At 57.0% G+C, this 56203-nt stretch carries 57 protein-coding genes and 2 pseudogenes (2 of these 59 only partly in view); 18 read left to right on the forward strand and 41 right to left on the reverse strand.

Annotated elements, in window-relative coordinates; all coding sequences use genetic code 11:
- The 9 genes from pabC to yceD form a co-directional block, all read right to left on the reverse strand.
- A protein-coding gene (pabC, locus tag CSK29544_RS17655; protein WP_007888933.1) for an aminodeoxychorismate lyase crosses the window boundary here: on the reverse strand, positions 1–130 show its 5' portion. The gene continues 671 nt to the left of window position 1, outside the view; the window shows 130 of its 801 coding nt (coding positions 1–130); it begins with the start codon at positions 128–130; the stop codon falls past the left edge of the window.
- Between the two features lie 108 nt (positions 131–238).
- Positions 239–1480 carry a beta-ketoacyl-ACP synthase II gene (gene fabF, locus CSK29544_RS17660; protein WP_004385192.1) on the reverse strand — a complete coding sequence of 414 codons (1242 nt, stop codon included), beginning with the start codon at positions 1478–1480 and terminating at the stop codon, positions 239–241.
- 92 nt (positions 1481–1572) lie between these two features.
- The gene (gene acpP, locus CSK29544_RS17665) at positions 1573–1809 is read right to left on the reverse strand and encodes an acyl carrier protein (RefSeq protein WP_000103754.1); all 237 of its coding nucleotides are present in this window, start codon (positions 1807–1809) and stop codon (positions 1573–1575) included.
- 154 nt (positions 1810–1963) lie between these two features.
- Positions 1964–2698, reverse strand: a complete 735-nt coding sequence (gene fabG, locus CSK29544_RS17670) for a 3-oxoacyl-ACP reductase FabG (RefSeq protein ID WP_007707910.1) — start codon at positions 2696–2698, stop codon at positions 1964–1966.
- Between the two features lie 13 nt (positions 2699–2711).
- Positions 2712–3641 (reverse strand): ACP S-malonyltransferase, encoded by a 930-nt coding sequence (gene fabD, locus CSK29544_RS17675; protein ID WP_007866804.1) that lies wholly within the window; start codon positions 3639–3641, stop codon positions 2712–2714.
- A gap of 17 nt (positions 3642–3658) precedes the next feature.
- The gene (locus CSK29544_RS17680) at positions 3659–4612 is read right to left on the reverse strand and encodes a beta-ketoacyl-ACP synthase III (protein WP_004385195.1); all 954 of its coding nucleotides are present in this window, start codon (positions 4610–4612) and stop codon (positions 3659–3661) included.
- A gap of 6 nt (positions 4613–4618) precedes the next feature.
- Entirely contained in the window at positions 4619–5653 is a 1035-nt protein-coding gene (gene plsX, locus CSK29544_RS17685) for a phosphate acyltransferase PlsX (RefSeq protein WP_015386795.1), read from the reverse strand.
- A gap of 72 nt (positions 5654–5725) precedes the next feature.
- Complete coding sequence (rpmF, locus tag CSK29544_RS17690) at positions 5726–5899, reverse strand: 50S ribosomal protein L32 (RefSeq protein WP_004385196.1); 174 nt, start codon at positions 5897–5899, stop codon at positions 5726–5728.
- Between the two features lie 51 nt (positions 5900–5950).
- Positions 5951–6472, reverse strand: a complete 522-nt coding sequence (gene yceD / locus CSK29544_RS17695) for a 23S rRNA accumulation protein YceD (RefSeq protein WP_007782922.1) — start codon at positions 6470–6472, stop codon at positions 5951–5953.
- Positions 6473–6612: 140 nt separating this feature from the next.
- Here yceD and CSK29544_RS17700 point away from each other — a divergent pair, with 140 nt between their 5' ends.
- On the forward strand, positions 6613–7200 hold the full coding sequence (locus CSK29544_RS17700) for a Maf family protein (RefSeq protein WP_007866802.1): 588 nt from the start codon (positions 6613–6615) through the stop codon (positions 7198–7200).
- Between the two features lie 57 nt (positions 7201–7257).
- Here CSK29544_RS17700 and CSK29544_RS17705 read toward each other — a convergent pair whose 3' ends face one another.
- Together CSK29544_RS17705 and rluC are read right to left on the reverse strand one after the other, a co-directional pair.
- Complete coding sequence (locus CSK29544_RS17705; RefSeq protein ID WP_007888935.1) at positions 7258–7974, reverse strand: DUF3053 family protein; 717 nt, start codon at positions 7972–7974, stop codon at positions 7258–7260.
- Positions 7975–8098: 124 nt separating this feature from the next.
- Positions 8099–9052, reverse strand: a complete 954-nt coding sequence (gene rluC / locus CSK29544_RS17710; RefSeq protein ID WP_007888936.1) for a 23S rRNA pseudouridine(955/2504/2580) synthase RluC — start codon at positions 9050–9052, stop codon at positions 8099–8101.
- Positions 9053–9619: 567 nt separating this feature from the next.
- Between rluC and rne the strand changes: the two genes are divergently transcribed.
- Entirely contained in the window at positions 9620–12796 is a 3177-nt protein-coding gene (rne, locus tag CSK29544_RS17715) for a ribonuclease E (protein WP_007888938.1), read from the forward strand.
- A gap of 39 nt (positions 12797–12835) precedes the next feature.
- Here rne and CSK29544_RS17720 read toward each other — a convergent pair whose 3' ends face one another.
- A complete protein-coding gene (locus tag CSK29544_RS17720) occupies positions 12836–13792 on the reverse strand; it encodes a LysR family transcriptional regulator (protein ID WP_007888940.1) in 957 nt (318 codons plus the stop codon).
- A gap of 115 nt (positions 13793–13907) precedes the next feature.
- On the opposite strand from CSK29544_RS17720, the gene CSK29544_RS17725 reads away from it, so the two are divergent.
- A complete protein-coding gene (locus CSK29544_RS17725) occupies positions 13908–15140 on the forward strand; it encodes an MFS transporter (protein WP_007866792.1) in 1233 nt (410 codons plus the stop codon).
- Positions 15141–15221: 81 nt separating this feature from the next.
- On the opposite strand, the gene flgL is transcribed toward CSK29544_RS17725, so the two are convergent.
- The 11 genes from flgL to flgB all read right to left on the reverse strand — a co-directional run bounded on the left by flgL (position 15222) and on the right by flgB (position 25120).
- A complete protein-coding gene (gene flgL / locus CSK29544_RS17730; RefSeq protein WP_007888941.1) occupies positions 15222–16184 on the reverse strand; it encodes a flagellar hook-associated protein FlgL in 963 nt (320 codons plus the stop codon).
- A 14-nt stretch (positions 16185–16198) separates the two neighbouring features.
- Entirely contained in the window at positions 16199–17857 is a 1659-nt protein-coding gene (gene flgK, locus CSK29544_RS17735; RefSeq protein ID WP_007888943.1) for a flagellar hook-associated protein FlgK, read from the reverse strand.
- 75 nt (positions 17858–17932) lie between these two features.
- The gene (gene flgJ / locus CSK29544_RS17740; protein ID WP_007888945.1) at positions 17933–18898 is read right to left on the reverse strand and encodes a flagellar assembly peptidoglycan hydrolase FlgJ; all 966 of its coding nucleotides are present in this window, start codon (positions 18896–18898) and stop codon (positions 17933–17935) included.
- Positions 18898–19995, reverse strand: coding sequence for a flagellar basal body P-ring protein FlgI (locus CSK29544_RS17745; RefSeq protein WP_004385207.1), 1098 nt, complete (start codon positions 19993–19995; stop codon positions 18898–18900). The genes flgJ and CSK29544_RS17745 overlap by 1 nt, the downstream gene beginning before the upstream one ends.
- 12 nt (positions 19996–20007) lie before the next feature.
- Complete coding sequence (flgH, locus tag CSK29544_RS17750; protein ID WP_004385209.1) at positions 20008–20706, reverse strand: flagellar basal body L-ring protein FlgH; 699 nt, start codon at positions 20704–20706, stop codon at positions 20008–20010.
- A gap of 56 nt (positions 20707–20762) precedes the next feature.
- Positions 20763–21545, reverse strand: coding sequence for a flagellar basal-body rod protein FlgG (gene flgG, locus CSK29544_RS17755; protein WP_004385210.1), 783 nt, complete (start codon positions 21543–21545; stop codon positions 20763–20765).
- Between the two features lie 16 nt (positions 21546–21561).
- Positions 21562–22320, reverse strand: a complete 759-nt coding sequence (locus CSK29544_RS17760; RefSeq protein WP_004385211.1) for a flagellar basal body rod protein FlgF — start codon at positions 22318–22320, stop codon at positions 21562–21564.
- 20 nt (positions 22321–22340) lie between these two features.
- Complete coding sequence (gene flgE / locus CSK29544_RS17765) at positions 22341–23570, reverse strand: flagellar hook protein FlgE (RefSeq protein WP_007888947.1); 1230 nt, start codon at positions 23568–23570, stop codon at positions 22341–22343.
- 26 nt (positions 23571–23596) lie between these two features.
- Positions 23597–24277 (reverse strand): flagellar hook assembly protein FlgD, encoded by a 681-nt coding sequence (gene flgD / locus CSK29544_RS17770; RefSeq protein WP_004385213.1) that lies wholly within the window; start codon positions 24275–24277, stop codon positions 23597–23599.
- A gap of 11 nt (positions 24278–24288) precedes the next feature.
- Entirely contained in the window at positions 24289–24693 is a 405-nt protein-coding gene (gene flgC, locus CSK29544_RS17775; protein WP_004385214.1) for a flagellar basal body rod protein FlgC, read from the reverse strand.
- Positions 24694–24706: 13 nt separating this feature from the next.
- The gene (flgB, locus tag CSK29544_RS17780; protein WP_004385215.1) at positions 24707–25120 is read right to left on the reverse strand and encodes a flagellar basal body rod protein FlgB; all 414 of its coding nucleotides are present in this window, start codon (positions 25118–25120) and stop codon (positions 24707–24709) included.
- Positions 25121–25273: 153 nt separating this feature from the next.
- On the opposite strand from flgB, the gene flgA reads away from it, so the two are divergent.
- The 3 genes from flgA to flgN all read left to right on the forward strand — a co-directional run bounded on the left by flgA (position 25274) and on the right by flgN (position 26752).
- Entirely contained in the window at positions 25274–25933 is a 660-nt protein-coding gene (gene flgA, locus CSK29544_RS17785) for a flagellar basal body P-ring formation chaperone FlgA (protein ID WP_007782875.1), read from the forward strand.
- Between the two features lie 96 nt (positions 25934–26029).
- A complete protein-coding gene (gene flgM, locus CSK29544_RS17790) occupies positions 26030–26323 on the forward strand; it encodes a flagellar biosynthesis anti-sigma factor FlgM (RefSeq protein WP_004385218.1) in 294 nt (97 codons plus the stop codon).
- Between the two features lie 3 nt (positions 26324–26326).
- The gene (gene flgN, locus CSK29544_RS17795) at positions 26327–26752 is read left to right on the forward strand and encodes a flagella biosynthesis chaperone FlgN (RefSeq protein ID WP_004385219.1); all 426 of its coding nucleotides are present in this window, start codon (positions 26327–26329) and stop codon (positions 26750–26752) included.
- A gap of 157 nt (positions 26753–26909) precedes the next feature.
- Here flgN and murJ read toward each other — a convergent pair whose 3' ends face one another.
- The 4 genes from murJ to rimJ all read right to left on the reverse strand — a co-directional run bounded on the left by murJ (position 26910) and on the right by rimJ (position 30734).
- Entirely contained in the window at positions 26910–28445 is a 1536-nt protein-coding gene (gene murJ / locus CSK29544_RS17800; protein WP_007888948.1) for a murein biosynthesis integral membrane protein MurJ, read from the reverse strand.
- 114 nt (positions 28446–28559) lie between these two features.
- Complete coding sequence (locus CSK29544_RS17805) at positions 28560–29483, reverse strand: Gfo/Idh/MocA family protein (RefSeq protein WP_007888950.1); 924 nt, start codon at positions 29481–29483, stop codon at positions 28560–28562.
- A gap of 2 nt (positions 29484–29485) precedes the next feature.
- Positions 29486–30139, reverse strand: a complete 654-nt coding sequence (locus CSK29544_RS17810; RefSeq protein ID WP_007888951.1) for a YceH family protein — start codon at positions 30137–30139, stop codon at positions 29486–29488.
- Positions 30140–30149: 10 nt separating this feature from the next.
- Complete coding sequence (rimJ, locus tag CSK29544_RS17815; protein WP_007888952.1) at positions 30150–30734, reverse strand: ribosomal protein S5-alanine N-acetyltransferase; 585 nt, start codon at positions 30732–30734, stop codon at positions 30150–30152.
- Between the two features lie 267 nt (positions 30735–31001).
- Between rimJ and mdtH the strand changes: the two genes are divergently transcribed.
- The 9 genes and pseudogenes from mdtH to CSK29544_RS17860 all read left to right on the forward strand — a co-directional run bounded on the left by mdtH (position 31002) and on the right by CSK29544_RS17860 (position 38404).
- Positions 31002–32210 carry a multidrug efflux MFS transporter MdtH gene (gene mdtH, locus CSK29544_RS17820; protein ID WP_007888954.1) on the forward strand — a complete coding sequence of 403 codons (1209 nt, stop codon included), beginning with the start codon at positions 31002–31004 and terminating at the stop codon, positions 32208–32210.
- A 74-nt stretch (positions 32211–32284) separates the two neighbouring features.
- A complete protein-coding gene (gene grxB, locus CSK29544_RS17825; RefSeq protein ID WP_007888955.1) occupies positions 32285–32932 on the forward strand; it encodes a glutaredoxin 2 in 648 nt (215 codons plus the stop codon).
- Positions 32933–33050: 118 nt separating this feature from the next.
- Positions 33051–33611, forward strand: a complete 561-nt coding sequence (locus CSK29544_RS17830) for a lipoprotein (protein ID WP_004385231.1) — start codon at positions 33051–33053, stop codon at positions 33609–33611.
- A 128-nt stretch (positions 33612–33739) separates the two neighbouring features.
- The gene (pyrC, locus tag CSK29544_RS17835) at positions 33740–34786 is read left to right on the forward strand and encodes a dihydroorotase (RefSeq protein WP_007888958.1); all 1047 of its coding nucleotides are present in this window, start codon (positions 33740–33742) and stop codon (positions 34784–34786) included.
- Between the two features lie 86 nt (positions 34787–34872).
- Positions 34873–35118, forward strand: coding sequence for a DNA damage-inducible protein I (gene dinI, locus CSK29544_RS17840; RefSeq protein ID WP_004385233.1), 246 nt, complete (start codon positions 34873–34875; stop codon positions 35116–35118).
- Between the two features lie 322 nt (positions 35119–35440).
- Positions 35441–35695 carry a biofilm formation regulator BssS gene (bssS, locus tag CSK29544_RS17845; RefSeq protein WP_007707814.1) on the forward strand — a complete coding sequence of 85 codons (255 nt, stop codon included), beginning with the start codon at positions 35441–35443 and terminating at the stop codon, positions 35693–35695.
- A 117-nt stretch (positions 35696–35812) separates the two neighbouring features.
- Entirely contained in the window at positions 35813–36937 is a 1125-nt protein-coding gene (gene solA / locus CSK29544_RS17850; protein WP_007888964.1) for an N-methyl-L-tryptophan oxidase, read from the forward strand.
- A gap of 322 nt (positions 36938–37259) precedes the next feature.
- A pseudogene (locus CSK29544_RS17855) lies at positions 37260–37814 on the forward strand (cytochrome b).
- Between the two features lie 14 nt (positions 37815–37828).
- Positions 37829–38404, forward strand: coding sequence for a YceI family protein (locus tag CSK29544_RS17860; protein WP_007866757.1), 576 nt, complete (start codon positions 37829–37831; stop codon positions 38402–38404).
- Positions 38405–38459: 55 nt separating this feature from the next.
- On the opposite strand, the gene trhO is transcribed toward CSK29544_RS17860, so the two are convergent.
- On the reverse strand, positions 38460–39509 hold the full coding sequence (trhO, locus tag CSK29544_RS17865) for an oxygen-dependent tRNA uridine(34) hydroxylase TrhO (protein ID WP_029039369.1): 1050 nt from the start codon (positions 39507–39509) through the stop codon (positions 38460–38462).
- 225 nt (positions 39510–39734) lie between these two features.
- Here trhO and CSK29544_RS17870 point away from each other — a divergent pair, with 225 nt between their 5' ends.
- Both CSK29544_RS17870 and CSK29544_RS17875 read left to right on the forward strand, forming a co-directional pair.
- Complete coding sequence (locus tag CSK29544_RS17870) at positions 39735–40655, forward strand: Kdo(2)-lipid IV(A) acyltransferase (protein ID WP_007849245.1); 921 nt, start codon at positions 39735–39737, stop codon at positions 40653–40655.
- A gap of 130 nt (positions 40656–40785) precedes the next feature.
- The gene (locus CSK29544_RS17875; protein WP_004385241.1) at positions 40786–41163 is read left to right on the forward strand and encodes a MysB family protein; all 378 of its coding nucleotides are present in this window, start codon (positions 40786–40788) and stop codon (positions 41161–41163) included.
- Between the two features lie 3 nt (positions 41164–41166).
- Here the strand turns inward: CSK29544_RS17875 and CSK29544_RS17880 are convergent, their stop codons facing one another.
- The 3 genes from CSK29544_RS17880 to mdoG all read right to left on the reverse strand — a co-directional run bounded on the left by CSK29544_RS17880 (position 41167) and on the right by mdoG (position 45559).
- Positions 41167–41394: a YceK/YidQ family lipoprotein gene (locus CSK29544_RS17880; protein WP_004385242.1), complete on the reverse strand. Its 228-nt coding sequence runs from the start codon at positions 41392–41394 to the stop codon at positions 41167–41169.
- A gap of 108 nt (positions 41395–41502) precedes the next feature.
- The gene (gene mdoH / locus CSK29544_RS17885; RefSeq protein WP_004385243.1) at positions 41503–44031 is read right to left on the reverse strand and encodes a glucans biosynthesis glucosyltransferase MdoH; all 2529 of its coding nucleotides are present in this window, start codon (positions 44029–44031) and stop codon (positions 41503–41505) included.
- Positions 44024–45559 carry a glucans biosynthesis protein MdoG gene (mdoG, locus tag CSK29544_RS17890; RefSeq protein WP_085958988.1) on the reverse strand — a complete coding sequence of 512 codons (1536 nt, stop codon included), beginning with the start codon at positions 45557–45559 and terminating at the stop codon, positions 44024–44026. Before mdoG ends, mdoH begins: the two co-directional genes overlap by 8 nt.
- A 273-nt stretch (positions 45560–45832) precedes the next feature.
- Between mdoG and mdoC the strand changes: the two genes are divergently transcribed.
- Positions 45833–46990, forward strand: a complete 1158-nt coding sequence (gene mdoC / locus CSK29544_RS17895; RefSeq protein WP_007888969.1) for a glucans biosynthesis protein MdoC — start codon at positions 45833–45835, stop codon at positions 46988–46990.
- Positions 46991–47020: 30 nt separating this feature from the next.
- Here mdoC and CSK29544_RS17900 read toward each other — a convergent pair whose 3' ends face one another.
- The 10 genes and pseudogenes from CSK29544_RS17900 to CSK29544_RS17945 all read right to left on the reverse strand — a co-directional run.
- On the reverse strand, positions 47021–48508 hold the full coding sequence (locus CSK29544_RS17900) for a phospholipase D family protein (protein ID WP_029039368.1): 1488 nt from the start codon (positions 48506–48508) through the stop codon (positions 47021–47023).
- Positions 48441–48983: an O-acetyl-ADP-ribose deacetylase gene (gene ymdB, locus CSK29544_RS17905; protein ID WP_007888971.1), complete on the reverse strand. Its 543-nt coding sequence runs from the start codon at positions 48981–48983 to the stop codon at positions 48441–48443. The genes CSK29544_RS17900 and ymdB overlap by 68 nt, the downstream gene beginning before the upstream one ends.
- A 72-nt stretch (positions 48984–49055) precedes the next feature.
- A complete protein-coding gene (locus CSK29544_RS17910; protein WP_007888973.1) occupies positions 49056–49358 on the reverse strand; it encodes a YmdA family protein in 303 nt (100 codons plus the stop codon).
- A 194-nt stretch (positions 49359–49552) separates the two neighbouring features.
- Positions 49553–50029, reverse strand: coding sequence for a DUF1097 domain-containing protein (locus CSK29544_RS17915; RefSeq protein ID WP_007888980.1), 477 nt, complete (start codon positions 50027–50029; stop codon positions 49553–49555).
- A gap of 110 nt (positions 50030–50139) precedes the next feature.
- Positions 50140–50706 carry a TorD/DmsD family molecular chaperone gene (locus CSK29544_RS17920; RefSeq protein ID WP_007888982.1) on the reverse strand — a complete coding sequence of 189 codons (567 nt, stop codon included), beginning with the start codon at positions 50704–50706 and terminating at the stop codon, positions 50140–50142.
- 24 nt (positions 50707–50730) lie between these two features.
- Positions 50731–51468 (reverse strand): phosphatase, encoded by a 738-nt coding sequence (locus CSK29544_RS17925; protein ID WP_007888983.1) that lies wholly within the window; start codon positions 51466–51468, stop codon positions 50731–50733.
- A 72-nt stretch (positions 51469–51540) separates the two neighbouring features.
- Positions 51541–52482, reverse strand: a complete 942-nt coding sequence (ghrA, locus tag CSK29544_RS17930) for a glyoxylate/hydroxypyruvate reductase GhrA (RefSeq protein ID WP_007888984.1) — start codon at positions 52480–52482, stop codon at positions 51541–51543.
- An 85-nt stretch (positions 52483–52567) separates the two neighbouring features.
- Positions 52568–53542: a fimbrial protein gene (locus CSK29544_RS17935; RefSeq protein WP_029039367.1), complete on the reverse strand. Its 975-nt coding sequence runs from the start codon at positions 53540–53542 to the stop codon at positions 52568–52570.
- An 82-nt stretch (positions 53543–53624) separates the two neighbouring features.
- Positions 53625–56171: pseudogene (locus CSK29544_RS17940) on the reverse strand (fimbria/pilus outer membrane usher protein).
- Positions 56172–56194: 23 nt separating this feature from the next.
- Positions 56195–56203, reverse strand: partial view of a fimbrial biogenesis chaperone gene (locus tag CSK29544_RS17945; RefSeq protein ID WP_007888987.1) — the end only. Its footprint extends 681 nt past the window's final position; only the last 9 of its 690 coding nucleotides appear in the window; the start codon falls outside the window, past its right edge — the gene reads right to left on this strand; it ends in the stop codon at positions 56195–56197.

The following is a 56203-nucleotide window of genomic DNA, read 5'->3' on the forward strand; positions in this document are numbered from 1 at the left end:
CCAGATGCGCTTCCAGTAAATGAACGACGCCATCACGTACGCGTGCGGTCGTAAAGCAGCCATCACCGAACTGCACGGCGCGATCGGTCGCCGACAGGCAATCCTGTTCGATACCATTAATTAACAGCATAGAGGCTCCTTAACGGGTAGCGCATTAGTCTCGCAGGATGACCGACAGGGAGCAAGAGGAAGGGAGAATGTACAAAGGCCCGCGCGGGGCGGGCCTTTGTGACGACTGTCAGACCTTTTTGAAGATCAGAGAGCCGTTGGTGCCACCGAAGCCGAAGGAGTTACACAGGGTATACTCCATACCGCTTACCTGGCGCGCTTCATGCGGAACGAAGTCGAGGTCGCAGCCTTCGTCCGGATTGTCCAGGTTGATGGTCGGCGGAACAGCCTGATCGCGCAGCGCGAGGATGGAGTAGATAGACTCTACCGCACCCGCCGCGCCAAGCAGATGGCCGGTCATCGATTTGGTGGAGCTCACCAGTACGCGTTTTGCCGCGTCGCCGAAGACCGATTTCACTGCCTGCGCTTCGGCAACGTCGCCTGCAGGCGTAGAAGTGCCGTGCGCGTTGACATAACCGATCTGGCCTGCGTCGATACCGGCGTCACGCAGTGCGTTGACCATCGCCAGCGCCGCGCCTGCGCCGTTTTCCGGCGGAGAGGTCATGTGGTAAGCATCGCTGCTCATACCAAAACCGACCAGTTCAGCGTAAATCTTCGCGCCGCGTTTTTTCGCGTGCTCGTACTCTTCGAGTACGATAATGCCCGCGCCGTCGCCCAGCACAAAACCATCCCTGTCTTTATCCCACGGACGGCTTGCCGCCTGCGGGTTATCGTTACGGGTGGAGAGCGCACGCGCCGCGCCGAAACCGCCGACGCCAAGCGGCGTACTGGCTTTCTCAGCACCACCTGCGAGCATAACGTCAGCATCGCCATAGGCGATGATACGCGCCGCATGGCCGATGTTGTGCACGCCTGAGGTACACGCAGTGGCGATGGAAATGCTGGGACCGCGCAGACCGTACATGATGGTCAGGTGACCGGCCACCATGTTGACAATCGTTGATGGCACGAAGAAAGGGCTGATTTTCCGCGGGCCGCCGTTAACCAGCGAGCTGTGGTTTTCTTCGATAAGGCCAAGGCCGCCGATGCCGGAACCGATAGCCGCGCCGATGCGGGTGGCGTTCTCTTCCGTCACTTCAAGGCCGGAATCCTGCATGGCCTGTACGCCGGCGACAATTCCATATTGAATGAAGGCATCCATCTTGCGCTGTTCTTTGCGCGAGATGATCTCTTCACAGTTAAAATCCTTTACTAAGCCAGCAAATTTCGTTGCATAGGCGCTAGTATCGAAATGGTCGATCAGGCTGATGCCACTCTGACCGGCAAGGAGAGCTTTCCAGGTAGACTCTACGGTATTGCCGACAGGAGACAACATGCCCAGTCCGGTCACAACTACACGACGCTTAGACACGTTTGTCCTCCAGGGAGGGATGATATTAGTAGATACTTGTGGGACTAAAAGATAAAACTCAGGCGGTCGAGCGACCGCCTGGAGATGTTCACTTACGCCTGGTGGCCGTTGATGTAATCAATGGCAGCCTGAACGGTGGTGATTTTCTCAGCTTCTTCGTCCGGAATCTCAGTATCAAACTCTTCTTCCAGAGCCATTACCAGCTCAACGGTGTCAAGAGAATCAGCGCCCAGGTCTTCAACGAAGGAAGCATTGTTGGTAACTTCTTCCTGCTTAACGCCCAGCTGTTCGCCGATAATTTTCTTAACGCGTTCTTCGATAGTGCTCATACTCTTAAATTTCCTATCAAAACTCGCTTTCGCGATGGTTTTCGTAGTGTATAAAATGTTGAAAAAGTTGCAACTAAATCCCGGCAGGTCTTACCACGATTTTACGCTATTTTGCGGGCAATTGCCCTGATAACGCAAATAATTTTATTCGTGGTTAAACCATGTACATTCCGCCGTTGACGTGCAGGGTCTCACCAGTGATGTACCCGGCCTCGTCAGAGGCTAAAAATGCAACCGCACTGGCGATTTCTTTTGCGTCGCCTAAACGACCCGCAGGAACTTCCGCCAGAATACCCGCACGCTGATCGTCAGACAGCGCACGCGTCATGTCCGTTTCAATAAAGCCCGGAGCAACAACGTTTACCGTAATACCGCGGGACGCCACTTCGCGTGCCAGCGATTTACTGAAACCGATAAGACCCGCTTTCGCCGCAGCGTAGTTGGCCTGACCGGCATTTCCCATGGTACCGACCACAGAACCGATAGTGATAATGCGACCGTGACGTTTCTTCATCATAGCTCGCATTACCGCTTTTGACAGACGGAAAACCGATGACAGGTTGGTTTCGATGATATCGTTCCACTCGTCATCTTTCATTCGCATCAGCAGGTTGTCACGGGTGATTCCGGCATTATTGACCAGAATATCCACTTCGCCAAATTCTGCGCGAATATTTTCCAGAACCGATTCGATGGATGCCGCATCGGTCACATTCAGCATCAGGCCTTTGCCATTCGCGCCCAGATAGTCGCTAATCGCTTGCGCGCCGCTTTCGCTGGTCGCGGTGCCGATAACCTTAGCGCCACGTGCGGCCAGGGTTTCGGCGATAGCGCGGCCGATACCGCGGCTCGCACCGGTGACCAGCGCGATTTTTCCTTCAAAGCTCATGGTTTTCCTCGTTTTATTGCGCAAGTGCCGCTGACAGGCTGGCAGGCTCGTTAATCGCCGCCGCCGTCAGGGTGTCAACAATACGTTTTGTCAGGCCGGTCAGCACTTTGCCCGGGCCCACTTCATACAGCTGCGTGACGCCCTGCGCCGCGATAAATTCAACGCTCTTCGTCCACTGCACCGGGCTATAAAGCTGGCGCACCAGCGCATCGCGGATAGCTTCCGGCGACGTTTCGCATTTCACATCAACGTTGTTTACTACCGGAATCTGCGGGGCGTTAAACGTAATTTTTTCAAGCTCAGCAGCCAGTTTCTCAGCGGCAGGCTTCATCAGCGCGCAGTGGGATGGCACGCTCACCGGCAGCGGCAGCGCACGTTTGGCGCCCGCGGCTTTACAGGCAGCGCCCGCACGCTCAACGGCTTCTTTGTGACCAGCGATAACCACCTGGCCTGGCGAGTTGAAGTTAACCGGTGAAACCACCTGCCCTTCAGCCGCTTCTTCACAGGCTTTGGCAATCGCGTCATCATCCAGACCAATAATCGCGGCCATCGCGCCCGTGCCTTCCGGCACCGCTTCCTGCATGAATTTACCGCGCAGTTCAACCAGACGAACCGCATCAGCGAAATCGATAACGCCCGCGCACACCAGCGCGGAATATTCGCCAAGACTGTGACCGGCCATCAGCGCAGGCGCTTTACCGCCCTGCTCCTGCCATACACGCCACAGCGCGACGGAAGCGGTCAGCAGCGCAGGCTGCGTCTGCCAGGTTTTGTTCAGCTCTTCCGCCGGGCCTTGCTGCACCAGCGCCCAGAGATCATAGCCCAGCGCCGCGGAGGCTTCGCGAAATGTCGCTTCAATAACGGGGAAATTTGCCGCCATGTCAGACAGCATTCCCACGGCCTGAGAGCCCTGGCCCGGGAATACAAAAGCAAATTGCGTCATTTTTTTATCCTTCTCGATTAAAAACGAACCAGTGCGGAACCCCAGGTAAAGCCGCCGCCGAAGGCTTCCAGCAGCACCAGTTGGCCCCGCTGAATACGCCCGTCGCGTACTGCTTCATCCAGCGCACATGGCACGGAAGCCGCAGAGGTGTTGCCGTGTCGGTCGAGAGTGACAACGACATTATCCATCGACATGCCGAGTTTTTTCGCAGTGGCGCTAATAATGCGCAGGTTCGCCTGATGCGGTACCAGCCAGTCGAGATCGGCGCGATCCAGTTTATTGGCTTCCAGCGTCTCGTCGACAATATGTGCCAGTTCCGTGACTGCCACTTTAAAGACTTCATTCCCGGCCATCGTCAGGAAGGTCGGGCTGTCCGGGTTTACGCGATCCTGGTTTGGCAGGGTCAGCAGTTCACCGTAGCTGCCGTCGGCATGCAGATGCGTGGAGAGAATGCCCGGCTCTTCGCTGGCACCCAGTACAACTGCTCCAGCGCCATCGCCGAACAGAATGATCGTACCGCGATCCTCAGGATCGAGCGTACGCGCCAGCACATCTGAGCCAATCACCAGCGCGTTGTTGACCGCACCGGATTTCACGTATTGATCGGCAATGCTTAACGCATAGGTAAAACCGGCGCAGGCGGCGGCAACGTCAAATGCCGGGCAGCCTTTGATGCCGAGCATGCCCTGCACCTGGCAGGCGGCGCTCGGGAAAGCGTGCGTGGCGGAGGTGGTGGCGACGATAATCAGGCCAATCTGTTCTTTGTCGATACCGGCCATGTCGATGGCGCGCAGTGCCGCTTCGTAGCCCATAGTGGCGACGGTTTCGCCGGGCGCCGCAATGCGACGCTCGCGGATACCAGTGCGAGTGACAATCCACTCATCAGAGGTTTCCACCATTTTTTCCAGATCGGCGTTCGTCCGCACGTGTTCAGGCAGATAGCTGCCTGTACCAATAATCTTCGTATACATGTACGCTCAGTCACTCTTGGGTAATACAGATTCCAGGCGAGCGGCAATCCGCTGAGGGACTTGTCGCTGCACCGCCTGCACTGCCTGTTCAATCGCGACCGCAAAAGCTCGCTGATTGGCTGCACCGTGGCTCTTAATCACCGTGCCGCGCAATCCTAACAGACAGGCGCCATTATACTGGTCGGGGTTGAGGTGACTGAATCGCCTTGAGAGGCTTTTTTGTAACCAACGCTTTAATAAAAGCCACCACCACGACCGCTTTTTTCCTTCGCCCTGCGATTTGAGCAGCGAAAGGAACATTCTGACAACACCTTCCATCGTTTTTAGCGTGACGTTACCGACAAAACCGTCGCATACCAGCACATCGGTTTTGCCGGTCAGTAATTCGTTGGCTTCGAGATAGCCGATATAGTTCAACGATGGCACCGTTTTTAACAACGCGGCTGCGTCACGGATGCTATCCAGCCCTTTCGTTTCTTCTTCGCCGATATTGAGCAGCGCGACGCGCGGATTCTCGATGCCGAGCACCTCTTCCGCCATGACCGAGCCCATAATCGCAAACTGCGCGAGCATCGTGCTGTCGCAATCCACGTTGGCGCCTAAATCGAGCACCACCGTTTTTCCTTTCTGCTGATGCGGCAGCACCGTCACCAGCGCGGGCCGCTCAATCCCGTCGACCGGTTTAAGCAGCAGTTTAGCAAGCCCCATCAGCGCGCCGGTGTTTCCGGCGCTGATGCAGGCCTGCGCGCGCCCTTCTTTCACCAGCTCCAGCGCGATACGCATAGAACTGCCGCGGCTGTTGCGCACAGCCTGTGAAGGACGGACATCACTGGCAATAACCGACTCTGCCGCAATGATCTGCAGCCGCGAACGTTGTTCAAAATCAGCTCTGGCAAGTAATGGCGTGATGGCGTCGGGATCGCCGACTAAAAGAAGATGCAAATGTGGATCAGAATTCAGTGCCTGCAATGCTGCAGGCACTGTCACGGCAGGACCAAAGTCCCCGCCCATGACATCTAACGCCAGGGTTAGAGGTGTCAAGATATCGCCAGGTTACGGTTATCCCCGCTTAAGCGGGGAAAGCGCACTAAGCTCAACCACGCTTGCGCGTGATTACTTAGTGATAACCTTGCGACCGCGGTAGTAACCGTCGGCGGTGATGTGGTGACGCAGATGGGTTTCACCAGAAGTTTTGTCTACAGACAGGCTGGTGACAGCGGTCAGCGCGTCATGAGAACGACGCATACCGCGCTTGGAACGAGTGGGTTTATTCTGTTGTACGGCCATGGACCTTACTCCTCAATTACGGCTTATTCCTGCTCGCGCGGGAAACGCCAATTACTTACGCTTTAAACTGGCTAACACGGCAAATGGATTTGGTTTCTGTGCCTCTTCAGGCAGTTCGCCAAAGACCATGTCCGCCTCGGACACTTCACAGTGTTCAGAATCATGCACCGGAACTACAGGCAGAGCGAGGATGAGTTCATCTTCAACCGTTGCCAGCAGGTCGATTTCGCCGAATTCATTAACTTCAATCGGCTCATACGCTTCCGGGAGTGCTTCCGCCTGATCGTCGTTAGAGATCGGGCTGAAACAATACGTTGTGTGGACTTGATGACTAAACGGCTGGCCGCAACGCTGACACGCGAGCGTTACCGTAACCGTCGCATCGCCTTTCATTACGGCGAGACGCTGGTTATCGATAGCGAACGACATGGAGCATTCGACATCGCTGTCCACACTGACCACAGATTCGGCGATACGCTCTACCTGTTCAGGAGTATAGATACCCTGGTAATCGAGGCGTTTTTGAGCCGTACGAACCGGATCAAGAGTCAGGGGTAATTTTACCTTTTGCATAGGGCGCGCATATTAACTTTGTAACGTCATAGAGTCAAAGAAAAAGGCGGGTTTGAAACACCTTTTACCATTTATTCGCACACATTGCGGCCGACAGTTTAAAATAGCGCTCATCGATTCGCTATCTTTCCCTGAAAAATATGACCTCAATCGTGCTTGCTTCCACGTCGCCGTTCCGCCGTAGCCTGTTAGAAAAGCTCGGTTTACCTTTTGAAACCGCAGCCCCCGAGACCGACGAAACCCCTTACGCGGATGAAACCGCACAACAATTAGTATTAAGGCTGGCTTTGCAAAAAGCGCAAGCGCTGCGGGAGAAATATCCCCGGCATTTGATTATCGGCAGCGATCAGGTTTGCGTGCTGAATAATACCATTACCGGCAAACCACACACCTTTGAAAATGGGGTTAAGCAGTTGCAACAGGCCAGCGGTAACGTTGTGACGTTTTATACTGGCCTCGCGCTTTTTAATAGCGAGACCGGCGCGTATCAGGTCGACTGCGAGCCCTTTCACGTCCATTTCCGCTCGCTCAGTACAAGTGAAATCGAAAACTATCTGCATCGCGAAACGCCGTGGCAATGCGCGGGCAGTTTTAAAAGCGAAGGGCTTGGCATCACGCTCTTTGAGCGTCTTGACGGGCGCGACCCGAACACGCTGGTGGGCCTGCCTCTCATTCGGCTTTGTGAAATGCTCAGAAACGAAGGGGTCGATCCTCTCGCCCATCGCTGAGCGCTTAAAACGCAAAAGCCCTGCAATGCAGGGCTTTTTTATAGTGCAGAGCGAGGCTTACTGCATGCCTGCCAGCTGGCGCGCAACGGTCAGCAGCTCTTGTTGCTTCTCACGCATCGCGCTCAGTTTTTCGTTAAACAGATCCAGCTGTTTCTGGTCGGTAAACTGCGCCATCGCGCCAGTGTACTGCACTTTATTGCCAAGGCTGTTCAGGTAGTTGCCGATATCCAGCGCCTGGCCAAGAATGGCGTCGGTCAGCGACAGCGTCTGGGTCAGCAGCGCGTTCGGGCGCACCACGGTTTTCTGATAGGCCTGGTCAAACACCGCTTTCAGGTCGTCCGGCTGTTTCAGTTTGGAATAACGATCTTCCACGCTCTTCATGGCGTCGGCACGTTTTGACTCGATATTCCCCACTTCTTTGCGGGATTTCTCGATAGTGTCGCGCTTTTCCACCATATCTTTCGCACTGGTCACGCTGCGCATCTGGCGCATCGCCTGATCGTTGCCGGAAAACGCCGTGGTCATTTCGCTGGAGTAATCGCTAAGGATGGCATAATCATCAGCGTACTTGCCAAAGCTCTCTTTTTCCTGCGCGGTCAGCGTCGGGACGGACAGTTTTTCAGACGGCAGAATGCGAGTCTGGAGGAACTGGATAAACGCTTTGCGCTGCTCCGGTTCTTTATCGTTATCGCATCCAGCGAGCTGCCACACCATGCCTGTCAGAAACAGGGTAAAGAAAACACGTTTCCATGTCCGGGATTGTAACCAGGCCATTTTCATCTCCATGCGGTTGTAATTGTATAAAAAAACACCCGGCCGAAGCCGGGTGTTCAGTATAGTGCATTTCAAACCGCAACGCGGGGAGGCAAACCTGAGAACTACTACATTCGGGAGGCTGTCAGCCGCCCGCGCGTAACACTTTCAGACAATGCTTAAGTTCGTCATCCAGTGGCGCTTCAATACGCATCGTCTCGCCAGTGCCTGGATGCTCAAAGCGCAGCGCCGCCGCATGCAGGAAAAGCCGGTTAAGGCCGGTTGACGCCAGCTGCGCGTCAAACGCGCGGTCGCCATAGCGATCGTCAAACGCGATTGGGTGGCCCGCGTACTGCGTATGAACGCGGATCTGATGCGTGCGTCCTGTCACCGGGCTACAGCGTACCAGCGTCGCAATGGCAAAGCGCTCTTCCACTTTAAAACGCGTCTCGGAGGGTTTCCCTTCCTGATTCACGCGCACGATACGCTCGCCACTTTGCAGAATATTTTTCAGAAGCGGCGCCTGCACGTTTTTCACATGCGACTGCCACTGTCCGCGCACCAGCGCCAGATAATCTTTCTGCATCCCTTTCTCGCGCAACTGTTCATGCAGGGAACGCAGCGCCGAGCGTTTTTTCGCCACCAGCAGCACGCCGGAGGTATCGCGATCGAGGCGATGTACCAGCTCAAGGAAACGCGCCTCAGGGCGCAACGCGCGCAGCCCCTCGATAACACCGAAGCTCAGCCCGCTGCCGCCGTGTACGGCCGTACCGGACGGTTTATTCAGCACCAGAATATGGTCATCTTCATAAAGGATAACGTCGCTTAACGCCGCCACCTTCTGTAAGTGTGGAGAAACCGCCTCTTCTTCGCGTTCCGCTACGCGAACCGGCGGAATGCGCACCTCATCGCCCGCTTCGAGCTTATATTCTGGCTTAATGCGTTTTTTGTTCACGCGCACTTCGCCTTTGCGCAGGATGCGGTAAATCATGCTTTTTGGCACGCCTTTCAACTGGGTGCGCAAAAAATTATCGATACGCTGCCCGGCCTGATCGGCGGAAACGGCAACGATTTTTACGGATGGAGTCTCTGTTTTCATGGTGCGCGATTCTAAATACCGGATGCCCGTAGCGCCACACATTTTTATATGCTTATATTTACTAACTCATCGATTCACACAGCTAATGAGTTCGTTTTGTCACCGCTTCGGCGGAACTGACGAACAAGAAGTTAAAAAACTGTGAGTAAGTCGGTGATAAAGGGCAAAAGTCAGCTTGCTATATCAAGCTTAGCAATGGAATAATGCGACTGTTTTCCGTGTTGAGACTTGTTTAGACAAGGAATTTTGCGGAATTACCAGTTTTGCCTGACAGTCCTTCCACGCGGCAATGGCGTAAGACGTGTTGAACTTTCAGGCAGTTAGCGGGCTGCGGGTTGCAGCCTGGCCGGTAAAGGGAAGCTTCCGGAGAAACAATCCCGGTCATTCCTCTGATAATTGCGCTGTATTTCCACCTGAAATACAGGCTACCGACACTCTGCGCCTCTTAAGCGTTCGACAACCGGGAGGTTGACGGCGCGAACAGTCACGAGGCCATCGGTTCACTCCCGGTCAGCGTCACCATGCCCGCAGCTTTGTCGTCAATGTAAGAATAACGAGTAAGTTACGATGAAAAGAATGCTAATTAACGCAACTCAGCAGGAAGAGTTGCGCGTCGCCCTCGTGGATGGGCAACGTCTGTACGACCTGGATATCGAAAGTCCTGGACACGAGCAGAAAAAAGCGAACATCTACAAAGGCAAAATCACCCGCATTGAACCCAGTCTCGAAGCCGCATTTGTGGATTATGGCGCCGAAAGACACGGTTTCCTCCCCTTAAAAGAAATCGCCCGCGAATATTTCCCCGCAAACTACGCCTCTCATGGTCGTCCGAATATTAAAGATGTCCTGCGCGAAGGCCAGGAAGTCATCGTTCAGATAGACAAAGAAGAGCGTGGCAACAAAGGCGCAGCGCTGACGACGTTTATCAGCCTCGCAGGCAGCTACCTCGTGCTGATGCCGAACAACCCGCGTGCGGGCGGTATCTCTCGCCGTATCGAAGGCGACGATCGCACCGAGCTTAAAGAAGCGCTTTCAAGCCTCGAACTGCCGGATGGCATGGGGCTTATCGTGCGCACCGCAGGCGTCGGTAAATCCGCCGAAGCGCTGCAATGGGATTTAAGCTTCCGCCTCAAGCACTGGGAAGCCATTAAAAAAGCCGCTGAAAACCGCCCGGCACCGTTCCTTATCCATCAGGAAAGTAACGTCATCGTGCGCGCGTTTCGCGACTATCTGCGCCAGGACATCGGCGAAATCCTTATCGATAACCCGAAAGTGCTTGAGCTGGCCCGCCAGCACATTGCGGCACTGGGTCGTCCGGATTTCAGCAGCAAAATTAAGCTCTACACCGGTGAAATTCCGCTGTTCAGCCACTATCAGATAGAATCCCAGATTGAGTCCGCCTTCCAGCGCGAAGTGCGTCTGCCGTCCGGCGGCTCGATTGTTATCGACACCACCGAAGCGCTGACCGCTATCGACATCAACTCCGCCCGCGCGACCCGCGGCGGCGATATCGAAGAGACGGCGTTTAACACCAACCTGGAAGCGGCGGATGAAATCGCCCGCCAGCTGCGCCTGCGTGACTTAGGCGGTCTTATCGTTATCGACTTCATCGATATGACGCCGGTACGCCACCAGCGCGCGGTGGAAAACCGTCTGCGCGAAGCGGTGCGTCAGGATCGCGCGCGCATCCAGATTAGCCATATTTCCCGCTTCGGCCTGCTGGAGATGTCCCGTCAGCGCCTGAGCCCGTCGCTTGGCGAATCCAGCCATCACGTCTGTCCGCGCTGTAGCGGCACCGGCACCATCCGCGATAACGAATCTCTGTCGCTCTCCATTCTGCGTCTGATTGAAGAAGAAGCGCTGAAAGAGAACACCCGGGAAGTTCACGCTATCGTTCCGGTGCCTATCGCCTCCTACCTGCTTAACGAGAAGCGTGAAGCCATCACCGCTATCGAAACCCGTCAGGGCGGCGTGCGCTGCGTGATCGTGCCAAACGATCAGATGGAAACGCCGCACTACTCCGTACTGCGCGTGCGTAAAGGCGAAGAGACGCATACCCTGAGCTACATGCTGCCGAAGCTGCATGAAGAAGCGATGGCGCTGCCGTCTGAAGACGAATACGCCGAGCGTAAACGTCCTGAGCAGCCTGCGCTCGCCACGTTCGTGATGCCGGACGTACCGCCAGTGCCGCAGGAAACCGCCGCACCGAAAGCCGAAACCGCCGCGCCGAAAGCGCCGGTCAACGCCGCAGCGCCTGCCAAAGAAAGCTTCCTGAGCCGCGCCATCAGCGCGCTGAAGAGCCTCTTCGCCAGCGAGCCGCAGGCACAGCCTGTCGCGAGCGAGCCGGAGCAGCAGCCTGCGAAAAACCGCGACGAGAAACAACAAGAGCGCCGCAACGGTCGTCGTCAGAACAACCGTCGCGACCGTAACGAGCGTGGCGATCGCAGTGAACGCGGCGAGCGTCCGTCCCGAGATAATCGCGATAATCGCGAGAATCGTGACAACAGCGAAGCGCGCGAAGAGAACCGCCGTAATCGTCGTGAGAAGCAGCAGCAGAACGCCGAGGCGCGTGAAACCCGCACCCCGGTCGCTGAAGAAGCCGCTGAAAAGCAGAAATCCCGTGACGATCAGCCGCAGTCTCCGCGCCGCGAACGTAACCGCCGTCGCTCTGACGAAAAACGTCAGGCGCAGCAGGAAGTCAGCGCGCTGAACCGTGATGAAGCGGTGGAAGAGACGGAACAGGAAGATCGGGTTGTTCAGGTGATGCCGCGCCGTAAACCGCGCCAGCTGAGCCAGAAAGTGCGTATCGAATCCGCAGCGGAAGCAGAGGCTGTCGGCACCACCGACGCGCCGGTCGCTGAACCGCGCGAAGAAGCCGCACCGCTGGCGCTGCCAGCCAACGTGGAAACGCCAGCCGTCGCTGAAGAGACCAACCAGACGGGCAGCGAAAACGCCGGTATGCCGCGTCGCTCCCGCCGTTCTCCGCGTCACCTGCGCGTTAGTGGCCAGCGCCGTCGTCGCTACCGTGACGAGCGTTACCCGACCCAGTCGCCGATGCCGCTGACCGTCGCGTGCGCGTCGCCGGAGATGGCGTCCGGTAAAGTCTGGATCCGTTACCCGCTGCCGCGTGTACAGGAGCAGGAAGAGCAGCTGGAGCAGAACACCGCACCGGTGGCTGAAACCCTGGCGACTGAAGCACCGGTTGCGCCGGTCGCTGAAGCCGTGGTGGTCGAGCCGTCTGTGGTGGAAACTGCACCGCAGGAGCCGGTGGTGGAAACCACGCATCCTGAAGCGATTGCCGCGCCGGTCGACGCCGAGCCGCAGCTTATCGAGCCGCAGGATCAGGCCGTCGCTGAGGAGGTCGCACAGGAAGCCGTTCCGGCTGACGCCCCGGTTGTTGAAGAAGCGCCTCGTGAAGAAGCCGCTGCTGTCATCGCAGAAAGCGCGCCTGAACAGGCACCTCAGCCGGAAGTGATTGCTGATGAGCCGGTGAAAGCCGCGGAAGCCGCGCCGGTTGAAACGCCGCAAGACGACGTCAAAGCGCCGGTGGTGGCTGTCGCGTCCGCAAGCGTCGCCTCAGCACCAATGACCCGCGCACCGGCACCGGAATATGTCCCGGAGCCGCCGCGTCATAGCGACTGGGTTCGCCCGGCGTTCGAGTTCAGCGGTAAAGGCGCTGCGGGCGGCCACAGCGCCACCCATCAGGCCTCTGCCCCTGCAACGCGTCCTCAGCCGGTGGAGTAACCTTCCCCGCACAAAAAAGCCGGTCAATGACCGGCTTTTTTATTGCCTGCTTTCCCCTGTTTTTTTGGTGGCGGTCACCTGCCGCATTCCCGCAAGCTCGGGCATCACGGCTTTCATCAGTTCCAGAAAACGGCGCAGCCGCGCAGGATAGTAACGCGCCCACGGATAGAGCAGATACACCGGTAGCGCGGGTGCCTGCCACTGCGGTAACAGCTGCACCAGACGCCCTTCGCGCAAATCCTCCTCCACCGCCCACGCGGAAATCATCCCCACGCCAAGCCCGTTAAGGATCGTGCGACGGATAGCGTACAGGCTGTCGGAACTGAGCCGCGGCAGCACCGTAAACGCCTGCCGCTCGCCACTCCCGGTATGATGCAGCGTGACTTCACGCCGGTAAAACGTGCTGAGCGCCACCCACGGCAGCGCGGCGAGACTGTCAATATCCTCGACAGGCGGGTGACGCGCCAGAAGCTCAGGCGACGCCACCACGATGCGCGGCACCTCGGCGAGCTCAACGGCAATCACCGACGGGTCGATATCCGGGCCGACGTGCAGCGCACAGTCGATGTTATCGCTGATAAAGTCCGGCGATTTGTCGTTCAGCATCCAGTCGACGCACAGCCCCGGATAACGGTTTAAAAACGCGGTAAGCGGCGCGATAAGCTGATCCTGACCAAACGCGTGCGGCGCACGCACACGCAGGACGCCAACCGGCTCCCCTTCGGCGTTTTTGATTTCATCCTCAAGCGCCTGCCAGCTCGCCAGCACGCTGCGCGCATGTTGATAGCAGCGCTCGCCGTCATCGGTGAGCTTCATGGCGTGCGTGGTACGCAGCAGGAGCCTCGCCCCAAGTAAATCTTCCAGCGATTTCAGCCGACGGCTGACGGTCGCCTGGGTGGTATTCATCTGTTGCGCGGCGGCGGAGAGCGAGCCACTCTCAATAATGCGCACAAAGGTATGCATCAGCTCCACGCGGTCTATACGCTCAATACCCATCTTATTTCTCTCTGTCATACGCCAGACGTATAACCGTTTTATCATGTCGCCCTCTACCGCGCCAGCCGCCGCGGGCGGACAATCCTTCGCACTGACTACTTACGAGGGTTTCACCATGAATAACCATAACAACGCTGCACAACCCGCCCCTGGGCTCTCACGATTACTGATACTGATTCTGGCGATGGCGACGGGCCTGAGCGTCGCCTCGATTTACTACGCGCAGCCCATCCTGCCGCTTATCGGCAGCGATCTGCATCTGAGCGTTGACGGCATGGGCCTTATCCCGACGCTGACCCAGGCGGGCTACGCGCTTGGTATTCTGTTCTTGCTGCCGCTGGGCGATCGCCATGACCGCCGCACGCTGATTCTGGTGAAATGCCTGGCGCTCGCCGTGATGCTGGCGCTCTACAGCCTGAGCGGCGGATTGCACAGCCTGCTGGTATTAAGCCTGCTGGTGGGCATGATGGCGACTATGGCGCAGGATATCGTGCCCGCCGCCGCGATCCTCTCCCCTGCCGGCCAGCAGGGTAAAATCGTCGGCACCGTGATGACCGGTCTGTTGCTTGGCATTCTGCTCTCCCGCTCGGTGAGCGGCGTTATCAGCGCGGCCTTTGGCTGGCGGGTAATGTATCAGCTCGCCGCCGCCAGCATCGCGCTCATTGGGCTGGTGCTGTGGCGCGTACTGCCGCGTTTTGAAACCCATGCAACGCTGAGCTATCCGGCCCTCCTGCACTCGATGGGTGGTCTGTGGAAACGCTACCCGACGCTGCGCGGCGCGGCGATGGCGCAAGGGTTTCTGTCGATTGGCTTTAGCGCGTTCTGGTCGATGCTCGCGGTGATGCTGGCCGATAAATTCCACATGGGAAGCGCCGTCGCGGGGGCTTTCGGTCTGGCGGGGGCTGCGGGCGCGCTGGCCGCTCCGCTCTCGGGCGCGCTGTCCGATCGTTTTGGCCCGGCGCGTGTCACGCAGCTCGGCAGCCTTCTGGTGATGATCTCATTTGCTGCCATGTTTGCGCTGCCGCTGCTTTCGCCTTCCATGCAACTGGTGCTGATTGCCGTCGCGGCGGTCGGTTTTGATTTAGGGTTGCAGTCGTCGCTGGTGGCGCATCAGACGCTGGTTTACAGCCTTGAGCCGAAAGCGCGCGGTCGTCTTAACGCCCTGCTCTTTACCGGTGTGTTTGTGGGTATGGCCCTCGGTTCACTGCTCGGCAGTAAAGCCTGGGCGCTGGGCGGCTGGCCTGCCGTGGTGGCGCTGGCAACGCTTGCAGGCGGCGTGGCGCTGGTGATTCGCCTCACACAGAAAGCGCGTCCGACAGAAATTGCAGCGCAACAGGCTGCACAATAAGCAAAAAAAAGCCCGCCTCAGAATAACGAGGCGGGCACATCAAGCATGCCCAGTTTCATGACATGCTTCAAATCGACAAACTTACTTATTTAACTGGAACAGCGACATGCCCTGCATATCGCTAAACGCTTTGTAGGAAGCCTGAAGCGCCGCCTGCTGCATCACGTAGGAGGAGATGGCCGAGTTCCAGTCCACATCCACCAGGTTACTCATCTGCGCCGTCTGGCCCAGCGTACGTTCCGCGCCCAGCTGATCGAGGTTTTCCAGCTCTTTATGCTGAGTACCGACTTCCGCCAGCACGGTGCCGACGTTATCCAGTGCGTTGCTAAGCCCACGCGAAGTTTTAGATACGGCGTCCAGCAGGCCCTGCTGGGTCGTTTCATCCGCGCCTTCCATCGGCGTTTTCAGCGCGGCGATAGCGGAGTCGAGCATTTTAAACAGGTTGGTTTCGCTCGGCGATCCATCCGGCTCCGGCTTGGCGTTACTGGTGATACGGTTGAACACCAGATCGCCGGTATGGCCGATAACCATCGTGCGCGCGGAATCCACCTGCTGCGTGATGTTTTCGGTGCCGCCGTTATAGGTGATGTTGCCAGGCGTACCGGAGAACGGCGCGGCATCGGTTTTATAGCCAGCGAAAATATAGCGGCCATTACCATCGGTGCTGTTTGCCAGGTTCAGCAGCTGATCGCGCATCCCCTGCAGGTCAGTTGCGACCGACGCACGGTCAGTGTCGCTCAGCGTACCGTTGTTCGCGTAAACGATTTTTTCCTGCGCGGAGGTGATAACGCTTGTCACCTGAGACAGGACGCTCGACTCCAGCGACACTTTCTGCGTCGCGAAGGTACGCGCCTGGGTGTACTGCTCGTTCTGCGCCTGTGCCTGGGAGAGCACCACAGCCTGGGCTGCGGCGATCGGATCGTCAGACGGACGGTTAACGCGTTTACCGGTGGACATCTGCTCACCGTATTTCAGCCAGGTACTCTGCGAGTCGGTAATGCCCCGCATGTTCTGCTGATACATCATTTGTGTACTAATACGCATCGTTCGGTTCCCTGTTAGCGAATCTGGAGAAGCGCGTCAAACAGCGCGGACGCGGTTTGCAGCACCTGAGCATTCGCCATGTAGTACTGCTGATAGCGTTGCAGGTTGCCGTATTCTTCATCCAGGTTAACCCCGGAAATGGACTGCTGCTGGTTAGTCAACTGCGTGACCACGTTAGTCTGGGTCGTACTGGAGCTTTTCAGCGTGTTGGTTTTGTTACCCACTTCACTGATAAACGCCGCGTAAGCATCGTTAAACGTTTTGCTGCCGCCGACGACTTTGCTGTTTTGCAGATCCAGCAGCGCTTTGCCGTTACGGTTGTCGCTCTCGCCAGAGGTCGCGTCTGACGCCATCGCGATTTCAGACTCGTCATGGACATTCACATCCATGCTGATGATGACGTCGTTAACCGGCTTCACGATGAAGGTATCTTTGTTCGCAGCCGCGCCCGTAATGCCGATCTTCAGGCCGTCAAACTCCAGCGCGGTCACGTTGCCGGCACCATCGGTGGTCGGCGTCGCGTTCACGGTGACGTTGTCAGACAGACGCGTCACTTTCCAGTTCGTGCCGTCATACGCCATCTGGTAGTTGCTGGCTTTCACCGCCGTGCTGTCGGTAATGCTTGCCGTCAGCGAAGCGGAGCCCGTGTTACGCGCGTTGCTCATGGCCGCCGGAGAACCGAGCTTAAAGAAAGCCTTACCGGCGTCGCCGTTAGCGTCAAAGCCCGCTTCGTGCTGTTTGTTGAACGCGTCACCAAAAGCCAGCGCTATCTGGCCAAGGTTATTACGCGCCTGATCGAGATCTTCGCTGCGGAAGGCGAACAGGCCGCCCAGTGAACCACTGGTGACCAGCTTTTCCGGGATCTCAATGTTCCCGGCGGTCTTGTCGACAAATGCAATCGTCGTACGAGACGGATCGGCGCTGGACGGCACGGCAGCCACCTGGCTTGCCTTACTGCCCTGCACCAGGTTATAGCCGTTCGCCATCGTCACGTTAAAGGTGTTGCCGTCCTGAACGGACACATCCACGCCGACGATTTTATTCAGTTCGCTCACCAGCTGATCGCGCTGATCCAGCAGATCGTTTGGCGACGCGCCCGCGCCCATACCGGTCAGGCGGGTGATCTGTTCGTTCAGCGACGCAATCTGGGTCGCGTAGTTGTTGATCTGCTGGACGCTGGCGGTCACGGCCGTATTGACCTGTTTATCCTGGTCGCGCAGATACTGATCCACCACTTTAAACTGGTTTACCAGACCGTCAGCTTTACCGAGCAGGGTCTGACGCGCTGCCGGATCTTCGGCGTTGCTAGCCAGCGTCTGCAGGCTTTTGAAGAAATCCTGCATAGTGGTGGAGATATTGTTGGTGGTGCCAGAGACCATATCGTCGATTTTCGACATCTGCTCATAGCGGGTGGTTAAGCCGCTGCTCTGGTTTTGCGCGGCGTTCAGCTGATTGGTGATGAACGCATCATATTCACGCTGAATACCAGAAACATAAACGCCGTTGCCGACCCAGCCGCCCTGCGTCATGGTGCTGTTAGACTGCCCCAGAACGGTGGTCTGGCGGGTATAGCCTGCGACGTTATAGTTAGAAATGTTATTGCTCACCGTGCTCAGTGCGGTTTGTGCCGCACTCAGGCCACTCATGGCGCTATTAATTAAGCTACTGGACATGGAGGTTCCTTTTGAACATTCATATGCGGGTCCTGACGATAATTATCGGCAGCGCTTAAGAGAACTTGAGTGGTTTCAGAACAGCGACGAGATATCCTGGCTGTACGCTTTGCTCACCTTTTCACCGAACGATTTCATCTGCTGGATCATGCTGGTCAGCTTGCGGGCGTAGTTCGGATCGGTCGCGTAACCGGCGTTCTGTAACGCTTGCGCGCCCTCTTCCGCCGACGCGGCCGTAGTCACCGCCGCATAGCGCGGGTTGCGCGTCAGCATGCCCACGTAATCGGACAGCGCCTCAAGATAAGAGCCGTAAACGCGAAACTTCGCCTTCACTTTTTTCGCTTCGCCGTTTTCATATTCGGTGGTGGTAATTTCGGTCACCGGCCCTTTCCAGGACGATGTCGCCTTCACGCCGAAAATGTTAAAGCTCGGCTCACCGTTCTCTTTGCGGATCTGGCGTTGGCCCCAGCCGGATTCCAGCGCAGCCTGCGCCAGAATCAGGTGATGAGGCACGCCGCTCTGCTGGCTCGCAAGTTTCGCAGGCAGCGAAAGCTGCGCCAGGAAGTCTTTGCTGTCGCCGGAGAGCGGCTCTTCGTTGGTCGGCGCTTTCGGCATCGCCTGGCGCACAATCTGGGTAATTGCCTGGTTGCGGTAGCTGTTCATGGTGTCGATATCAAACTTCATCGGCACCTGAGCCACGTTATCCGCCGCGGCAGCGGGCTGCTCGGTGGAAGCCGCCTCGCCGCCCATCTGTTTGACCATCATGTCAGCGAGGCCTAAGCCTTTGCCCGCCGTCATCTGCTGGGCGATTTGCTGATCGTACATACTGGTGTAAAGCCGGGTCTGATCGCTACTGAACAGCCCATCCTTGGGCAGCGCTTCGCGCATGCTTTTCAGCATCATTTGCACGAACATCCCTTCCATCTGACGGGCAACCGATTTCAGGTTGCCGTTCGGATCCTTTGAAACCTTCGCTTTCAGGTCATTCAGTGATTGCGCGTCAAAGGCGGCGCTGGACAGTAATTTGCTATCAGTCAGCATCAGATGATTTCCAGTTTGGCGCGCAGACAGCCCGCGCTTTGCATGGATTGCAGAATCGACATCAGGTCCATCGGCGTGGCGCCCAGCGCGTTAAGCGCACGTACCACGCTGTTCAGGTTGGCGCTGGAGGTAACGCGTTGCAGCGCACCGCCACTCTGGCGCATATCGATCTGGGTTTGCGGCGTCACGACCGTCTGGCCGCCGCCAAATGGCGTATTCGGCTGGCTGACGTTGGCCTGCTGGTTAACCGTCACAGAGAGGTTGCCCTGTGCGACCGCACAGCTGTCGAGCGCCACTTCACGGTTCATCACCACCGAGCCGGTGCGCGAGTTAATAATGACTTTGGCGTCCTGCACCGCGACATTCACTTCAAGGTTCTGAATGCCTGCCAGTAACTGCACCTGCGAGCTGCCGCCGGTCGGTGCACGTACCTGAACGGTACGGGCGTCCAGCGGTACCGCGGAGCCATAGCCGCGCGCGCGGTTAATGGTGTCGGCAATCTGCTGCGCCAGTGTAAAGTCATCATTATTAAGTTGCAGGTTAATGGTGTTGCCGGAGCCGAACTGGGTCGGCAGTTCGCGCTCGATTACCGCGCCGTTGGTAATACGCCCGCCGTTAAGCTGGTTCACCTGCACGCTGCTGCCGCCTGCGGAAGCGCCCGCGCCGCCAATCAGAATGTTGCCTTGCGCCAGCGCGTACACCTGGTTATCGACGCCTTTCAGCGGCGTCATCAGGAGCGTACCGCCGCGCAGGCTTTTGGCGTTACCCATTGAGGAGACCACCACGTCGATGGCCTGCCCCTGGCGTGCGAACGCCGGGTAAGAGGCGGTGACCATCACGGCCGCCACGTTTTTCAGCTGCATGTTAGTGCCCGCCGGAACGGTGATCCCGAGCTGCGAGAGCATGTTGTTCAGGCTCTGGGTGGTAAACGGCGTCTGGGTCGTCTGGTCACCGGTGCCATCAAGGCCCACCACCAGGCCGTAGCCGATCAGGGAGTTTTCACGCACGCCCTGTACGGTGGTTAAGTCACGAATGCGGTCAGCCTGCGCGAACGTCGCGACGAGCAACAGCAGGAATCCTGTAAGCGATTTAAACATTTTTCACCTCTGTTACATCGGCGATAAATTAAGGAAGAAACGCTGTAGCCATCCCATGTTCTGCGCTTCGTTGATGTAGCCGTTGCCGACATATTCAATGCGGGCATCCGCCACCTGCGTGGACGGTACCGTATTGCTGCCGCTAATGGTGCGAGGGTTAACCACGCCCGAGAAGCGGATAAATTCTGTGCCCTGGTTAATGGCAATCTGTTTTTCACCGACCACGTGCAGGTTGCCGTTGGCGAGAACCTGATCGACGGTCACGGTCAGCGTGCCGCTGAAGGTGTTGCTGGCGTTAGCGCCGCCTTTGCCATTAAAGGTATTGCCGCCGGATGCGCTGACATCGGCGCGCGCATTGCCAAAGAGGCCCTGCAGGTAGCGAGGAACAGTATCGAGACCAAAACTGGTCTTGCCGTCGCGGCTGGCGTTTGCCGACGAACTCTTGCTCGCGCTGACGTTTTCTTGCAGCTCAATGGTGAGCGTATCGCCGACGTTACGCGGACGACGATCTTCGAACAGCGGTTGATAACCGTAGTTAATCTGCTGTACGGACTGGAAAATGGAACCGTTCACCACCGGCGCGGGGGCAGGTGCGGGCTGCGCGGTCGTCGCGCCCTGAACCAGCGGAGTAGAAGGCACCCACGCACAGCCCGACAGGGTTAATGCGAGAGCTATCGCGATAGGGCAGAGTTGCGCACCGGTCTTTTGCATTGCTTTCATCTTCGTAGTGGCGTTCGGTGTGGCATTACGCCACACCGAAACAGGCTTTAGAGTTGCGTCAGTTTTTGCAGCATCTGGTCAGTGGTGGAAACCGCTTTACTGTTGATCTCGTAAGCGCGCTGTACCTGGATCATGTTGACCAGCTCTTCCGCCACGTTGACGTTAGAGGTTTCGACATAACCCTGATACAGCAGCCCTGCACCGTTCAGGCCCGGCGTGCTTTCGTTCGGCGTGCCGGAGGACTGGGTTTCGGTGTAGAGGTTTTCACCAATGCTTTCCAGACCGCTGTCGTTCATAAAGGTGGTCAGGTTGATCTGGCCGACCTGTACCGGCGCCGCCGTTCCCTGCTGGGTCACGCTCACTACGCCGTCGCGACCGACGGTGATGCTCAGCGCGTTCGCAGGAATGGTGATAGCCGGCTGAACCTGGAAACCGCCCGCGGTCACGAGCTGGCCGTTCTGATCCACCTGGAAAGAACCGTCGCGGGTATACGCGGAGGTGCCGTCCGGCAGCAGAACCTGGAAGAAGCCCTGGCCTTTAATCGCGACATCTTTGCTGTTGTTGGTCTGAGACAGGTTGCCCTGCGTGTGCAGACGCTCGGTGGCGACAGGGCGCACACCGGTACCAATCTGCAGGCCGGAAGGCAGCGTCGTCTGTTCAGAAGACTGCGCGCCCGGCTGGCGGATGGTCTGGTAAAGCAGATCTTCAAACACCGCGCGCTGACGTTTAAAACCGTTGGTGCTGACGTTCGCCAGGTTGTTGGCGATAACGTCCATATTGGTTTGCTGGGCGTCGAGGCCGGTTTTGGCAATCCATAAGGAACTGATCATAGTGTCGTCCTGTTGATTAACTTATCGACAATAACTGGTTAGCGCGCTGCTCGTTTTCATCGACGCTGGTGATGATTTTCATCTGCATCTCGAAGCGACGGGCGTTGGCTATCATGTCGGTCATGGCTTCCACGGGTTTCACGTTACTGCCTTCCAGCACCCCGGACATCAGGGTGACAGTCGGGTCGGCCTGCAACGTCGCGCCGCGGGCGGTCTGCGCCTGCTGGTTTAAACGAAACAGTCCGTCGTCGCCGCGAACCACTTCCTTCGCGCTGGCTTTAACCATCTTCAGACGGCCCACCGGCGCGATAGTGTTCGGGGCGTCGCCCGGGTTCAGTACGGAAATCGTACCGTCGGCGGCGATCGTGACTTCCGCGCCTTCCGGCACCACGACCGGACCGCCCTCACCCATCACAGGATTTCCCTGAATGGTGAGCTGGCCGGTCGCCGTGCGCTGGATGTTACCGTTGCGGGTATACGCTTCGGTGCCATCGGGTGCCTGCACCGCCAGCCAGCCGTCGCTGCCCTGAATGGCAACGTCCAGCGGACGGGAGGTGTAGTCGAGCGACCCCTGGCTCATATTCACGCCAGGGGTGGACGCCGTGACCAGCGTGCGGGTTGGCAATGACAGCCCTTCTACCGGCACGGCGCGCAGCGCGTTGAGCTGAGCACGAAAGCCAGGCGTTGATGCGTTGGCCAGGTTGCTCGCCGTGACAGACTGCTGGTTCAGCGTCTGGCTGGCGGCGCCCATGGCGGTATAAATTGCGTGATCCATTAAGCCATCCCTTCAGACAATTAGCGCAGGTTAACCAGGGTATTGAGGATCTGGTCCTGAGTCTTGATGGTCTGCGCGTTCGACTGGTAGTTACGCTGCGCGACGATCATGTTGACCAGTTCTTTACTCAGGTCGACGTTGGACGCTTCGAGCGCGCCGCTGGTCAGCTTGCCGAAGTTGCCGGTACCGGCAGAGCCCAGCAGCGCCACGCCAGAGGCGGTGCTTGCAGACCAGACGTTATCGCCCTGGGAAGAGAGACCTTCCGGGTTGGCGAAGTTCGCCAGCACGATCTGACCCAAAAGCTGGCTCTTCTCGTTGGAGTAGTTACCCACCAGGCTGCCGTCTTCGTTTACCTGATAACCCACCAGGTCGCCCGGCTTGTAGCCGTTCTGGTTGGAGGTCAGGAGGACGTTAGCGCCGGAGTTTTGCTGAGTGGTGCCGGTCAGGTTCATGCTGAAGGTGAATGCCGCAGAGCCGTTCAGGGACGCCACAGAAATCGGCACCTGCTGGGAGCCCGCCGGCGCCGCGTTGGTGATGCTGGTCAGAGCGCCGCTGTCGCTGAAAGTCAGGCTGGTCAGCTTGGTCGGTGTTGAGCCGCTTACGCTGGTGTCGTTGTTATAGACATCCCACTGGTTATCCGCGGTTTTCACGTAGTACAGCTTCAGGTTGTGTTCGTTACCGAGGCTATCGTAAACGGTCAGCGGCACGCTTTTGTTAAAGGTGCTGGAGTTAGCCGGATCGAATGGAGACTGCGCCGGAACATCGTCAGAGGAGTTCAGGTTCATCACGAAGTTCGCGCTGGTGGTCTGGCTTGCCGGCATCTGCGCGGTCGGGATGGTCAGCGGAATCGGGTCTGCGCCCTGCTGAATGGTCGGCGGGGTGCCGGTTGCCGGATAGCCGGTCACCTGCATACCCTGCATATTCACCAGGTTGCTTTTTTCGTCCAGTTTGAACTGGCCGTTACGGCTGTAGAACACGCCGCCGTTGCTGTCGAGCAGACGGAAAAAACCGTTCTGGCTGATAGCCACGTCGAGCTTACGGCCAGTGTTGGTGGTCACACCGTCGCCGAAGTCCTGGGTGATACCCGCAACTTTAACGCCGAGCCCTGCTTTCGAACCGGCAAACATGTCGGCGAAAGAGACGGAGCCAGACTTAAAACCATAAGTGGCGGAGTTGGCAATGTTGTTGCCGATAACGTCGAGGTTGGTGCTGGCAGCATTCAGACCGCTGACCGCTTGTGAAAAGGCCATTTCTTACTCCTGATAAGATTGAAGGCTTAAATAATTTGCCGTACCTGGTCGAGTGTGGTGGTCCCGTAGGTGCCGAGATCCAGCAGGCTCGCGCCGTTGCTTCGCGTAATGCCGTTCACCAGCGCGAAGTTAAGCGGCTGTGCGACCAGCTGGGTGCCTCCGTTGCTTGCGGCAATGGAGACGTTGTAGGAGCCATCCGGCGCCTTAGTGCCGTCGCTCATCGTGCCATCCCATGAGAAGGTATGAACGCCAGCGCTCAGCGCGCCGATTTCGATGGTACGAACGACTTTCCCGCTCTTATCAGTGACAGTGGCGGTAACTTTATCTGCGGCCTGTTGCAACTCGACGCCAAACGGTGTCGTGGTCTCTTTGCCGGTCAGAATGGTGCTGCCCGGGATCATCACGCCGTGACCGATAAGCGCGCTCGCCGCAAGCGACTGGCTGTTATCGATCTGGCCGGAGATAGATCCGAGCGTGGTGTTCAGTTTCTCGATGCCGCTCACGGTGCTGATCTGCGCAAGCTGCGTGGTCAGTTCGTTGTTCTGCATCGGGTTGGTGGGGTCCTGGTTTTTCAGCTGCGCCACCAAAAGCGTCAGGAAGCTGCTTTGCAGATCCGAGGCGTTGCTCCCGGTCAGACTGCTGCCTGCGGTTGCGCTGCTGGTACTGCTGGTGCTGTAACTTTCGTTAATGCTGGACGTAACCGACATTGTTTTCTCCTTTATTGACCGAGCGTGAGCGTTTTCAGCATCATGCTTTTCACGGTGTTCAGCACTTCAACGTTGGCCTGGTAGCTGCGGGAGGCGGACATGGAGTTCACCATCTCGCCGACCACGTCAACGTTCGGCATACGGACATACCCCTTGGCATCCGCCAGCGGGTTGCCTGGCTCGTAGACCAGTTTGTCCGGAGCCTGGCTTTCCACGACATCCGTCACCTTTACACCGCCGGTCGCAGCACCTGGTGCGGCGTCAACCTGGAAAACCACCTGCTTTGCGCGATAAGGCTGACCATCCGGCCCGGTCGCACTGTCGGCGTTGGCAAGGTTACTTGCCGCCACGTTCATGCGTTTGGATTGCGCGGTCATCGCGGAACCGGCAATGTCGAAAATATTTAAAAGCGCCATCGCTTTTTAACCCTTACTGTTGCTGCAGCACGGACATCATGCTTTTGATTTGGCCGCCAAGAACCTGCAGATCGGTCTGATACTTCAGGCTATTGTCAGCAAACTGGGTACGCTCACGGTCCATATCGACGGTGTTGCCATCCATAGACGGCTGATCCGGCACGCGGTACAGCAAATCAAGAGAAGCGCCGGTCGACGCCTGAGCCGGAATATGGCGCGATGAAGTCATGGCGAGCGTCATGGTGCTGCCTGACGCGCGGCCCTGATCCATCACTTTTTTCAGTTGGCTGGCGAAATCAATATCGCGCGCCTGATAACCGGGGGTATCGGCGTTGGCGATATTGGCCGCCAGAATCTCCTGACGCTGAGCGCGTAAATTGATAGCTTCCTGTTGGAAGCGCAGCGCGGCGTCCAGTTTATCGAGCATGATTCCTCCACTTAGTCTGGTGAGTGTGCACAGCTTACTGTTCCTCACGCGTGCGTTATCGTTGGAATAAACGCAAAATGCGTCGCTATTTGTTGCCTTGAACAAAAACAGAGCGGAGTAGAATCCTCCCTGTTCCGAAAGTGGAGAAGTGCAATGAAGAGCCTGAAATTCTGTCTCGCCGCGGGTTTACTGCTGTTAAGTCCCGGCATTTTCGCCGATGCGCTCAACGCGCAGCTGACGCCGTTTTTTCTGCAGCGTCTGGCAGGAATTAGCGATGCGGTAGTGGTGACGGTGAAAACGCCGGAGCCGCAGAGACTCACCTGTGACAATCCTGATTTCAGCCTGCCGGGCAACGCGCGTTTATGGGGAAACCTCAGCGTGCAGGTGCGTTGCGGCGAGCAGAAACGGTACATGCAGGTGAATGTTCAGGCCTTCGGAAACTACGTGGTGGCCAGTCAGCCTGTCGCGCGCGGCGGCATGCTGGATGAGTCTAACGTCCGCCTGGAACGCGGCCGTCTGGATCTCCTGCCGCCAAACGCTATGCTCAATCTTGACCAGGCGCGCGAAGCTGTTACTCTGCGTGACCTCGCGGCAAACCAGCCGGTGATGCTGTCGATGGTGCGTCAGTCCTGGCGCGTAAAAGCGGGTCAGCAAGTCCAGATCCTCGCCAACGGCGAAGGCTTTAGCATCAATGGCGAAGGCCGCGCCCTCAACAATGCGGCGGTGGCGCAAAACGCCCGGGTCAGAATGGCCTCAGGCCAGGTGGTCAGCGGCATCGTGGGTTCTGATGGGATTATTCTGATTAACCTGTAATCTTTATAAAGAATTCATCGTGGCTGCCGATATAGTTAATCAACTAACGATGAATATCGGCTCTACGCCGCGAGCCCCTCTATGAGGAAAAAATCAATGAGCATTGAACGCACGTCACCCCTGAAACCAGTGAGTACGGTGCAACCGCGCGAAAACAGTGAACCGCAGGCACCGAAAGCCCGTCCGACGGAAACCGCGGCGGCTGGCAGCGCCAGCGTCACCTTAAGCGGCGCCCAGGCAAAACTGATGAAGCCAGGCGCTGATGATATCAACGTTGAGCGTGTGGAAGCGCTGAAGGCCGCCATTCGTAATGGCGAGCTGAAAATGGACACCGGCAAAATCGCCGATGCGCTTATCCAGGAAGCTCAGAGTTTCTTGCAGGATAAATAACCTATGAGCCGTCTGTCAGAAGTGTTAGACCAAATGACAACTGTCCTGAATTCGCTGAAATCTGTGATGGATGCGGAGCAGCAGCAGTTATCCGCGGGCAGTCTCAACAGCAGTGCGCTTCAGCGCATCACTGAAGAGAAAAGCTCGCTGCTGGCCACGCTGGACTATCTTGAACAGCAGCGCCGCAGCGAACAGAAAACGCACCGTGACGCGCCGCCGGACATGGCGCAACGCTGGCAGACGATCACTCAGAAAACCCTGCACCTGCGCGATTTAAATATGCATAACGGCTGGTTGCTCGAAGGGCAAATGGCGCGTAACCAGCAGGCGCTGGCGGTGTTAAAGCCGATGCAAGAGCCAGCGCTTTACGGCGCGAACGGGCAGACTGCCGCGAATATGCATCGCGGCGGGAAGAAAATCGCCATCTGACCGCAAGGTTACGGGTAAAAAACGCCATTCCGGCAGGGAAATCCTGCCGGAAGGTTTTTTCACATCTCAATAAAAGCACGCTGAAAATCGCGTATAAAAAAACGCGCCGGGAAAATTCACCGGCGCGTTTTTGTAATAGCGTTTACCGCCGTTCGGTTTACACCGTACGACGCGCGAAATCCCGCACGCGGAAGCCAAGCACGGTGAGCGTCGCGAAATACGCGATAACGCCTGCGACTACCACGCCCGCAAGACGCAGCAGACGCAGCGGCATGCTGCCCTGCGCCCAGTCCGGCATGAAATGCATCACGCCGATAAGCGCCGCGGACATCACCAGCACCGCGATAATCAGCCGCGTCAAAAAGGCGCCCCACCCCGGCTGCGGCTGGAAAATTTTACGCTTACGCAGTTGCCAGTAGAGCAGGCTCGCGTTAAGACAGGCCGCAAGACCAATCGAGAGCGCCAGCCCCGCGTGTTTCAACGGCCCGATAAACACGAGGTTCATCACCTGCGTCATGATGAGCGTCACGATGGCGATTTTCACCGGCGTTTTGATGTCCTGGCGCGAATAGAACCCCGGCGCCAGCACTTTCACCACAATCAGCCCCATCAGTCCGACCGAGTACGCCACCAGCGCCTGTTGGGTCATCAGCGCGTCGTGACCGGAGAATTTGCCGTACTGGAACAGCGAAACGGTCAGCGGTTTGGCAAGAATGCCGAGCGCCACCGCGCTTGGCAGCGCCAGTAAAAAGCACAGGCGCAGGCCCCAGTCCATCAGGCGCGAATATTCGTCATGGTTGCCGCTCGCGAAACTTCTCGACAGCGAGGGCAGCAGGATAGTCCCGAGCGCCACGCCCAGTACGCCGGACGGAAACTCCATCAGGCGGTCAGCGTAATACATCCAGGAGACCGAGCCGGAGACCAGAAACGAGGCGAAAATCGTGTTGATAATGAGCGAGATCTGGCTCACCGACACGCCGAGAATGGCCGGCCCCATCTGTTTCATGACGCGCATCGCGCCCGCATCTTTAAAGTTAATGCGCGGCAGCACCAGCATGCCGATTTTCTTCAGGTGCGGCAGTTGATAAACGAGCTGCAACACGCCGCCGACCGTGACTGCCCACGCGAGCGCCAGCACCGGCGGGTTAAAATATGGCGCGGCGAAAAGCGCAAAGCCAATCATGCTGATATTAAGAAACGTGGGCGCGAACGCCGGCACCGAAAAGCGGTTCCAGGTGTTAAGAATCGCCCCCGCGAGCGAGGCCAGCGAAATCAGCAGAATATAAGGAAAGGTAATACGCAACAGCGACGAAGTGAGCGCGAATTTATCGGCCGTATCAGCAAAACCCGGCGCGGTCACCAGAATCACCCAGGGTGCGGCCAGCATGCCGGCTATCGTCACCACAAAGAGCGCCAGCGTCAGCAGGCCAGAGACATAGGCCACAAACACGCGCGTGGCGTCTTCGCCCTGCTTGCTTTTATATTCGGCGAGGATCGGCACAAACGCCTGCGAGAACGCGCCTTCGGCGAAGATACGACGCAGCAGGTTCGGCAGTTTGAACGCCACGAAGAAGGCGTCGGTCGCCATCCCGGCCCCGAATACCCGCGCCACAATGGCGTCGCGCGCAAACCCGAGCACGCGGGAAAACATCGTCATCGAGCTGACCGCAGCCAGCGACTTCAGTAAATTCATTGTTGTTCTTTCCCATAAACACCGACGCCTGCAGGGCAGGCGTCAGGGGCTTTTCAGCGAAGCGCTTAGTCTACTCGACTGAAAGGGAAATACTACTGGCAGATGCGCTCACCGTTACTCGCGCATCGCCTCGCGCCAGAGCCGCTCCACCACGCGCTGGGCAAGAAGCGCCTGCTCGCCTGCGGTTTCAGGAACCGTCTGATTCTGCACGCAGTCGATGAAGTGCCGCGCACAGCCCGCAAAACCGCGCTGCTCCAGCGTGCTCTGCCAGCCAGGCACCGGACGCTGCACCACGCCTGCGCCGCGCTCTTCGCGCCACTCGCGCATGTCGGTCACGTCAATCAGCGCGCCGTCGGTGACCGCCTGCACCCACTCGCGCTGGCTACCGGCGCGACGGTGCATACTGGTGGTGATGGACAGATCGCCGCGGCGGAAATGGTGTTCGGCGTACCACATCTCGCCCTGCGCGGTGATTTGCAACGCGCCGCTCGTAAGCGTCGCCTCGCCGCCGCCGAGCCACAGCGCGGTATCTACCAGATGCAGATAATCATCCAGCAGCGTGAAGCGCAGGTCATGCGGGCCAACGCTGTCGGCGCGGTGTTTATCCATGCGCAGCGACGCCCCCGCCCCCAGCGCGTTTTTCAGATCGCGATAGAGCGGCGCGAAACGGCGGTTGAAGCCGACCATCAGCGTAAGATGGCGCTGTTTCGCCTGCGTCACCAGACGCTCGGCGTCGGCGAGGTTTTCCGCCAGCGGTTTATCGACGCAGACATGGACGCCCGCGTTCAGCAATTCGCTGACCACCTGGTAATGACTGCTGGTGGCGCTGTGGACAAAAACCGCGTCGCACTGCGCGGCCAGCGCCTGTAGCGAATCGATATACGGCATCCGGTACGCCTCGCAGACCGGCAGCGCTTTCGCGCGCGTCGGGGAGAACGCCCCCACGAGCGTCCAGTCCGTCGCCTGTGACAGCACCGGCAACCAGGCTTTTTGCGCAATACCGCCAAGCCCGACAACCCCAACGCGTAATTTCGCCACGATTATTCTCCCAGGTGACCTAACAGTGATTCGAGGCGCTCGCGCAGTTCCGCCACCTCAAGCTCCAGCGCCTCAACGCGCGCGGTTAAGGCGTCGGTATCAACGCCTGCGGTTTCGTTACTGGCGGCAAGCGTTGTGGTATCCGGCTCGCCGCAAAAAAGATGCATATAGCGGCTTTCACGCTTGCCCAGCTCGCGCGGCAGACGCGTGACAAACGGCCCGTCCTCACGGGTGGCGAGCGTCTCAAGCGCGTTTTCGAGCGTCGCCGTGTCGCTGAACTCATGCATGCGCGCTGCGCGACTGCGCAACTCGCCCGGCGTCTGCGCGCCGCGCAGCAGCAGGGTCGTGACCAGCGCGACTTCGGCAGGCGAGAATTTCAGATCGCCAAATTCAGAATTACAAAAGCGCTGCTCATATTTGGTCACGCGATTGCCGAAACCGCTGACGGTGCGCAGATAATGGCGTTTCACCAGCTGATCCAGCGTCTCCTGCACCTGCGCTTCGCTCAGGTTCATCACCGGCTCGCGGTTGGTTTTCTGATTGCAGGCAGTCACCACGCCGTTGACCGAAAGCGGATATTGCTCAGGCGTGGTGACCTGTTTTTCCAGCATACAGCCGATGACGCGCGCTTCCAGCGCGCTGAACTGATGTTTCATGATTTTCTCCTCAGCGCCCCGGCGTCCATTCGCGCGAGGTGAGCGCGGTCAGCACGTGATCGCGCCAGACGCCGTCTATCAGTAAGTAATCTTTGGCATAGCCTTCTTTTTCAAACCCGAGGCGTGCCAGCAGATCGCCGCTGCGCTGGTTGTGCGGCATATAGTTAGCCATGATGCGGTGCATATGCTGGCTGCGCTGCATGTAGCGAATGGCGCTGGTGAGCGCTTCAAACATCAGCCCCTGCCCCTGCCACTTTTCGCCCAGCGAATAGCCAAGATAACAGGCGTGGAACGAGCCGCGCACCACATTGGAAAAGTTAGCGACGCCGCGGATTTCCGTTTCGTCCGGATCGAGCAGCGCAAAGTAAAAGGCGCTGCCCTGTTTGTGGAGTTCGTTGATCATGCCAAGCCGCGCCTGCCAGCCCGAGGGGTAGCAGTGGCTTTCATCACGGACAGGCTCCCAGGGTTTCAGAAACTGGCGGTTCTCGGCGTAGTAATCCGCCAGCCGCCATGCGTCGCGATCGTGCACCAGGCGCACCACCAGGCGATCGGTTGTTAATCTTACTTTCGGCACGTTACTTCGGTAGCCAAACATCGATACCCTGCTCCTTTCTCGGCATTATTCCTCACTCCAGCCCCGGACAGCGCGCCGTCGCGGGCATTACGTTTTACTATAACCGCGCCGAACAAAACAGTGAAAACAGCAACATGCCATTCTTTGACGCGCCACGCGGCCTGACGATGAATTTCATCAATCAATCATAGCGATCGATAAAAAAATATTGTCGCGCAAAACATCACCACCGCACGCGCCAGGCCGTAAGATAGTGCGATCTCTTCGCTTTTTTTCCCGGGAGGGGAAATGTCCAGCGTGTCGCAGGCAAGGAGCCTGGGTAAATATTTCCTGTTAATTGATAACATGCTCGTGGTTCTGGGCTTTTTCGTGGTCTTTCCGCTTATTTCCATCCGCTTTGTCGACAGCCTCGGCTGGGCCGCGCTTATGGTGGGTATCGCGCTCGGCCTGCGCCAGCTCGTTCAGCAAGGGCTTGGGATTTTCGGCGGTGCCATCGCTGACCGTCTGGGCGCGCGGCCAATGATCGTCACCGGTATGCTGCTGCGCGCGGCAGGCTTTGCGACGATGGCGGTGGCTCACGAACCGTGGGTGCTGTGGCTCTCCTGCGTGCTCTCCGGGCTTGGCGGAACGCTCTTCGACCCGCCGCGCTCGGCGCTGGTGGTGAAGCTGGTGCGTCCTCAGGAGCGCGGCCGCTTTTTCTCCCTGCTGATGATGCAGGACAGCGCCGGTGCCGTGACGGGCGCGCTTATCGGCAGCTGGTTGCTGCAATACGATTTCCGGCTGGTGTGCGGCGTCGGCGCGCTGCTGTTTGTGCTTTGCGCGGGTTTTAACGCCTGGCTGCTGCCGGACTGGAAGCTCTCCACGGTGCGCACGCCGCTGCGCGAAGGCATGGGCCGCGTCCTGCGCGACAGGCGCTTCGTCACCTACGTACTGACGCTGACCGGCTATTACATGCTGGCGGTGCAGGTGATGCTGATGCTGCCGGTGATGGTCAACGATATCGCGGGAGAACCGGCGGCGGTGAAATGGATGTACGCCATTGAAGCCGTGCTATCGCTGACGCTACTCTATCCGCTGGCGCGCTGGAGCGAAAAACGTTTTCGCCTTGAACAGCGCCTGATGGCCGGGCTGCTGGTGATGACGTTCAGCCTGGTGCCGATTGGCCTTGCAAGCAACCTGCAACAACTCTTTACCTTAATTTACCTCTTTTATATCGGCTCGATTATCGCCGAACCGGCGCGTGAAACCCTGAGCGCTTCGCTCGCGGACGCCCGCGCCCGCGGCAGCTATATGGGCTTTAGCCGTCTTGGCCTCGCTTTCGGCGGCGCGCTTGGCTACGCGGGCGGCGGCTGGCTGTTTGACGCAGGCCGCGCGCTTCATACGCCAGAGCTGCCGTGGGCGATGCTGGGTGTGATAGGCGTCGGGACATTCCTGATGCTCTGGTGGCAGTTCAGCCAGAAACGGCTCGCGCCGGGGCTTCTGGAGCAGGAAAGTTAAGACCGGGGAGCGTTTGCTCCCCTGCGTTTTCTCTTCCATACTTAAAAATCAGTCACCTGAGCAGGAGGAGAAACGTGAAGTTATATATTTACGATCACTGTCCGTTCTGTCTGAAAGCGCGCATGATTTTCGGGCTGAAAAACCTTCCGGTGGAGCTTATCGTGATGTCTAACGATGACGAAGCCACGCCCACCCGCATGATTGGCCAGAAGATGGCCCCGATTCTGCAAAAAGACGACAGCCGCTACCTGCCGGAAAGCATGGATATCGTTCACTACGTCGATAATCTCGACGGCAAACCGCTGCTCACCGGCAAGCGCAACCCGGCGATTGAAGAGTGGCTGCGCCGCGTTAACGGCTACGTTAACCGCCTGCTGCTCCCGCGCTTCGCCAAAGCGCCGTTCGATGAGTTCGCCACCCCCGAGGCGCGCCGTTACTTTACCGAGAAAAAAGAGGCGGCGATTGGGTCCTTTGAAGAGCACATGTCTCACTCCGCCGGGCTGATTAAAAACATCAGCGACGACCTGCGTGCGCTTGATAAACACATCGTTCAGCCGAACGCCGTGAACGGCGAGCTTTCTGAAGATGATATTCATCTCTTCCCGCTGCTGCGCAACCTGACGCTGGTTGCGGGCGTCAACTACCCTACCCGCGTCGCCGACTACCGCGACAACATGGCCAAGCAGACGCAAATTAATCTGCTGTCAAAAATGGCTATCTGACGACAGCGCCGGTGGCCTCCACCGGCGTTTTAAGCCGAATCCGCTTTTGCCGCTTCCACTGGCGGGGCATCCTGCTTTGTGTCAGGATCGCCCGACAGCACCAGAACGAGGGAAGCTTATGAAAAAAATGTTAGTCGCCGCAGCGCTTATCGTCAGCGGCTTGCTGGTGGGATGTAACCAGCTCACGCAATACACCGTCACCGAACAGGACATCAATCAGGCGCTGCAAAAGCGTAATAACTACGCCAAAGATATCGGCGTACCCGGTCTTGCCGACGCGCATATTGTCTTAACGAATCTGAACAGCGCCATTGGCCGCGAAGAGCCGAATAAAATTACGCTCAACGGCGATGCGAGCCTCGATATGACGTCGCTGTTCGGCAACCAGAAGGCGCTGGTGAAGCTCAAACTGAAAGCGCTGCCGACGTTCGATAAGGAGAAAGGCGCTATTTATCTGCGCGAAATGGAAGTGGTCGACAGCAGCATCACGCCGGACAAAATGGCGCCGGTGCTGGAAACGTTAATGCCGTATCTGAATAAATCCCTGCGCAGTTACTTTGAACAGCGTCCGGCCTATGTGCTGAGCGAAGACCGTACCAAAGGCGAAGCGCTGGCGAAAAAATTCGCCAAAGGGCTTGAAGTAAAACCAGGCGAAATCGTCATCCCGCTGACCGATTAACGCCACGCCGGGGGCGCAATGCCCCCGTTTTTTCAGGAAAAGGATGCAAAGGAAAACGTTTACGCTTATCCTTAGTGCCCGGCATAAAACCAGCCATTACTGACTGTTTCCTCAAGCCGGAGCCTTCCATGACTGCACAACCCCAGGTTTTAACTATCCGCCGCCCTGACGACTGGCATGTTCATCTGCGTGATGGCGACATGCTGAAAACCGTGGTGCCCTATACCAGCGAAACTTACGGGCGCGCTATCGTCATGCCAAACCTGGCGCCGCCGGTCACGACCGTGGAAGCCGCTATCGCTTACCGCCAGCGCATTCTTGATGCGTTGCCGGAACATCACTCGTTTGAACCGCTGATGACCTGCTATCTCACCGACACGCTGGATGCAGACGAGCTGGAGCGCGGTTTCCAGCAGGGTGTGTTTACCGCTGCCAAACTCTACCCGGCTAACGCCACGACTAACTCCAGCCATGGCGTCACCAGTGTCGATAACATTATGACGGTGCTTGAGCGCATGGAAAAACTCGGCATGCCGCTGCTGGTGCATGGCGAAGTGACGCACAGCGAGGTTGATATTTTCGATCGCGAAGCGCGTTTTATCGAGACGGTGATGGAGCCGCTCAGAAAGCGCCTGCCGGGCCTGAAAGTGGTGTTTGAACACATCACCACCAAAGACGCCGCCGACTACGTGCGCGAAGGGAACTCACTGCTCGGCGCGACCATCACGCCGCAGCACCTGATGTTTAACCGCAACCACATGCTTGCGGGCGGCATTCGCCCGCATCTCTATTGCCTGCCGATCCTCAAGCGTAATGTGCATCAGCAGGCGCTGCGCGAGCTGGTCGCAAGCGGCTGTGAGCGCGTGTTTCTCGGTACCGACTCCGCGCCTCACGCGCGCCATCGCAAAGAGACGAACTGCGGCTGCGCAGGGTGTTTTAACGCCCCTTCCGCGCTCGGCGCATACGCCTCCGTATTTGAAGAGATGAACGCACTGGCGCATTTTGAAGCGTTCGCCTCGCTGAACGGCCCGCGCTTTTACGGCCTGCCGGTGAATGAAGGCACCGTAACGCTGGTGCGCGAGGAGAGCGTTATGCCGGAAACTATCGCTATCGCCGACGACACGCTGGTGCCGTTCCTGGCGGGTGAAGCGGTACGCTGGACCGTAAAACGCTAAGCACGCGCTAAAAAAATCACGGCCCCCTGTTGCATGCCGCCCGGCAAAACTGTATATATATACAGTATGATTAACAGGGGGTTGTTATGCGTATTGAAGTGACTATCGCCAAAACCACGCCGCTGCCGCCGGGTGCTATCGATGCGCTGGCCTGCGAGCTATCCCGCCGTATTGAAAGCCATTTTCCGGAAATGCCGAATCATGTGAGCGTGCGCTATGCCGCCGCTAATCAACTGTCGGTTCTGGGTGGCGCCAAAGAAGATAAAGATCGCATCAGCGAAATTCTCCAGGAAACCTGGGAGAGCGCTGACGACTGGTTTACCACGGATTAACCCTCATTACTGTCTTCTCTATGGTGTCAGTTTTTCCGGGCTTCGCCGCCCGGCTTTTTTATTTGTAGCGCCTTTTTCTGCGATAGTCCGAATTTTTTCTTTTCAGCTGAAATCTCATTGATCCGTCCTCTTAACAAAAATTTGCGAATAATCTGCCGTTTTATTGTTCAGTTAATTCAAGATCTCGAAAAAAATGTGTGTCAGGGTATTTATTTCTGCCCCATTTTCCTTTATTGGTTGATATACTTTATTTGCTTCAGAGATAAGAAAACACGCATTGAACCTCATGAGTCGTTGTCTATAAACACGTATAAAGGGGGTTATGATGGAAAAAAATGAAGTAATACAGACGCATCCCCTTGTTGGATGGGACATCAGCACCGTCGACAGCTATGACGCACTGATGCTGCGGTTGCACTATCAATCCTCTCCGCAGGTGGATCGCGAAGCAACCGAAGTGGGCCAGACATTATGGCTAACGACCGATGTAGCAAGACAATTTATTTCCATCTTAGAAGCCGGCATTGCAAAAATTGAATCCGGTGAGTACCAGGAAAGCGATTATCGCAAGCACTGATACCGTGCTTTTCTTATAACGCAAAGGCATCCTCCGGGGTGCCTTTATTTTTTCGCGCTTGAGAATTGTCCTGCTCTTAATTACTCTGCTAATCAACGGTTTTCACGGAGTAATTTCATGGAATACGATCTGATTATCATCGGTAGCGGATCAACAGGCGCAGCGGCCGGTTATTACGCGACCCGCGCCGGGCTCAACGTATTAATGACAGACAGCGCCCATCCGCCCCATCAGGAAGGCAGCCACCACGGCGACACGCGCCTTATCCGCCACGCCTATGGCGAAGGCGAGCGTTATGTGCCGCTGGTGCTGCGCGCGCAGGCGCTGTGGGATGAGCTCGGCGAGCTTGGCGGCGAGCGTATTTTCGAGCGGACCGGCGTGATCAATCTCGGCCCCACTGATTCCGCATTTCTGGCGAACGTCGCCGGCAGCGCCGCGCGCTGGCAACTGCCGCTGGAGAAACTGACCGGTGAAGAGGTGATGACGCGCTGGCCGGAAATCCGTCTGCCGGAAAACTATCTCGGCCTGTTTGAACCCAACTCCGGCGTGCTGCGCAGCGAAAAAGCTATCGCCACCTATATCCGTCTCGCTGAAGAAGCGGGCTGCGCACAGCTCTTTAACTGCCCGGTGAGCGGTTTTGAGGCCACGGAAGATGGCGTTACCGTCACGACCGCCGATGGCGTCTATCGCGCCCGCAAGGCGCTTATCAGCGCCGGTACGTGGGTATCGCGCCTGGTGCCGGGGCTTCCCGTGACGCCAGTGCGTAAAATCTTCGCCTGGTATCAGGCTGACGGACGCTACAGCGCCAATAACCGCTTTCCGGCCTTTACCGGCGAAATGCCAAACGGCGACCAGTTTTACGGGTTCCCGGCGGAAAATAACGAGCTGAAAATCGGCAAGCATAATGGCGGACAGGTCATTTCGAAGCCGGAAGAACGTGTACCATTTGGTGCGGTGGCGACCGACGGTTCAGAAGCGTTCCCGTTCCTGCGCCATTTCCTGCCGGGCATCGGCGGCTGTCTGTATGGCGCGTCGTGCACCTATGACAACACGCCGGATGAAGATTTTATCATCGACACCCTGCCGGATACCCCAAATGTACTACTGGTCACGGGGTTGAGCGGCCACGGCTTTAAGTTCGCCTCGGTGCTTGGGGAAATCGCCGCGCAGTTCGCAGCCGATAAACCTTATGATTTCGATCTGACGCCGTTTTCGCTCTCACGTTTTGCCACTTCTGCATGAGCAGGCAGCGGGCCGGGACGATTTCCCGGCCTGCGCCCTGACATTTCAATGTCAAAATTATTGATTTCCCGCTGACAAAACCTGATAAACCGCTAAACTATTTTGCTGCTAAACAATCCTGCCGCCTGCGGTGCTTGCTTTATAACCTAACCGGAACCCCTTATTCGCCTGCGCTATAGCGGTTTCAGCAATGAATAAGCGTTTTATAAGGGATATATTTTTACATTCAAATTATTTGAATAATTTGTTTTGTTTTTTTGGTTTGCATTTCATTCCCCCAGACGCCACTGTTTGAGTCATTCTTACTGACGGATGCATAACCATGCAGTGGCGTAACTCACCTACTCGATACGGACATTTCTCGGTACTGCTTCACTGGCTGATGGCGCTGACGGTTTACGGCATGTTTGCGCTCGGGCTGTGGATGGTATCGCTCGGTTATTACGATGTCTGGTATCACCAGGCACCGGAAATTCACAAGAGTATCGGCATCATCCTGTTTATTTTCCTGCTGGTACGCGTGGTCTGGCGCTTTATCTCTCCGCCGCCGCCTCCGCTGGCCAGTTACTCGCGACTCACGCATTACAGCGCTGTTGCAGTGCATGTGATGCTCTACCTGATCCTGTTTACGATCCTCATCAGCGGCTATCTGATTTCCACCGCCGAAGGCAAACCGATTTCCGTCTTCGGGCTGTTTGAAGTCCCTGCCCTGGTGAGCGGCGCAGGCGAGCAGGCCGATCTGGCTGGCGATATTCACCTGTGACTCGCCTGGAGCGTTGTGCTGCTCTCCGTTGCGCATGCCGCCGCCGCGCTGAAACACCATTTTGTCGACAAAGACGTCACCCTGAAGCGGATGCTCGGGAAAGCGTCACATTAACCATGGAGCGAAATATGAAGAAAAGCCTGCTGGGGGTCACTCTGGGTGCCCTGCTGTTTACCACCGGCTCAGCCGTTGCTGCCGACTATAAAATTGATAAAGAAGGCCAGCACGCCTTCGTTAACTTCCGTATCCAGCATCTGGGTTATAGCTGGCTTTACGGTACGTTCCGCGATTTCGACGGTTCGTTCACTTTCGATGAGAAAAACCCGGCGGCGGATAAAGTCAGCGTGACCATTAACACTAACAGCGTCGACACCAATCACGCCGAGCGCGATAAACACCTGCGCAGCGCGGAATTCCTGAACGTGGCGAAATTCCCGAAAGCAACCTTCACCTCCACCAGCGTGAAGAAAGATGGCGATGAGCTGGATATCACCGGCGATCTGACCCTGAACGGCGTGACCAAACCGGTCACTCTTGAAGCCAAACTGCTGGGCCAGGGTAAAGATCCGTGGGGCGGCGAGCGCGCGGGCTTTGAAGCGGAAGGCAAAATCAAACTCAAAGACTTCAACATCACGACCGATCTCGGCCCGGCGTCTCAGGACGTGGATCTGATTATCTCGGTAGAAGGCGTGAAGCAGAAGTAATTCGCTTCTGGCGAAAAAAAACCGGTCAACTGACCGGTTTTTTTATGCCTGCGGGTTATTCCGGGTCCGGAATACCAAGCGTGGTGTTAAGACGCCCGCGGGATTTATTAAAGATTTTATTGCCGTTCTCACGCCCTGCGCGGCGACGGCGCTGCTCCTCTTCCGGCAGCGACATCTCTTCTTTACAGAGCTCGCTACAACAGCCAGAAAACTTCTCGGCACAAGCCGGGCACTGGATGAACAGCAGGTGGCACCCGTCGTTTTTACAGTTGGTGTGGCTGTCGCACAGCGCGCCGCACTGATGGCAGTGCGCGATCACGTCGTCAGAGATACGCTCACCCATACGTTCGTCGAACACAAAGTTTTTACCGACGAAACGTACCGGAAGCCCCTGTTCGCGCGCTTTGCGGGCGTATTCGATGATGCCACCTTCGATATGCCAGACTTTCTGGAAACCGTTATGACGCATGAACGCGCTCGCCTTCTCACAGCGGATGCCGCCGGTGCAGTACATGACAATTTTCTTGTCTTTGTACTCCTGCATCATCTCGACGGCTTTCGGCAGCTGTTCACGGAACGTATCCGCCGGGATCTCCAGCGCATTCTCGAAATGGCCCACTTCATATTCATAGTGGTTACGCATATCGATAAACACGGCGTCCGGATCGTCAAGCATGGCGTTCACTTCCGCCGCCTTGAGATATTCGCCCACGTCGCTCGCGTCAAAGGTCGGATCGTCAATGCCGTCCGCCACGATGCGGTCACGCACTTTCATGCGCAGCACCCAGAAGGATTTCCCGTCGTCATCCAGGGCGATGTTCAGGCGCACGCCATTGAGCGCCGGATGAAAGCCATACAGCGCGGCGCGAAACGCCTCGACGTTGCTTTCAGGAACGCTTATCTGCGCGTTGATGCCTTCATGGGCAAGATAGATACGGCCAAAGACATTCAGCGCGGTGAATGCCTGCCAGAGCGCGTCGCGCGTGGCCTTCGGATCGTCGATGGTGAAATACTTATAGAATGAGATGGTGGTGCGCGGCTCGGTTTCGGCGAGCATGCGCGCCCTCAGTTCCTCATTCGATATGCGGTTGTGTAACACTGGCATGGTGTACGTTCCTGCTATCGGTGGGGGAATAAATAACGGCCGGCATCATATAGCAATTACCGTTAATTTACATCCTTACATTTTACGCTACATTTTCCACACCTTACCTGTGAGTGATCTTCAGTCAGGCATCGCGGCGCGAAAGGCAGAGAATTTTGGTCGTTCGCAAAAAAATGTCACAATACGGGCCGTGAAAGGGCTTCGCCTGCAATTAATGGAATTTTCATGACGCATTTACCGCAATTTTCTCGCGCACTGCTGCACCCCCGTTACTGGCTGACCTGGCTTGGCATTGGCCTGCTGTATCTTGTCGTGCTGCTGCCCTACCCGGTTATCTGGCGGCTCGGCCGCGGGCTGGGACGTATTGCGAAGCGGCTAATGAAGCGCCGCGCGCGCATCGCCCACCGCAACCTTGAGCTCTGCTTTCCTGATATGAGTGACGCCGAGCGCGAGGCGCTGGTGGTGAAGAATTTCGAGTCGGTCGGTATGGGGCTGATGGAAACCGGCATGGCCTGGTTCTGGCCCAACTGGCGCGTCGAGCGCTGGACAGAGGTGTCCGGCGTGGAACCCGTGAAAGCGCTGCTGGCGCAAAAACAGGGCATTTTGCTTATCGGCGTGCATTTTCTGACGCTGGAGCTTGGCGCACGCATCTTCGGGATGCATACGCCGGGCATCGGGGTCTATCGCCCGAACGACAACCCCCTGCTCGACTGGCTGCAAACCTGGGGCCGTCTGCGATCCAATAAAACGATGCTCGACCGTAAGGATCTCAAAGGGATGATCAAGGCGCTGAAAGGCGGCGAGATCATCTGGTATGCGCCGGACCATGACTACGGCCCGCGTAACAGCGTGTTTGTGCCGTTTTTCGCAGTCGATCAGGCCGCCACGACGTCCGGCACCTGGATGCTGGCGAAGATGTCGAAAGCCTGCATTGTGCCGTTCGTGCCGCGCCGTAAAGCGGACGGCAGCGGCTACGAGCTGATTGCGCTGGAGCCGGAGTGCGCACCGCCGCTTGGCAGCGCCGAAGAGACCGCCGCCTGGATGAATAGCATCGTTGAGAAGTGCATTCTGATGGCGCCGGATCAATATATGTGGCTGCATCGCCGCTTTAAAACGCGCCCTGAAGGCGTGCCGTCCCGCTACTAATGCTTTTCGCCCGCCACGCCTTAGGCGCGTGCGGGCCTTGCCCCTTCCAAATTTTTTCCATTCATACTTGCAAACCACAATATTCGACTATTCTTTCCTGAAACAACCATGTCCGTTCAGGGAGAAAGCTATGACTATGTACGCCACGCTTGAAGAAGCCATTGACGCAGCACGCGAAGAGTTCCTCGCCGCGAATCCGGGAGTTGAGGAAGAGGACGCGGTTGTCGAGCTGTTCAATATGCAAAAATATGTGCTGCAGGACGGGGAAATCATGTGGCAGGCAGAATTCTTCGCCGATGAAACCGACGAAGGCGACTGCCTGACCGTGTTAACCGGCGATGCCGCGCAGAGCGTGTTTGACGGCGATTTCGATGAGATTGAGCTGCGCCAGGAGTGGCAGGAAGAAAATACCCTGCATGAATGGGATGAGGGCGAATTTCAGCTGGAGCCGCCGCTGGACACCGAAGAGGGACGCACCGCGGCGGATGAATGGGACACCACCCGCTAAACGTTACTCATACGGGCCGTGATGCATATCAACCGGCAACAGCAGCGTATCGAAGATAAGTGAAAACGGCAGGTCGAGCATCAGGATAAAACGCCACGGCCTGTCCCGCACATCCCACTGCACGCCGGGGTAATACTGGTTGCCATGCCCCTGCCCCGGCACGGCGCGACTGATGATGCTGCCACAACCGCAGAGCATCCAGACGGCAAGCAGAACGGCGATAATTCTCAAAGGCGACCTCGCGTTTTAACGTTATGTATGCAGTATAACAGCCCGTCCCGCGGGCAAAAAAAATGCCGGCCTTAATGGCCGGCATTTTCATTTCACTACGCTTAACGCTTACGGCGTGCTTAATGCCTGCGGGTTAAGCTTCAGTGTCTCGTAATGATTCACCCATGACGAATAGCGCTCCGGGTGCGCCCAGACGCGGTAGTGCATACGCGCCATCGTAACCGGATCGCTCAACAGCACCAGACGGCGGTCGCGGTTCAGTTTCTCCGGCGTATCGTTCAGCGCCTGCTCGACATGACGATCGCGGGCGATTTCCAGCACGTGGCTTGCGCGGTGACGCGCGGTCGCCATGGCGGTTGCCAGCGCGTTAAACGACGGATGGAACACCGCGTGCATAAAGCCATCGTCCAGTGAACGGCTGCGGTTGAGCACCAGATAACGGTCGGTATCCACCAGCACCTGCGGCGGCGAATACTCTTCCGGGATCAGGAACAGTTTCCAGCGTTTGGTGCGCAGGCCGACGGTCGCGCGGCTCGAAATCACCGACACAAACGGCGACAGGATAAGCGAGAACACGATAGGCGCCAGCCAGAACAGGAAGCGCAGATCAAGCCACGCCATGCCGACCGCCCACACCAGCCCCAGCAGCAGCTGAGAACCGTGACGCATGAACGCTTCGCTCCACGGGGTGGAGTCGTCGTCGCGCTGCGGCGAATTCCATACCACTTCCCAGCCAAGGAACGCGCTCACCACAAACACGGTGTGGAACAGCATACGCACCGGCGCCAGCAGTACCGAGAACAGCACTTCCAGCAGCAGAGAGAGCGTCACGCGCAGGAAGCCGCCGTACTCTTTCGGGCCTTTACACCAGATGAGAATGACGCTCAAAAGCTTCGGCAGGAACAGCAGCACCATCGTTGAAGCAAACAGCGCTATCGCGAGCTCAGGACGCCACTGCGGCCACACCGGGAACAGCTGACGCGGCTGGAGGAAGTATTGCGGCTCGGTGAGCGCATGTACCACCTGCAACGCGGTCGAGAGCGCCAGGAACAGGAACCAGAGCGGCGCTGAAAGATAAGACATCACGCCAGTCAGGAACACCGCGCGGTGAACCGGGTGCATCCCTTTAACGAGGAACAGGCGGAAGTTCATCAGGTTGCCGTGACACCAGCGACGGTCACGCTTAAGCTCATCCAGCAGGTTCGGCGGCAGCTCTTCATAAGAGCCCGGCAGATCGTAGGCAATCCACACGCCCCAGCCTGCACGACGCATCAGCGCCGCTTCCACGAAGTCGTGGGAGAGGATAGAGCCTGCGAAAGAGCCCTCGCCCGGGAGCGGTGCCAGCGCACAGTGCTCGATAAACGGCTTCACGCGGATAATGGCGTTATGGCCCCAGTAGTGCGATTCGCCCAGCTGCCAGAAGTGCAGGCCGGCGGTAAAGAGCGGCCCGTAAACGCGTGTCGCGAATTGCTGGCAGCGCGCATAGAGCGTGTCCATTCCGGAGGCTTTCGGCGACGACTGGATGATCCCGGCGTTCGGGTTCGCTTCCATCAGACGCACCAGCCCGGTCAGACAGTCGCCCGTCATCACGGAGTCGGCGTCCAGCACCACCATGTAGCTGTACTGGTTGCCCCAGCGGCGGCAGAAATCGTCGATGTTGCCGCTTTTACGCTTCACACGACGGCGACGGCGGCGATAGAAAATCTGCCCTTCGCCCTGCACTTCGGCAATCAGCTCCATCCAGGCTTTCTGCTCGGCAACGCAGATATCCGGATTGTAACTGTCGCTCAGGATATAAACGTCGAAGTGCGCCTGCTGGCCGGTGGCTTTCACCGACTCCCAGGTCGCGCGCAGGCCCGCGAAGACGCGATCCACGTCTTCGTTACAGATAGGCATGATAAGCGCAGTGCGATGCTCAGGGTTTATCGGCTCGTCGCCCACCGTCGAGGCGGAGATGCTGTACTTATCTTTACCGATAAGCAGCTGCAAAAAGCCCATCAGCGCCGTCCAGAATCCGGCGCTCACCCAGCAGAACAGGATAGCGAACAGGATAAGGATGCCGCTTTGCAGCACATACGGCAGCAGTTGCATCAGCGACACCAGCCAGTCCTGGCCCATCATGTCCGCCGGATTGATCAGCGCCCAGCCCTGATACGGCAGAATGGTTTTCATATACCAGGTCGCGACGACGGTCTGTGAGAGCGTCAGCAGCAGCAGAATGTAACGGCGGATGGTGCCGACCGTACGCCATTTCTGCTCCGCGGCGCGCTCTTCTTTCGTCAGCCCCGCCATGTAGCGCGGCAGCACTTCACGACCGCGCAGACGGTCCCAGAAGCGCCCAATCGGGTTGGTGCGCCACGGGTCCGGGAACATGGAGGAACGTGTTGCCTTTGGCATGGCCTGGATCTGGGTGCGGCCTTCATCGTCTTTGATCAGTTGATCGCCCTTGAGCGAGTCTGACCAGCGCTGTTCAAGACGCGTTTTCACCGAGCCCAGCGGGGAATCATCCTCGCGGGCCCAGACGCGTCCTTCAGCGTCCAGCGCCTGATGAAGGGCCTGCATGTCCGATGTCGGCAGCGCCGCTTTCTCAGCGTCAGAAAGCGGCAGCAGGTCGATATACTCAGTAGACTTATTCATTGGCAGGTAGCTGATAGCTCCAGGTTTCACTCAGCGGCTGATCGCCATTGACAAGGGCAGCGCGCATTTCAGTGGTTTTCTTGGCGTCTTTGATTTTCACGCGCAGCATCATACGCCAGCCTTTGGTGACCGGGTTGTAGCGCACGCTGTTTTCTACGATTTCGCCGTTATCGCCAATGCTCGCCTGAGCGGTCACCGGCGTGTTGTCCGGCAGCTTTTGCATTTCAGTGCCGGTGAAATCCACCACAAACGCGATGGTGCCATCCGGCTGACGAATGAGGTTGGACTGTTTCACATCGCCCGTGGAGCGACGCGTCTGCAGCACCCACGCGTTTTCCGGCGCGTGCAGTTTGTCTTCATCGCGGCTAAAGGTGATGGTGTATTTGAAATTCATCTCCTTGCCCGGATCCGGCAGCTGATCCGGCGTCCAGTAAGCGACGATGTTATCGTTGGTTTCGTCGTTGGTTGGAATTTCCACCAGCTCGATTTTGCCTTTCCCCCACTGCCCTTGCGGGGTGACCCACGCGCTCGGACGCAGATCGTAGCGGTCGTCAATATCTTCAAAACGGGAGAACTGACGGCCACGCTGCAACAGGCCAAAGCCCTGCGGGTTTTCAGTGGTAAACGTGCTGACCGCGAGATGTTTCGGGTTATTCAGCGGACGCCAGATCCACTCGCCGTTACCGGCGTGTAGGGAGAGACCGTTGGAGTCATGCAGTTCCGGGCGGTAGTTAGTCGCCGGCGACGGCTGGTTCGGCCCGAAGAGGAACATGCTGGTCAGCGGTGCAACGCCCAGTTTGCCCACTTTATCGCGAAGGTAGACTTTCGACTGTACATCCACAACCGTATCGCGACCGGGGGTTATGATGAAGCGATAGGAACCTGTGGCACGCGGAGAATCCAGCAGCGCGTAAATCGTCAGGCGTTTGTCGGTCGGTTTAGGACGCTCAATCCAGAACTCGCGAAAGCGCGGGAACTCTTCACCGGACGGCAGCGCGGTGTCGATAGCCAGACCGCGCGCGGAAAGCCCGTACACCTGGCCCTGGCCGATGACGCGGAAGTAGCTCGCGCCGAGCATGCTGACGATTTCGTCGTTTTTATCTTTGCTGTTGATCGGGTAGAGCACTTTGAAACCGGCAAAGCCCAGATCTTTAACCGTGTCTTTGTCGTGCTGCACATTACCGAAATTGAAATAATCCGGGCTGTACTTAATTTTGCGAACCGTATTGGCCGTCACCTCGTTAAGGGCAACCGGCGTGTCGAAGTACATACCCTGATGGTAGAATTCAAGCTTGAACGGGGTTTTGATTTTGCTCCAGTAGGCTTTGTCGTGATTGAACTGGATCTGTTGGTAGTCCGCGTATTTCATATCGCGGAAAACGGAGGGCAGGTTGCTTTTCGGCGCTTCATAGCTTTTTCCCGCTAAGGATTTCGCCTGTTTTGCGACGTCGTCGATAGTGAAGGCCCAACCTGAAGTGGTATAAAGTGACAACATCACTGCTGCACCCAGCCAACCCATTTTCATCATCTGTGTTTTATGTTTCATATAACTAAGCACTTCCCCCTTTGTGTGCTTAAATCAATCCGATCCATTTTAATGGAAACTTGCGGTTTCCGACAACACAATCCCCGCTTTGTTCAGCACGTCGGTTCAGCGATTAAGCAAATGAATGCGCGCCATTTTCGCTTTGCGAATTTGTCCTGGAGACTGTGTCGCGGCCTTCCTGTAGGGTGGGGGCCGAATCTAAAACAGAATCAGCCTGAGGGATAAGGCGAATAGTCCGAGATTTTATGGAGTGATATGACGACACCAACACAGAGAGAATTTTTTCTCGATTCCATACGCGCATGGTTGATGCTCCTTGGCATCCCGTTTCATATTTCGCTGATCTATTCCACACATCAGTGGCATGTCAACAGCCTGACGCCGTCTGCGGGTCTGACCGTCTTTAACGACTTCATCCACGCCTTCCGCATGCAGGTCTTCTTTGTTATTTCAGGATATTTTTCCTACATGCTGTTCCTGCGCTACCCGCGAAAACGCTGGTGGAAAGTACGCGTGGAGCGTGTCGGCATTCCGATGCTGACCGCCATTCCCCTACTGACGCTGCCGCAATTTTTGATGCTGCAATATGTCAAAGGCCGCGCCGATAGCTGGCATACGCTTTCCGGTTACGACAAATACAATACGCTGGTGTGGGAACTCACGTCGCATTTATGGTTTTTGTTAGTGCTGGTGGTTTTCACGACGCTCGGTCTGCTGATATTTCAGTGGATAAAAAACGTCCCGGAAGAAAAAAGCGCGGCGCTGGCTGAACGACTGACATTAGGAAAACTCTCAGCGTTGTTTTTACTTTTTGGCGTCGCGTTTGCTGCTTTGCGCCGTTTTATTTTTATCGTCTACGCGCCGATATTAAGCGACGGGCTGTTTAATTTTGTGGTGATGCAGACCCTGTTTTATTCGCCGTTTTTTATTCTCGGCGCGCTGGCGTTTAAACACGCCTCGCTGAAAAACCGTTTTACGACGTTCTCGCCTGGCTGCGCGGTGGGCTCGACCGTGGCCTTTGTCGCCTATCTGCTGAACCAGCGATACGGCAGCGGCGACGCCTGGATGTATGAAACCGACAACGTCATCAGCATGCTGATGGGCCTGTGGATGGTGAATGTGGTGTTTTCGCTCGGCCACCGCCTGCTGAATTTCAAATCAGCGCGGGTCACCTATTTTGTTAACGCTTCGCTGTTTATCTATCTGGTGCACCACCCGCTGACGCTGTTCTTCGGCGCGTATATCACGCCACACATTCACTCGAACGCGCTGGGCTTTATCGCAGGCCTGGTGTTTGTGATTGGCATTGCGGTGGCGCTGTATGAGGCCCATCTGCGCATTCCGCTACTGCGCTTTCTGTTCTCAGGCAAGCCGCAAAATAAAACCCCGTCGCCGGGTACCGCGACGGGGTGATAGTGACACGCGCCCTCGCGGCGCGTGCTTTCAGAGCATCCACTCAACCGGCAGACGATACACAAGGCGCACCAAAAGGCGCTGCCAGAAGCGCGTTTTCGGCTCCTTTTTCCAGACAATCTCCTGACCGTCTTTCTCTTCTATCCAGTTGATGCGCCCCCAGCGGTCGAGACGTAGCGCCCAGGCCGCCTCGCGCCGCGTACGCGTAAAGCGCTTATGAATCGCACCCGCCAGCGTTTCGCTTTCAATCACAAAACCCATTTCGGTATTGAGCATCGCCGAGCGCGGATCGAAATTAAACGAGCCGATAAACACCTGATTTCCATCGACGCTGAAGGTTTTGGCATGCAGGCTGGAGCCGGAATTGCCGGTCAGCCCGCGGTCATGCGGTACACGCCCGGCCTCACGCGTCGGTTTCAGCTCATACAGTTCGACACCGTGACGCAGCAGTTTTTTACGCCAGCGTGCGTACCCCGCGTGAACGACCGCGACATCGTTCGCCGCCAGCGAATTGGTGAGTATGGCGATCCTCACACCTTTACGACGCAGCGCCAGTAGCATCGCCACGCCGCCGCGCGTCGGCACAAAATAGGAGGAGATGATATCGAACTGCGATTTGGGCTCGCCGATGTGCGTCATCATGCGCTGCGGAAGGAGGGTATGTCGGCGCGCTCTCCCCTGCCCTTTGCGCGGATCGTCGCTTAACAGCCGCGTTTTGGCCCACACCAGCGGGAGTGTGCGGGTTTCGATATAGCTCGCAAAACGCGTACTCTCCAGACGCTCAAGGTAGCGCTGCGCCACCGGATCGTCCTTCCAGTGCGGCGGCAACTGCACGCGGGCGTCTATATCTTCGGCCTCGACATCCAGCACGTTATCGAGCGTGGAGACTGACCGACTGCGCCAGTAGCGTTCGAAATCCTGCGTGACTTCCTCCACCACCGGGCCAATCGCCAGGACATCGAGATCGGAAAACAGCGGCTGTTCGCCCGCGCCGAAATAGGCATCGCCGACGTTGCGCCCGCCAATGATCGTCACTTCGCCATCCACCGTGAAGCTTTTGTTATGCATCCGGCGGTTGAGCCTGGCGAAATCGGTGAGATAGCCGAGCGCGCGTAGCGTTCGAAAAGAGAAAGGGTTGAAAAGACGGATTTCAATATTCGGATGGGCATTCAGCAGCCGCAGCGTGCTGTCCATGCCTACCGTATTGTTATCATCCAGCAGAATACGCACCCGCACGCCGCGTCGCGCCGCCGCCAGCAGTGCGCCAAACAGCAACCGCCCGGACATATCGTCTTCCCAGATATAGTACTGGACGTCGATAGTCTGCTCCGCCATCTCCGCCAGCAGGTAGCGGGCAGCGAAGGCGTCGAGGCTGTCATCAAGCGGATGTAAACCACTGTGGTTGGGGTGCTGCGCCGTCGTCGGCGCAATAGCGCGTCCGAGCCGGGTGTTATGCGCCCGGCTGTTCGTCGTATTGTCCCAGTAACCGCTGGTAAAGCAGGAAGTTTTCTTCGTCATAGCAGACAAAGTATACCTGCTTCGGTTGAGGGTGCCTGGTGAGATAGTCTGAAACGGTCTCAAAGGCGATTTGCGCCGCTGCCGCTTTCGGGTAACCGTAGATGCCGGTGCTGATCGCCGGGAACGCCACACTGTTGTAACCATTGGCGGCGACAAGCTGAAGGCTGTTGCGATAGGCATCCGCCAGCAGTTGCGGTTCGTTATCCTGCCCCCCGCGCCAGACCGGGCCCACCGTATGTACGACGGCTTTCGCGGCGAGATCGCCCGCTTCGGTTATCACCGCGTGGCCTGGCTGACATTCGCCCTGCTGCTGGCGCACCTGTCTGCAGGCGGCGAGCAGCGTCGGTCCGGCGGCACGATGAATTGCGCCATCCACCCCGCCGCCGCCCATCAATGAGGGATTGGCGGCGTTGACAATAACATCGACATTAATGCGGGTGATATCGCCCTGCACCACGTTAATACGTCCGGACATACTCCTCTCCTGACTTTCTACTGTTCCTTAAAGTGTAGAACAGCACGCCATGAGACTGCCGCCAAAACCTGCTCAGCGGTAGGTCAGTGTCAGGATACCCAGCGTATGCGAGGGATTGAGGTAATCGAGGCGGCTATGCACCCACTCAGAATGGCGTTCGCGTACACCCGAGCCGCGCAGAGAGAGCGTCTGTCGGTACATCTTAGTGCCATGCGAGCACGATACTTCAATGTGCGTCGCCTGGTGCGCGACCGCACAGCCTTCTTCGACAATCGCGCCATGAAAGGTAATCGTTCCACCCGACTGCGCCAGGGTTGCGCCAGAGAAACCTGCAACTGCAACACTCATCACAGCAACACGAAACCAATTAACCATGATAATAGTTCCCCAGAGGTATTTTAACTTGTAATTAACATATAAGTTACAATTACGCTTCAGGAAAGTATTCAACGCAAAAATTGTGACTGGCAGGTAAAAGCATCGCGCCCATAAAGGTGAGTAAAGGCTGCGAGGAGAAAATTCATAAACAGAAGCGGGATAAGAAAAAATCCGCATAAGCGGGTTTTATTTCACTCAGCAACCGTGGTGCTTTTTGGCGCTGCGCGTCCGGCAAGCCATTGCCCACTCGCTTTCATCGCCACACCAAAGAGCAGGCCCAGCAGCAGCGCGGGCAGCACGCTTGTCCAGTCGCCCTGTGCGGCAAACGTGGCGCAGGCACCGATAAACGTCCCCGGTACGAAACTGAGTAGCGTCTGGCGCGACTGAATACACATCAGAAACGCCACTACACCGGTCATGGCGTAGCTTAACCACGCGATTCCAGGCGCTACAGCGCTACCGGCGATAATTACCTGCGCCCACAGCACACCGCTGCCAAGCGTAAAGAGAATAGTCAGAAAGCCAGTAACGCCACCTTTGGGGCTGGCGAACCAGGCCGTACAGCCGAGAAAGCCTGCCCAGGAAGGCAGGCCGAGTGCGACGGCGGCCCACGCCCAGAGGGCGGAAAGCAGGCCTGTCGTTAATGCTAGAGAAAAGTGTCTGTTCATGGCGGCGTATCTTAACAAAACGCCGCCAGAGAAATGCGATCTGCCGCACGTCACATGAAATAACGCACAGTGAGTTACATTTTAAATGTGATATTAATTACATTTAAAAGTTACTCCGCATCCCCCTCTTCTTCCTCTTCCTGCAGTTCTTCCCACATCGCCTGGATGGCTTCACGCGTGATCTGCGCCAGCGTGCGCCAGAATGACGTGGCGGCGTGCGCTTCCACTTTGCCAAGGAACGTTTCATACCACGGGATCAGGAACTCGCCGAATAAGGTTTCCTGCGCTTCAATTTCATCTTCTGCAGACTGATCTTCAAGCCATGAGGCCGCCAGCAGCAGCAGACCAAAATGATCCGCCGCCGCCTCGCCGAGCGGCATGCCGCGCGCGGTTAAAAAGGCGCGAATCTCCTGCTCGCTACTTTCTGCCACCCAGGCCGAACGCAGCGGCGACACGCGGGCGTCATCCTGACCAAACAGCGCCTGATAATCTGCCTCGACGGCGTCCGGCTGGGCATTTTTTTGCAGCCGCGCCAGTAGCTCATCCTGCTCAAGCGGCCAGTTCTGCGCGAGCTTGCCTTCGCGGATAAGACCGTAAATCGGTGCCACAATCGGATCCTGCGGCGCACGGTACCAGAGCGAGCCGAGCAGGCGGCAAATTATTGAAAACTCATTCATTAACAGATTCCATTTCAGACAAAATTAAAGGGCGGCAAATTCAGCAATCGGCGTCATTCCGCGGGTTTCAAGAAAATCGAGCAGACGGCGCGGCGACACGTTAAGGATGCGATCCTCCGGGAAATCGACCTCATCCAGCACCTTGCGGCATTCATGGAAATCGCCGAGCGTAAACGCAGTATGGGAGTCCGAACCCAGCGCCACCCAGCCGCCCGCATCGCGTACCGCGGCAGCGATCGCTTTGCAGTTTGGTCCGCTGCCTTTACGGGAGTGGGTAAACGATGAGTTATTAATTTCAAGCGCGACCTGGTATTTCGCGGCGGCAGCGGCGACAGCCGGAATATCGACGGGATATTTTGGGTTTCCGGGGTGGCTGATGATATGCACCGTGCCGCTTGCCATCGTCGCGATCATCGCTTCGGTATTGGCGTCTTTATCCTGCGGCGCAAATACCGGCTCGTGGAAGCCCGCAACAATCAGATCGAGTGAATCGAGCATCGGGCCGGTGCAGTCAATCTCGCCTTCGCGGTTTTTAATATTCGCTTCGATACCGCGCAGAATGCCGACGCCATCCACGACGCGCGGCCAGATACGCATATTAATAAAGTGCCAGTGATGCGGCGCATCCGCCATGTCCGGGCCGTGATCGGTGATAGCCAGAAGCCGGACACCTTTCTGCTTCGCCGCGGCGATGTAATCATGCAGGTTGCTGTAGGCATGGGTGCTGGCGACGGTGTGCATATGCAGGTCAACGGGATACATGGCGCTCTCCTCTGTGATTTTGTGCAAGGATAACAGGTATCCCCGGCGATTTTTAGCCGAATCGCCGGGGTGCTAGTAGCCGCGCGCCACATCGACCTGGCCTTGCGGCATGTCGCCGCGCTCAATGCGCGCGATACTCTGTGCGATAAAGGCCACCGCTTCTTCAGGCCGGGTAACGGCTGCGACGTGTGGCGTAATGCGCACGCGCGGGTGGTGCCAGAGCGGGCTCTCATGCGGCAACGGCTCCTGCTGAAAAACATCCAGCATCGCGCCCTTCACTTTCCCGCGATCCAGCGCGGCCAGTAGATCCTCTTCCACCAGATGAACGCCGCGCGCCAGGTTCAGGACATACGCGTTGTCGTTAAGCGCCGCCAGCAAGTGCGCGTTAATAATGCCCACCGTTTCCGGCGTGTTAGGCAGAAGATTAATCAGCACCCGTGTGCCGCGCAGAAAAGCTGGTAGTTCATCGGGCCCCGCAAAGCTTTCAACGCCAGGCAGCGCTTTGCGGCTGCGGCTCCAGCAGCGCACAGGAAACCCCATGCGGCTCAGACTCTGCGCCACCTGGCCGCCGAGCACGCCCGCGCCGAGGACGCCTACCTGGAAGTCCGCATGGCGATACTCCTCAAGCGGCTCCCAGCGCGCCTCGCGCTGTAGCGCGGCGTAATCGTCGAAGCGGCGGAACCAGTGCAGCACCTGGCTTATGGCGTACTCCTGCATTTGGCCGGCCATACCGGCATCCTCCATCCGATACAGCGGCACGCCGGACGGCAGCAGATCCGGGTATTCATTCAAACGACTTAACAGCGAATCGACGCCCGCGCCGAGGGCGAAAATCGCCTTCAGATCCACGCGCCCGCGCAGCATGTCATACGGGGGATGCCAGACCAGCGCGTAATCTGCGGCGGCGTTATCGCCGGGCTGCCAGGCGCGAAGACGCGCGTGCGGCAGATGGCGTTGCAGTAAAGCCGCCCACTCGCTGATATCAAAAGTGGGATGGTAAAAGAGGATGTCCACGGCGCTTCTCCTGACAGGTCAATGGGATTAACCATAACAAAATCAGCCGCCTTTGGGGCGGCTGTCAGAGGAAAAGCGAAAAGGATTAGCGAATATCGATGGTGATTGATGCTGAGCCGGAAAATTCACCCATTTGCGGCGTATTACCGCTAAGGTTCACCGGTGCCGTAAGGATATCGACATTGCCAGTGCGGTTTGTCATATCGGTTGACGGATCCAGCGGCATTGGCACTTCTCCTGTGTTGACCGGGATGACCTGCTCGCTGTCATCTTTAATCAATACTCCGACATCCGGGTTTGTAGTGGCGAGCGCCTCCGGGATGCCGTTCGCTGGCGCGCCGGAAAACGTCATGGTTAACGTCACGCCATCGCTGATATTTTTACAGATATAGGCAATGGTTGTTTTTTTATCCACGAATCCTTCCGGTTTATGGCCGCGTGTCGCGAAATTTTTGGCAAAAATCGTGCCGAAATCTACGGAGATCACCTCGCCTGCATTGATTTCACAGCTTTGCGGCACGGTGATAGAACCCTGCACGAAAACCTTAGCTAATGGTTCTGTCGAATATTGGCCCGGACGTACTGTGCCATAAAGCGCAACTATTGGAGTCTGAGGTATGATGACCTGCCCCATAAAAGGTTTATTAATACGAAACGTCAATGAGCCTTGTCGACCCGTAGAAAATTCAGTTAATTCACATCCAGTATTTTTTGTATTCCAGATATCAATAAATGGAACCCCAGGATCGCCAACGTTTGCAATATGAATAAATGCGGCAACATCAAGATAATCGTTGAGATGTACATATGTGCCCTCACTATCCTTGATAGCGGGCATAAGATAATTAGCTTTGTAATAGATACCAGGTGATTCACTGGCATCATTTTTTGAACAATTACAATGCGCATTATAGGTTTCATTAGAACCGAAAGGGATGGTAAACGTCTTTCCTGAATAATTATTATCAGGATTTGCCACAGTTGTAGTCACATCAATGCTAAATATTTTTGGACCTGCGTCAGCGATACAATATCCATCTGCAACATCTGGATAATTCATTCCCTTTGCTGCTATGCTATTGAAAATGCAGCATATCAATATCCCGCCTATTATCATTCTAAACATAATTATATTCTCTTGTTTATCGGCACACGGCCATGAGAGGAAGCAATTCGCCCTCGTCTGCCGTCCTCTCAGGTAACACGACAGATGCCTGACAATGTTGCCCGGAATGGTTGCCCCATTTCACTTGCGCCATACCGTTCTCTTTAACGCCGGACAGATACACTACGCCGCCCTCATCCACCATACTTTCATAGTTTTCAATACCCTCAAGCGTGACCAGTGCGCCAAACGGCACAGGCTGACCGTTCGCCTGTCGCAGGGTCAGCAACACCCGAGATCCTTTACGCGCGTCAAAACGGGCATAAACCAGTGCGCCTTTGTTCGGGATAAGCGTCATGTGAGTGTTGTCGGCATCGACACCCGCGGGCAGTGTGGTGGTATCAAGCGACAGTTCATTTCTCTCATAGGGTGTGAGCCAGGGAATGACGGCATAGCCCAGCCAGTCGGTTGCCACCCCGGCCTGATTTTTAAAGCGGATATCGCCTGCGCCATTGGTATCCACCAGCGCGAAAGCGTCGCCGAGCGGCTGAGAAAAGGTGATGCCATGAGGGTGGACCACCAGCGCGCCAGAGACACCGTAATTCCACTGCTGCGAATCATCGGCGTGGTAATACCCCAGGCTCATATTGGCGAAACGTGATTTGTAATTCACATCGGCGCTGCTGTCGGCGGTGTTATCGCCTTCTTGTCCCGCCTGGTTATAGCTCTGCTGAAGCGAATAGCTAAGCCTGCCGTCATCCATCAGCGTGCCACTGAGGCCGCTCTGGTAACGCGTGTCGCCATCCTGATTCTGGCTCACGTTAAACGTCGCCCAGCTGTTAGAGAGCCAACGGCTCAACGGCACGCTAACGCTGAGTGCAATTTGCCGGTCAGTCTGCTCTTGCGTTTTATTCCACGTGGCGGAGAGCGACCAGGTCGCACCTGCTGCTGAGAAGGCGAAACCGGTAGAAAGGTTCTGTTCCTTATCCGTGCGATTCCAGAAATCACGCTGATAGCCGTTCAGGTAAAATGAACCCATGCTGTCGAGCGTCTGACTAATGCTGATTTGTAGCTGGCTACGCTGCTGATAGTACCCGCCGTAGCGATCGTCGAACCAGGATGCGTCATGGTTTGCTTCGTCAAAGCCGAAGTAACCACTGGTGGAATACCGGTATCCGGCAAGTGTGATGGAGGTGTCCGTCAGCGCAATGTTTTAGGAGTACTGAAAACGATAAGACTCGCCTGACGATGTGGTGTCATTCTGTAACTGGCTGCGCGCATGCGTGATATCAAGTGAGACCGAACCCCATTCATCCAGCCCAACGCCTACCCCTAACGCGGCGGCCTGCCAGGTATCAGCGCCCATTGCACCGCCGTAAAGCGTCAGCTGATTATTGACGCCATAAATCATCGTCCCCTGCGTAAACGTCGGTGTAGCATCTTCAGCACTGTTTGGATCGTACTCACCCGCCGTCAGGCTGTATTTCACCTGACCAGGCCGCTGCATGATCGGTACGGCGGAAAAGGGCTGAATGAAACGTCGCTCTTTGCCATCAGCCTCTTTAATGGTGACCTCCAGATCGCCGCTATGCGAGGTGGGATAGAGATCGCTGATTTCAAACGCCCCCGGCGCCACGGTATCGCGAAAAATGATGTAGCCATTCTGGCGTACCGTCACTTCGGCACTGGAATTTGCGATGCCCCGGATAACCGGCGCAAACCCGCGCAGACTGTCAGGCAGCATATTATCGTCGGATGCGAGCTGCGCGCCTTTGAATTTCACGCTGTCAAAGATGGCTGACGGGGAATAACTTTCTCCAAGCGTTAACTGTGAACGCCAGGGTTTAATATCCCGCTGCACGTAGGTGTAGATCGAGTCCCAGTGCGCCTCGTCGTCGCTTTTGTTCCAGGTGGAATAGTTACGAACGCGCCACGGGCCAATATTCAGTCCGTTCTGCAGGTTGAGATACCGTGAAGAATCGCTCTCGCCCACGTCGCTATGCGTATCCGTACCGTTAAACGTGTAGTTGCTAAATAACGCCGGGACGCCGTCATCCCAGTACTGTGGATCGACATAGCCCCGGGCAGTGTGGCGCAACGCCGCCTGAGGAATACTGACTTCCAGCGCCATCCGATGCGTATTAAGCCGCACCGATGCCGCCGGGATCAGCGCGCCAATATCCTCAATCGGTGCCAGCGGTGCCAGGGCCGCCAGCGCCGGATAGGCGTCGGTTTTGACGTTGAGTTCCTGTAGCAGCGCAGGCGTAATAACCGGATGGGTCTCTCCGCTCGCATCCACCGTCAGAGGAATCGTTCGGATAAACATTTCGCTGTCGTTAAGCCGAATGCGCAGCGGGTAGTTGCCCGCGGGGAGCTGGTCTTTCACGCTAAAAATGGAGAGATCGACGCCCCGCTGGCCCGGATCACCCTGCTCCATAAGCGTCGGATCAAACCAGACTCTCTCTTGCGCACGGGCGTGATAAAAGCCACCCGCGGCGAACGTCAGCGTGGCGGCAAGCAACGAAGCGAGAGCACGCACACGCCCGGGCAACCCTTGGTTTAAGGTATTCTTTTTTACTTTCACTGGCGCATTCCTTGCTGTCAGGCTCACAGATG

It is taken from the genome of Cronobacter sakazakii (assembly GCF_000982825.1).
GTDB classification, from domain to species: domain Bacteria; phylum Pseudomonadota; class Gammaproteobacteria; order Enterobacterales; family Enterobacteriaceae; genus Cronobacter; species Cronobacter sakazakii.

What these genes read in the sequence shown, in the direction of transcription:
- CSK29544_RS17915 (WP_007888980.1), bottom strand. Translation starts at nt 50,029, where the DNA reads ATGAACAGACACTTTTCTCTAGCATTAACGACAGGCCTGCTTTCCGCC.
- rluC (WP_007888936.1), bottom strand. Translation starts at nt 9,052, where the DNA reads ATGAAAACAGAGACTCCATCCGTAAAAATCGTTGCCGTTTCCGCCGAT.
- mdoG (WP_085958988.1), bottom strand. Translation starts at nt 45,559, where the DNA reads ATGATGAAAATGGGTTGGCTGGGTGCAGCAGTGATGTTGTCACTTTAT.
- CSK29544_RS17705 (WP_007888935.1), bottom strand. Translation starts at nt 7,974, where the DNA reads ATGGCCTGGTTACAATCCCGGACATGGAAACGTGTTTTCTTTACCCTG.
- rimJ (WP_007888952.1), bottom strand. Translation starts at nt 30,734, where the DNA reads ATGTTTGGCTACCGAAGTAACGTGCCGAAAGTAAGATTAACAACCGAT.
- CSK29544_RS17900 (WP_029039368.1), bottom strand. Translation starts at nt 48,508, where the DNA reads ATGACGAAGAAAACTTCCTGCTTTACCAGCGGTTACTGGGACAATACG.
- CSK29544_RS17745 (WP_004385207.1), bottom strand. Translation starts at nt 19,995, where the DNA reads ATGTTTAAATCGCTTACAGGATTCCTGCTGTTGCTCGTCGCGACGTTC.
- rne (WP_007888938.1), top strand. Translation starts at nt 9,620, where the DNA reads ATGAAAAGAATGCTAATTAACGCAACTCAGCAGGAAGAGTTGCGCGTC.
- mdoC (WP_007888969.1), top strand. Translation starts at nt 45,833, where the DNA reads ATGACGACACCAACACAGAGAGAATTTTTTCTCGATTCCATACGCGCA.
- flgB (WP_004385215.1), bottom strand. Translation starts at nt 25,120, where the DNA reads ATGCTCGATAAACTGGACGCCGCGCTGCGCTTCCAACAGGAAGCTATC.
- dinI (WP_004385233.1), top strand. Translation starts at nt 34,873, where the DNA reads ATGCGTATTGAAGTGACTATCGCCAAAACCACGCCGCTGCCGCCGGGT.
- CSK29544_RS17920 (WP_007888982.1), bottom strand. Translation starts at nt 50,706, where the DNA reads ATGAATGAGTTTTCAATAATTTGCCGCCTGCTCGGCTCGCTCTGGTAC.
- rpmF (WP_004385196.1), bottom strand. Translation starts at nt 5,899, where the DNA reads ATGGCCGTACAACAGAATAAACCCACTCGTTCCAAGCGCGGTATGCGT.
- flgC (WP_004385214.1), bottom strand. Translation starts at nt 24,693, where the DNA reads ATGGCGCTTTTAAATATTTTCGACATTGCCGGTTCCGCGATGACCGCG.
- CSK29544_RS17910 (WP_007888973.1), bottom strand. Translation starts at nt 49,358, where the DNA reads ATGGTTAATTGGTTTCGTGTTGCTGTGATGAGTGTTGCAGTTGCAGGT.
- flgH (WP_004385209.1), bottom strand. Translation starts at nt 20,706, where the DNA reads ATGCAAAAGACCGGTGCGCAACTCTGCCCTATCGCGATAGCTCTCGCA.
- mdoH (WP_004385243.1), bottom strand. Translation starts at nt 44,031, where the DNA reads ATGAATAAGTCTACTGAGTATATCGACCTGCTGCCGCTTTCTGACGCT.
- flgE (WP_007888947.1), bottom strand. Translation starts at nt 23,570, where the DNA reads ATGGCCTTTTCACAAGCGGTCAGCGGTCTGAATGCTGCCAGCACCAAC.
- flgK (WP_007888943.1), bottom strand. Translation starts at nt 17,857, where the DNA reads ATGTCCAGTAGCTTAATTAATAGCGCCATGAGTGGCCTGAGTGCGGCA.
- flgG (WP_004385210.1), bottom strand. Translation starts at nt 21,545, where the DNA reads ATGATCAGTTCCTTATGGATTGCCAAAACCGGCCTCGACGCCCAGCAA.
- CSK29544_RS17700 (WP_007866802.1), top strand. Translation starts at nt 6,613, where the DNA reads ATGACCTCAATCGTGCTTGCTTCCACGTCGCCGTTCCGCCGTAGCCTG.
- CSK29544_RS17810 (WP_007888951.1), bottom strand. Translation starts at nt 30,139, where the DNA reads ATGAAACATCAGTTCAGCGCGCTGGAAGCGCGCGTCATCGGCTGTATG.
- fabD (WP_007866804.1), bottom strand. Translation starts at nt 3,641, where the DNA reads ATGACGCAATTTGCTTTTGTATTCCCGGGCCAGGGCTCTCAGGCCGTG.
- flgA (WP_007782875.1), top strand. Translation starts at nt 25,274, where the DNA reads ATGAAGAGCCTGAAATTCTGTCTCGCCGCGGGTTTACTGCTGTTAAGT.
- CSK29544_RS17720 (WP_007888940.1), bottom strand. Translation starts at nt 13,792, where the DNA reads ATGGGTATTGAGCGTATAGACCGCGTGGAGCTGATGCATACCTTTGTG.
- CSK29544_RS17925 (WP_007888983.1), bottom strand. Translation starts at nt 51,468, where the DNA reads ATGTATCCCGTTGACCTGCATATGCACACCGTCGCCAGCACCCATGCC.
- fabG (WP_007707910.1), bottom strand. Translation starts at nt 2,698, where the DNA reads ATGAGCTTTGAAGGAAAAATCGCGCTGGTCACCGGTGCGAGCCGCGGT.
- CSK29544_RS17870 (WP_007849245.1), top strand. Translation starts at nt 39,735, where the DNA reads ATGACGCATTTACCGCAATTTTCTCGCGCACTGCTGCACCCCCGTTAC.
- CSK29544_RS17725 (WP_007866792.1), top strand. Translation starts at nt 13,908, where the DNA reads ATGAATAACCATAACAACGCTGCACAACCCGCCCCTGGGCTCTCACGA.
- CSK29544_RS17680 (WP_004385195.1), bottom strand. Translation starts at nt 4,612, where the DNA reads ATGTATACGAAGATTATTGGTACAGGCAGCTATCTGCCTGAACACGTG.
- pyrC (WP_007888958.1), top strand. Translation starts at nt 33,740, where the DNA reads ATGACTGCACAACCCCAGGTTTTAACTATCCGCCGCCCTGACGACTGG.
- yceD (WP_007782922.1), bottom strand. Translation starts at nt 6,472, where the DNA reads ATGCAAAAGGTAAAATTACCCCTGACTCTTGATCCGGTTCGTACGGCT.
- CSK29544_RS17760 (WP_004385211.1), bottom strand. Translation starts at nt 22,320, where the DNA reads ATGGATCACGCAATTTATACCGCCATGGGCGCCGCCAGCCAGACGCTG.
- trhO (WP_029039369.1), bottom strand. Translation starts at nt 39,509, where the DNA reads ATGCCAGTGTTACACAACCGCATATCGAATGAGGAACTGAGGGCGCGC.
- CSK29544_RS17875 (WP_004385241.1), top strand. Translation starts at nt 40,786, where the DNA reads ATGACTATGTACGCCACGCTTGAAGAAGCCATTGACGCAGCACGCGAA.
- flgL (WP_007888941.1), bottom strand. Translation starts at nt 16,184, where the DNA reads ATGCGTATTAGTACACAAATGATGTATCAGCAGAACATGCGGGGCATT.
- flgM (WP_004385218.1), top strand. Translation starts at nt 26,030, where the DNA reads ATGAGCATTGAACGCACGTCACCCCTGAAACCAGTGAGTACGGTGCAA.
- flgJ (WP_007888945.1), bottom strand. Translation starts at nt 18,898, where the DNA reads ATGCTGACTGATAGCAAATTACTGTCCAGCGCCGCCTTTGACGCGCAA.
- CSK29544_RS17935 (WP_029039367.1), bottom strand. Translation starts at nt 53,542, where the DNA reads ATGAATTATCCAGATGTTGCAGATGGATATTGTATCGCTGACGCAGGT.
- mdtH (WP_007888954.1), top strand. Translation starts at nt 31,002, where the DNA reads ATGTCCAGCGTGTCGCAGGCAAGGAGCCTGGGTAAATATTTCCTGTTA.
- murJ (WP_007888948.1), bottom strand. Translation starts at nt 28,445, where the DNA reads ATGAATTTACTGAAGTCGCTGGCTGCGGTCAGCTCGATGACGATGTTT.
- ymdB (WP_007888971.1), bottom strand. Translation starts at nt 48,983, where the DNA reads ATGTCCGGACGTATTAACGTGGTGCAGGGCGATATCACCCGCATTAAT.
- acpP (WP_000103754.1), bottom strand. Translation starts at nt 1,809, where the DNA reads ATGAGCACTATCGAAGAACGCGTTAAGAAAATTATCGGCGAACAGCTG.
- flgN (WP_004385219.1), top strand. Translation starts at nt 26,327, where the DNA reads ATGAGCCGTCTGTCAGAAGTGTTAGACCAAATGACAACTGTCCTGAAT.
- solA (WP_007888964.1), top strand. Translation starts at nt 35,813, where the DNA reads ATGGAATACGATCTGATTATCATCGGTAGCGGATCAACAGGCGCAGCG.
- CSK29544_RS17860 (WP_007866757.1), top strand. Translation starts at nt 37,829, where the DNA reads ATGAAGAAAAGCCTGCTGGGGGTCACTCTGGGTGCCCTGCTGTTTACC.
- flgD (WP_004385213.1), bottom strand. Translation starts at nt 24,277, where the DNA reads ATGTCGGTTACGTCCAGCATTAACGAAAGTTACAGCACCAGCAGTACC.
- CSK29544_RS17830 (WP_004385231.1), top strand. Translation starts at nt 33,051, where the DNA reads ATGAAAAAAATGTTAGTCGCCGCAGCGCTTATCGTCAGCGGCTTGCTG.
- bssS (WP_007707814.1), top strand. Translation starts at nt 35,441, where the DNA reads ATGATGGAAAAAAATGAAGTAATACAGACGCATCCCCTTGTTGGATGG.